The sequence below is a fragment of the Streptomyces sp. NPDC048516 genome (genome assembly GCF_043199875.1).
Lineage (GTDB): Bacteria > Actinomycetota > Actinomycetes > Streptomycetales > Streptomycetaceae > Streptomyces.
Genome location: NZ_JBICWS010000006.1, coordinates 1 through 56,986, shown reverse-complemented (window position 1 = coordinate 56,986; position 56,986 = coordinate 1). Strand labels below are relative to the sequence as shown.

Genomic DNA, 56,986 nt, shown 5'->3' with positions numbered 1-56,986 from the left:
GCCCACCACGGCGGCGCCACGACGCGGGACGCCACCACCACGGACGCGGCCCCTTCCGCCGCACCCGCCGCACCCGCCGCACCCCCCACCACCCCCCAAGGCCCCCTCGGAGCGACCCGATGACCGCCACCGGAACAGGCACCGGAACAGGCACCGGTACTGACACAGGTACCGGTACTGACAGCGGAGCAGGCCCCGGCCGCGGCCCCGGCCCCGTATCAGGCACCGGCATACGCCTGAGGGCTCCCGCCCCGGGCTGGTCCATCGAAGCGGATGTCGTGGTCGTGGGCTCGGGAGTGGCGGGGCTGACCGCCGCGCTCCGCTGTGCCGCGGCCGGCCGCCGCACCGTCGTCGTCACCAAGGCCCGCCTGGACGACGGCTCCACGCGCTGGGCGCAGGGCGGTATCGCGGCGGCGCTGGGCGACGGCGACACCCCGGAGCAGCATCTGGCCGACACCCTCGTGGCAGGCGCCGGACTGTGCGACGAGGCGGCCGTACGGATGCTGGTCACCGAGGGCCCGGACGCCGTCCACCGGCTGATCCGCACCGGCGCCCGCTTCGACACCGCACCGGACAGCGAGGAGATAGCGCTCACCCGCGAAGGCGGCCACCACCGGCGCCGTATCGCGCACGCCGGCGGTGACGCCACCGGGGCCGAGATCTCCCGCGCGCTCGTCGAGGCGGTCCGCGCCGCCGGGCTGCGGACCATCGAGAACGCACTCGTCCTCGACCTGCTCACGGACGCCGACGGCCGCACGTCCGGCGTCACCCTGCACGTCATGGGGGAGGGCCAGCACGACGGCGTCGGCGCCGTACGTGCCCCGGCGGTGGTGCTCGCCACCGGAGGCATGGGGCAGGTCTTCTCCGCGACCACCAACCCTGCGGTCTCCACCGGCGACGGGGTGGCCCTGGCGCTCCGCGCCGGCGCGGAGGTCTCCGATCTGGAATTCGTCCAATTCCACCCCACCCCCCTGTATTTGGGCCCGGACGCGGAAGGCCAGCAGCCGCTGATCTCCGAGGCCGTACGGGGCGAGGGCGCACACCTCGTCGACGCCGACGGCACCCGCTTCATGGTGGGCCAGCACGAACTCGCCGAGCTGGCGCCGCGCGACATCGTCGCCAAGGCGATCACGCGCCGGGCGCACGAACAGGGCGTCGAGCACATGTATTTGGACGGCCGGCACTTCGGCGCGCAGATGTGGGAGACCCGTTTCCCGACCATCCTCGCCGCCTGCCGCAGCCACGGCATCGACCCGGTCACCGAGCCGATACCGGTCGCCCCGGCCGCGCACTACGCCTCCGGCGGCGTACGCACCGACCTGCGCGGGCGCACCACGGTCCCGGGCCTCTACGCCTGCGGCGAGGTCGCCTGCACCGGCGTGCACGGCGCCAACCGGCTCGCCTCCAACTCCCTCCTGGAGGGCCTGGTCTTCGCGGAGCGGATCGCCGCGGACATCACCGACAGCCCCGCGCCGTCGTCCGTCACGGATCCCACCCCGGCGCCCACCCCGGCGCCTGCCGCGGATCCCGCCCCGGCATCCGCGCCGCGCACCACCCTCCCCCTCCTCGCCCCCGAGACCCGTACCGCCGTGCAGCGGATCATGACCGCCGGAGCCGGCGTGCTGCGCAGCGCCGGGAGCCTCGCCCGCGCCGCCGCCGAACTGGACCGCCTCCACCGCGAGGCGACGGAGGCGAGCGCCGACACCACCCACAAGTCCCCCGAGCCCGGCGTGGAGGCCTGGGAGGCCACCAACCTCCTGTGCGTCGCCCGGGTGCTGGTCGCCGCGGCACAGCGCCGTTCGGAGACCCGCGGCTGCCATTGGCGCGAGGACCACCCGGACCGGGACGATGCCTCCTGGCGCCGGCACTTCCGCATCACCCTGGATGCGGACCGCGCGCTGACCCTCCATACGACGGCGACCCCCGCATTCCCGCCGACCACGGCCTCCTGACCACCGCTCCACGATCCACCGCTCCACCGATCTACCGCTTCACCGCTTCACCGCTTCACCGCTTCACCGATCCACCGCTTCACCGACTCGCTGATGACTTTCCACGAAGACGGAGCCCAGCCCGTGAGCAGCACCCGCGACGACCTCCCCCTCCTCCAGATCGGCGGGCCCACCGGCGGCGCCCCCGCCGGTGGCTGCGGCGACGCCTGCGGCTGCGGCGACGACGGCGCCTACGAGCTCGACCCGCTGACCTGCGGCCTCGACCCCGACCTGGCCGCCCTCCTGGTAGCCGCCGGGCTCGACCCCGTACAGGTCGAAGACCTCGCGCACCTCGCCGTCGAGGAAGACCTCGACCAGGGCGTGGACGTCACGACCGTGGCCACCGTCCCCGAGGACGCGGTCGCCACCGGCGACTTCACGGCCCGCGAGGCCGGTACGGTCGCCGGACTGCGGATCGCCGAAGCGGTGCTGTCCATCGTGTGCACCGACGAGTTCGCGGTCGAGCGGCACGTCGAGGACGGCGACCGGGTCGCGGCCGGCACCCCGCTGCTGAGCGTCACCACCCGCACCCGCGATCTGCTCACCGCCGAGCGCAGTGCGCTGAACATCCTGTGCCGCCTGTCGGGCATCGCGACCACGACCCGGGCCTGGGCCGATGTGCTCGAAGGGACCAGGACGAAGGTCCGTGACACCCGTAAGACGACGCCGGGGCTGCGTGCCCTGGAGAAGTTCGCGGTGCGCTGCGGTGGCGGCGTCAACCACCGGATGTCGCTCTCGGACGCGGCGCTGATCAAGGACAACCACGTGGTCGCGGCGGGCGGCGTCGCCGCGGCGTTCACGGCCGTACGGGCCGAGTTCCCCGGCGTGCCGATCGAGGTGGAGGTCGACCGGATCGACCAGATCCCGCCGATCCTCGCCGAGGGCGCCGATCTGATCCTGCTGGACAACTTCACCCCGGAGCAGACCCGGGAGGCCGTGGAGCTGGTGGCCGGGCGCGCCATGCTGGAATCGTCGGGCCGGCTGACGCTGGACAACGCCCGCACCTACGCCGAGACCGGCGTCGACTACCTCGCGGTGGGTGCGCTCACGCACTCCTCCCCGATCCTCGACATCGGCCTCGACCTGCGCGAGGACGACGGGCAGGGTGCCGAGGACGCGGACGACGACGCACCTGAGGGCAGCTGACGGCCATGCTCCTGACCATCGACGCAGGAAACACCCGCCCACCCGTCGCCCCACCCGCCACCCCGGGCGAGCCCTTCGTGCACGACGTGAACCGGAGGCGGTGCGGAGCATGCTCCTGACCATCGACGTAGGAAACACCCACACCGTCCTTGGCCTCTTCGACGGCGAGGAGATCGTCGAGCACTGGCGGATCTCCACCGACGCCCGGCGCACCGCCGACGAGCTCGCCGTCCTCCTCCAGGGCCTGATGGGCATGCACCCGCTGCTCGGCGACGACCTGGGCGACGGCATCGAGGGCATCTCGATCTGCTCCACGGTCCCCTCCGTGCTCCACGAGCTGCGCGAGGTGACCCGCCGCTACTACGGCGACGTACCCGCCGTCCTGGTGGAGCCGGGCGTCAAGACAGGCGTGCCGATCCTGATGGACAACCCGAAGGAGGTCGGCGCCGACCGGATCATCAACGCCCTGGCGGCCGTCGAGCTCTACGGCGGCCCGGCGGTGGTCGTCGACTTCGGCACGGCCACCACCTTCGACGCGGTCAGCGCGCGCGGCGAGTACGTCGGCGGCGTGATCGCTCCGGGCATCGAGATCTCCGTGGACGCGCTGGGCGTCAAGGGCGCCCAGCTCCGCAAGATCGAACTGGCCCGGCCGCGCAGCGTCATCGGCAAGAACACCGTGGAGGCCATGCAGTCCGGCATCCTCTACGGCTTCACGGGCCAGGTCGACGGTGTGGTGCAGCGGATGGCGCGCGAGCTGGCCGAGGACCCGGACGAGGTGACCGTGATCGCCACCGGCGGGCTGGCACCGATGGTGCTCGGTGAGTCGTCGGTGATCGACGCGCACGAGCCGTGGCTCACCCTCATCGGCCTCCGGCTGGTCTACGAGCGGAACATCGCCCGGTCGTAGCCGCGCCGGCCCCCGTCGTGGCCGCGCCTCGCCCGGCCCGCGGAGCCCTCTCCGGTGCCGGGTGTGCGGTGGTGCGGCTCGCTGCCGCGCCACCGTTCACGAATTAAGCGGCTTTTGTCGAAATCGGTCGTAAAGTCGCCACATGCCAATGCCAAACGGAACCCGCGGCGGCATGGCGTTCAGCGCCGATGAGTTGCGTGTGCTCCGTCGCGCCCTCGCCCATGCCCTGCAGACGACGTCCCACCCCGCTCCGCTCGGCGCCCTCGGCCCCGAGTGGCCACAGGACATCCAGGAATATCTCCGGCTGGCCGAGGCGGTCGACGAGGCGGTCCGCGAAGGCGGCCGGCTGCGTGCCTTCCTGCTCGCCGACCTCGCCCGGTACCGCGACGCCCTGCCCGGCTCGGCCGCCGGCTACCTCGCGCAGCTGACCGAGGCGCTGGCGGCCGGCCATGTCCCGGGGCCCGACGACCTCGCCGCCCTGCGCTCGCTGGCCGCACGTCCCGTCGGCCGGGCCGAGCGCGAACGCCGCGGAGTCCTCCTGCGGCACTGCGAGCGGCTGGCCGAACAGTCCGTGCGGACCCGGCTCCGCGCGCTGCCGGGCGGCCGGTCGGCAACCCGCTGCGGGCGGCAGCCGGAGCCCGAGCGGGAGCCCGAGCCGGAGCGCAAACCGGAGCCCGCGCCGCCGCCGCGGCCGAAGACTCCGCAGCGGGACCGGCCGATCCCCACACCGGGTGAGGTGTTCCCGCCCCGCCGCAGGCCCGCCCGGCCCCCCGAGAGCCGCACCGCCTGAGTGCTGCGTACTCTGGACTCCCCGCCCCAAAGGAGGCCGAACGCCATGGATTACGTCGCAGCGCTGCTCCCGCCCGTAGTGATGGCCGTGGCCTTCACCGCCCTGATCGTGACGATCGTCAAGAGCCAGGGCGGGGCGAACAAGGCCAAGGAGGACGCCGCCGTGGACGCCGTGCTGTCCCGCACCGAGTCCGCCGGCCAGGAGCCCACGGCGCACGGCGCCTGAGCCGCCCGCCGCCCTTTCGGCGGCCCGCACGCACCGCACGGCCCGGGAGGGATTCTCCCGGGCCGTGCCCCCATTTCCGTCCCAAACGCAACAAGATCAACGGGCATTCGCGACATCTCCCACTATTGTTCTTGTGTGCCGAGACGCTTGGGTGATCTGGAAGACGCGGTCATGACGCGGGTCTGGGAGTGGAACCGCCCGGTCACCGTTCGAGAAGTCCTGGAAGATCTGCAGAAGGAACGGTCGATCGCCTACACCACGGTCATGACCGTATTGGACAACCTCCACCAGAAGGGCTGGGTGCGCCGCGAAGCCGAAGGCCGCGCCTATCGATATGAGGCGGTCTCCACTCGCGCCGCCTACGCGGCCGCACTGATGAACGAAGCGTGGTCCGCCAGTGACAACCCCGCGGCCGCTCTTGTGGCCTTCTTCGGCATGATGTCCCCCGAACAGCGCCATGCCCTGCGCGACGCCGTACGGATGGTGCAAGTCGACGCACCGGCGGAAGACGCGGAACAACCGGCACCACAGCCGGAAGAGACCGCGCCCGCGGAAGAAGGCGGAGCGCAAGGAGCGCAAGCGGCACCGGAAGGCGCCGGCGAAGCGGGACCGGCCGAAGGGGATGAACCCGGGGCGAGTGCCACCGGCAAGGGGAGATAGCGTCCCCGCATGCCTCCGCATTCAAAAGGCCTCACCATCCGCCGTGCCAGGACCGCCGATGTGCCGGCCGTACGCCGCCTCATCGACAGCTACTCACGTGACGGGATCCTGCTCGACAAAGCCACCGTCACGCTTTACGAGGACATCCAGGAGTTCTGGGTTGCGGAGCGCGACGAAGACGCCGAGGTCGTCGGCTGCGGGGCGCTCCACGTCATGTGGGAAGACCTCGCGGAGGTCCGCACCCTGGCCGTGGATCCGCGGCTGAAGGGATCGGGCGTCGGCCACCAAGTGCTGGACAAGCTGCTGCGCACGGCGAGCTGGCTCGGAGTGCGGCGTATTTTCTGTCTCACCTTCGAAGTCGACTTCTTCACCAAGCACGGCTTCGTGGAGATCGGCGAAGCTCCGGTAGACGGTGATGTCTACAGTGAGCTGCTGCGTTCCTATGACGAGGGCGTTGCGGAGTTCCTGGGTCTCGAACGAGTGAAGCCCAACACCCTGGGTAACAGCCGGATGCTTCTGCACCTGTGATGAGTGTTCTATGTCCGAATCGCTCCCCTATCTCATGGCTACGGAAGCATGCGTTCCCCGGTCTGCGGGCAAGTGAACCCTACCCAAGGGTTTGTGTTTTTCCCGGAAAAGCGGTTTGCTTTCCGTCGTAATCCGCATTCGATGAAAGGGAAACCGGTGGCACAGAAGGTTCAGGTTCTTCTTGTCGATGACCTCAACGGTGGCGAGGCGGACGAGACGGTGACGTTCGCTCTCGACGGCAAGTCCTACGAGATCGACCTCTCCGACAGCAACGCCCAGAAGCTGCGTGACTCGCTTGCCGACTTCGTGAAGGCGGGCCGCCGTACCGGTGGCCGCGCTTCTTCGGGCCGTGGCAAGGCGCGTGCGGCGGCTTCCGGCGGCAGCCAGGACACTGCGAAGATCCGCGCCTGGGCCAAGGAGAACGGCTACAACGTCAATGACCGTGGCCGCGTCCCCGCCGACATTCGCGAGGCATTCGAGAAGGCCAACGGCTGATCGCCGTACTCGCGGTCCGATTGGGCATTACGAGCACGCCACAACCGGGCACGGTGGCACTCGGTCGCTGCCGCGCTCACGAGCCGTACGAGGTCGGGGGCGCCCTCAACGTCCCCGATTCCTGCTCCCAACCCCGTGGTGGGCAGGGAATTCTCCGCCTCGCACCCGGGCCGGGGAGGCCGCACCCAACTCGCGGCCTCCCAAGAGCCAAATCCGTATGACGGTGCCGTGCCGCCCGGGAAGGCCGGCGCGGGCATCCGGTCGCCCGTCCCGCGGGTCGTGAGATCCGCTGCGAGTGTGCCCCACTCCAGCCATTCCAGGATTCCCGGAAGTTCTTCCGCGCCCCCGGCTGCGATGAGCATGAGCAATTTCGGCCGATCAACCGGATGTTTCTCGCCGCATCGGGCCCGAAGGAGCGCCACGGGGCCGGTGCGCGGCAGCCGCCGCAATACGGCACTTCCCGCATCGGCCGGCATCTCCAGGACATCGAAGCGCAGCCCCGTCAGCAGTTCCACCGGCTCCGTGCCGGTGGTCGGCCAGCCCAGTTCCTCCTCGTACCGGCGGCGAACCGAGGCGAGGGGGGTGCGGGGGCGCGGAAGCACGCGAGCCATGCCCGGTGCAACTCCCGGAAACCCGGGAAGTTACGCTGGGTGGAGACATGGATACGCACCGTGCCTGGGTGAGGGGGCGCGAGGGGGTATCCGGTGGCGTGCGGATGTTCGCCCGTAGCGGATGGAAAGGCCCCGCGCCGCATGGAGTGTCCGTGCCTGCGGGTAAGACAGTCTCAGTGGGAAGAGACGGTGTGACCGGCGCCCGAGGCGCCTCTCCCCGGCTGACGGCCGGCGGCGGGCGGCGTGTCGGTACAGGGCGCGTTCGCCACGGGCGTAGTGGCAGAGGGCGTATATGCCTGGCCTGCGGGAACATCGTCTCGCACCATCGAGTTGGAGCAGATGTCAGCTGTTCGGCAGTAAATTTCCCCGCCGGAGCGGGGGTGATCCGGACGGGTGTCGGCAGTTGGAATGAGCTGTCCCGCCCCGCGGGACTAGCATGCGGAAGGACAGGGAGGGGACCGACCCCTAACTGCCTGACCGCTCTGAGGAGCGATTAACGATGTTCGAGAGGTTCACCGACCGTGCGCGGCGGGTTGTCGTCCTGGCTCAGGAAGAAGCCCGGATGCTCAACCACAACTACATCGGCACCGAGCACATCCTCCTGGGCCTGATCCATGAGGGTGAGGGTGTCGCCGCTAAGGCCCTGGAGAGCCTCGGGATTTCGCTCGAGGCGGTCCGCCAGCAGGTGGAGGAGATCATCGGGCAGGGCCAGCAGGCTCCGTCCGGGCACATCCCCTTCACCCCCCGTGCCAAGAAGGTCCTGGAGCTCTCGCTCCGCGAGGCCCTCCAGCTCGGCCACAACTACATCGGTACGGAGCACATCCTGCTCGGCCTGATCCGCGAGGGCGAGGGCGTCGCCGCCCAGGTCCTGGTGAAGCTGGGCGCCGATCTGAACCGGGTGCGGCAGCAGGTCATCCAGCTGCTCTCCGGCTACCAGGGCAAGGAAGCCGCCACCGCCGGCGGCCCCGCCGAGGGCACGCCCTCGACCTCCCTCGTCCTGGACCAGTTCGGCCGCAACCTGACGCAGGCCGCTCGCGAGACCAAGCTCGACCCGGTCATCGGGCGCGAGAAGGAAATCGAGCGGGTCATGCAGGTGCTGTCCCGCCGTACCAAGAACAACCCGGTCCTCATCGGCGAGCCCGGCGTCGGCAAGACGGCGGTCGTCGAGGGCCTGGCGCAGGCCATCGTCAAGGGCGAGGTGCCCGAGACCCTCAAGGACAAGCACCTCTACACCCTCGACCTCGGTGCCCTGGTCGCCGGCTCCCGCTACCGCGGTGACTTCGAAGAGCGCCTGAAGAAGGTGCTCAAGGAGATCCGCACCCGCGGCGACATCATCCTGTTCATCGACGAGCTCCACACCCTGGTGGGTGCGGGCGCCGCCGAGGGCGCGATCGACGCCGCGAGCATCCTCAAGCCCATGCTGGCGCGAGGCGAGCTGCAGACCATCGGTGCCACCACGCTCGACGAGTACCGCAAGCACCTGGAGAAGGACGCGGCCCTGGAGCGCCGCTTCCAGCCGATCCAGGTCGCGGAGCCGTCGCTGCCCCACACCATCGAGATCCTCAAGGGTCTGCGGGACCGCTACGAAGCGCACCACCGGGTGTCCATCACGGACTCCGCGCTGGTCGCGGCGGCCACCCTCGCCGACCGCTACATCTCCGACCGCTTCCTGCCGGACAAGGCGATCGACCTGATCGACGAGGCCGGCTCCCGGATGCGGATCCGCCGGATGACCGCGCCGCCGGACCTGCGCGAATTCGACGAGAAGATCGCCGATGTGCGCCGGGAGAAGGAGTCCGCGATCGACTCGCAGGACTTCGAGATGGCCGCGGGCCTGCGCGACAAGGAGAAGCAGCTCCTGGCCGCGAAGGCGAAGCGGGAGAAGGAGTGGAAGGCGGGCGACATGGACGTCGTCGCCGAGGTGGACGAGGAGCTGATCGCCGAGGTCCTGGCGACGGCCACCGGCATCCCGGTCTTCAAGCTCACCGAGGAGGAGTCCTCCCGGCTGCTGCGGATGGAAGACGAGCTGCACAAGCGCGTCATCGGCCAGAAGGACGCCATCAAGGCGCTCTCCCAGGCCATCCGCCGTACCCGTGCCGGCCTGAAGGACCCCAAGCGTCCCGGTGGCTCGTTCATCTTCGCCGGTCCGTCCGGTGTGGGTAAGACGGAGCTGTCCAAGACGCTGGCGGAGTTCCTGTTCGGCGACGAGGACGCGCTGATCTCCCTCGACATGTCGGAGTTCAGCGAGAAGCACACGGTCTCGCGGCTGTTCGGTTCGCCTCCCGGCTACGTCGGCTACGAAGAGGGCGGCCAGCTCACCGAGAAGGTGCGCCGCAAGCCGTTCTCCGTGGTGCTCTTCGACGAGGTCGAGAAGGCCCACCCGGACATTTTCAACTCGCTGCTGCAGATCCTGGAGGACGGTCGCCTGACCGACTCCCAGGGCCGGGTCGTGGACTTCAAGAACACGGTCATCATCATGACGACCAACCTCGGCACCCGGGACATCTCCAAGGGCTTCAACCTCGGCTTCGCGGCCCAGGGCGACACCAAGTCCAGCTACGAGCGGATGAAGAACAAGGTCAACGAAGAGCTCAAGCAGCACTTCCGCCCCGAGTTCCTCAACCGTGTGGACGACACCGTCGTCTTCCACCAGCTCACCGAGGAAGACATCATCCAGATCGTCGACCTCATGATCGCCAAGGTGGACGAGCGGCTCAAGGACCGCGACATGGGCATCGAGCTCAGCGGCGAGGCCAAGTCGCTGCTGGCCAAGCGCGGGTATGACCCGGTGCTCGGCGCCCGTCCGCTGCGCCGCACGATCCAGCGCGAGATCGAGGACGCCCTCTCGGAGAAGATCCTCTTCAGCGAGCTGCGCCCGGGCCACATCGTGGTCGTCGATGTCGAGGGCGAGGGTGACACCGCCAAGTTCACCTTCCGCGGCGAGGAGAAGTCGGCACTGCCCGACGCCCCGCCGATCGAGTCCGCGACCGGTGGTTCGGGTCCGAACCTGAGCAAGGACGCCTGAGCGGCACCGCGGATATCCCGCATACGGCACTGCCCCGGAACCGTTTCTTACGGTTCCGGGGCAGTGCCGTATGCGTCGCCGTATGTGGCGGAGAAATTCAGCTCCGTAATTGCTAGGCCATTTTCGGCCGTTTCTGGACAACGTCACCGACGCCCACCCCTTACCTCTGCGCGATGCGCATTCCCTCGGGAACACCCCGCACCGGCGGAATACGACGGCCGCTGCCCAGTGTGCCCAGTTTCGGAAAAGCGGACCGCCGCTCCCTCGATACGCCGACGTCATAAGCCGCCGGATCACAGTCCGGAAAGTACACAGCCCGGCCGGTTGGAGGTGGGCGATGATCTCGCGGGTGTAGCGGGTGTAGCGGGTGTAGCGGGTGTAGCGGGTGTAGCGGGTGTAGCGGGTGTAGCGGGCGGCGTCATGGTGCCGCCACGCCCCGGCGAGCCGCGCCCGCACCTCGTGATGCGCCCGGTCGCGCGGGCCCGTCAGACAGCCGATCGCCACAGGCCGCCGCGAGCAGCTTGGGCGCCTCCCGTAACAGCGGTTGCCGGCGGGGGCGTGACGGCGTATGGACCTCATCGTTCTCCGGCCCCTCCGGCCCCTCCGGCCCCTCCGGCCCCTCCGGCCCCTCCGGCCCCTCCGGACCCTCCGGCCCCTCCGGCCCCTCCAGCCCCGGCAGCAGCTCCAGAACAAGGTGTCCCGCCCCGACCAGGAGCGTGGCCTCCTCGCGGTACCGGGGCGGCAGGATCGCCCTTGCCCGCTCATTCCTCCTCCCGCACCCGCGGATCGAGCTCCGTGGCGTGTTCCAGGCATGCCATGGCGAGGAGGTGGACGCGCAGGCGGGCGGCGTCGTCCTCGACGCCGCCCCCGCGAGCGATCAACCCCCGCAGGATCTCCGCCCGCTCGCGCGGTCGCGCATGGGCCACCGCCATCCGGATCATGTCCTCCCACTGGGAGTCCTCCGCATGCGCCACCAGGAGCCCGAAATCTCCGTCCTCCACGGCGGCCTTGGCACCTAGATGATCGATTCCAGGGGTCAGTGGTCATAGGCGGTCAGTGAGCACAGGACGGGCTGTCCTGTGTGGTCGTTGTGCCAGATCGCGGCGGTCAGCGCGAGGATGCGCTGCATGACGCGGGCGACGACACCGCCGGGCGTGCGCCCTCGGTGCTGTTCGAGATCGAGTTGACCCTTGAAGGTTTCGTTGACCGACTCGATGATCTGCCGCAATGGCTTGAACGCAATGGCTTGAACGCAATGGCTTGAACAGTGGTACTCCGGGCCGTTCCGGCCCGCCCTTGCGGGCCGGCCGGAGCAGCCGGATGTCCTGCTCGGCTCATTCGTGTTCGAAGCCCCGGCCGAAGTAGTTCTTGTCGCCGATCAGCGTCTGGGCGGGACGTGCGGCAACGAGGCCGGGTTCGGCGGCCAGGAGGTCCAGCAGAGTCTCGCGCCGGCGGAGCAGTTCGGCGTATTTGCGCAGCCGCTTGTTGTAGCCGGGCTGCTTGGGCACGTACGGGAGGAGATGCCGCAGGTGGGAACGGGCGTGGCGGAGCCATCCTGCCTCCGAGGTGAAGCCGAGCATGGCCTGCAGCACTGCCAGTGTGACCAGCTCGGCGTCGGTGAGCTGCGGGGCGCTCCCCACGGCCGGCCGCCAGGGCGCGAGATGCGGAGACGCCTTCAGCGGGTCATCTGTCTTTGCGGACAGACGTCGGCCGAGCGGGCTGCGGCGCACCGGCCGCGGATCGGGCCCGACCGGAGCCGGCGGCCCGGTGCGCTGGCTCGGGCCGCTGTACCGACGCCGCGTCAGTAGACCTGCGACACCTCGTGGTTCACGCTCGCGGTCCCGGCCCTCCCGCGCGCCGAGCGCCGCTCACGCCTCGGCGGATGCGCCCGTCGCCGCCGTGATCAGGGCGGTCGCCGCCGCGCGGGAGGCCGCGGCCACCGTGGAGTCGTGGTCCATCAGGGCGGAGATGCCGGCGCCGTCGTAGAGGAGTTGGAGCTGGTGGCCCAGGGCGTCGGGGTCGGCGGCGCCAGCCTCGGCGGCGAGGCGGGTGAAGAGTAGGCGCATCCAGCCGCGGAAGGCGTCCGCCGCCTCCTGGACCAGCCCGCCGGGACTGGCCTCGGCGCCGGCGCGGATGAAGGCGCAGCCGCGGAAGTCGGGCCGGTCGAACTGCCGCCCCTGGGACTCGAAGACCGCCAGCATCTGCTCGCGGGGCGTGTCGCGCTCCGCGACGGCCCGGGTGATCCGGTCGGCGGTGACCGCGTGCCGGGTGTCGAGGTACGCCCGGACGAGCTGCTCCTTGCCGCCGAAGGTGTTGTACAGCGACGCCTTGGCCACGCCCGCGTGCTCGATGACCCGGTCGATCCCGACGCTCTGCACGCCCTCGGCGTAGAACAGCTCGTTCGCGGCGGCGAGCAGGCGCTCACGCGCCGACGGCTTCGCGGTGCTCTGGACACTCGCCATGACGGTCACTCCTTCAGACAGATCTGTCTACATTATGCCCCGGCCGCGCCCCTCCGGCCGAGTCCCAACCGAGTCCCGGCCGGAGGCCACCCCGCAGGCATTGCCGCCGACCCGCTCGCCCGGCAGGACCGCCGCCCCGTCCCGGCCGCCGCGCAGCAGTCCGAGCAGCGCGAACGCCGCGAGGACGATCACGGCGACGCCGTACTCCTGCGCGGTGGCGGTCAGTCCGCCCGCGTGGACGACGAGGAACCCGGCGATCACGGCGGGCACCCCCATGCCCAGGTAGGAGACGACGAAGAGCAGCGACAACACCCCGGAACTCTCGTGCGGCCGGGCCAGCGGCATCACCGTGCGGATGCCGCCCTGGAACCCGCTGCCGAAGCCGACGCCCGCGATGGCGATGCCGACGAAGAAGCCGGTGGGGGAGGAGTCGCGGATCGAGACGAGGGTGAGGGCCACCCCGGCGATCAGCGCGAGGATGCCGGTGAGCATCACCGTCCGGGTCGCCGCCTTCCGCAGGACCAGCACCGAGACGGCGGCCACCCCGGCGAGCACGAACAGGCTCAGTCCGCCGAGGACTTCGGACCTGGAACCGGTCAACTGCCGTGCGAGGGACGGACCGAGCGCCCCATACAGCCCGGCCAGCGCCCAGACGGCGAACAGCACCGGCGCGGCCGCCAGCATCGGGCGGCGGACGGCGCGCGGCAGCTTGATCTCCGGCGCCAGGCTGGCCAGCGCCCCCGGCTTGCGGATCACCGTCTCCGCCATCAGTGCGACGGCGACGGCCTGGAGGACGAAGACCGCCAGCAGCCCGAGGTAGACCAGATGCGTGGGGGCGGGCAGGAACTGGACGACGAGGCCGGAGGCCAGCGCACCGGTCGCCGTGCCGATGCCCGGGACGACCGCGTTGGTGATCGTGCCGCGCGGCCGGTCGATGTCCATCATCCCCGCCCCGATCGCGCCGAGCGCGGCGCCGGTCGACAGTCCCTGGACGATCCGGGCGACCATCAGCCCCGACACGCCGTCGGCGGTGGCGAACACGACCATCGAGGTGGCTTGCGCCGCCAGCGCGGCCAGCAGCACCGGCCGCCTGCCGACGTGGTCGGAGAGCTTGCCCATGGTGAGCAGCCCGAGTAGCACGGCCACCGCGTAGACGCCGAAGACCACGGTGGTGGTGATCGAGTCGAAGCCCCATTCGGCCTGGTAGACCACGTAGAGCGGGGTCGGCGCGCTGGAGGACGCCAGGAACGAGATGGTGATCGAGGCGAGTACGTACAGCGCCACGTTCGGCGGCAGCCGCCGGCCCCGCGCGGATACGGCAGCGGAGTCGGAAGCGGATCCGGAAGCGGATCCAGCGTCGGCGGGTGCCGCATCCGAGGTGCGCGCCGGTTTGGACGCCGGGACGACCGAGAGATTCGTCATGACTATTCCCGTCCGAAGTATGAATAGACCTGTCTGTCTAGACGTGAACGTTAGACAGACAGGTCTACTCAGGTCAAGCGAGGAGGCGGCGTCGCTCGGGGCGCGCTCACGGGCTCGCGGCGGGCTTCGGGCCTGCGAGGCCGGGCCTGCCGCTCCGAAGCCGAACCGCGGAGCACGACGCTGCGCAGAAGGAGATGGCGGAAAATGGCCGTCGCGCCGCCCTGCTCCGCTGCGGCGGGTACGGCGGGCGGCCCGGATATCCGTACCGGCCCGTTCACCAGGCCGGCGCCCGGCCCCTCCTTGACGAAGAGCTTCTTGACGAGCGGGGCGACCACGCCGGAGGCGGGTCGGATGCCCACCGCTGACGGGTCCATCGTGGGTCCGTCCTCCCCGGTGGCCGGTGCTGCCGCCGGGCCGGGCTAGAGCGGCCGGAGGGGCGGCGGGCGGGGATCTGCCAGGTTCGCACGAAGGGGGAGTGGGGTGGCGGCGGTCACGGAAACCGGATCCCCATTTCCCTCCAATTCGGGCATTTAACGGGTGTGGGTAACTCAGGTCACCAATGCCGCGTAACTCAGGTCACAAAGGCCGGGTAACCCAGGTCACAAAGGACGGGTAATCCGGGTCACATATTCCGGGTGACCGGTGCCGCAAAGGGTCGGGCGGGGTGGTTCACAAAGGTTCCAGGGGGTGAATTGGGGGTTCGGCAGGGGCGTGAAAAGGGGATGGATCTTGGTTATCGGTGACATGGCACACAGCCGAATTGAGGCCTACTAAAAGAATTAGGGGAAACGGGCGGCGGAGTGGCAGGGGTGAAGGCGCCGAGAAGGGCGGGGCGCGGGGGATGGGTGGGGCGAGGCGTGCGTCGCCCGTGCGACATATGGCGAAAACCCCTGTTCAAGTGGCGTGTGGCGGACCTGGGGAGCACGGCAAGATGTCCGTATTTGGGGCTTTCGTGCAGAGTTCGGGAGGGCTTGCAAGGGCCTCGCTCACTCGGCTCCTGGTACGGGCCGGGTTAGTAGAAAGGCCCCTTGGCGGGGCGGCAAAGGCGGGTTACCAAGGAATGGCGATCCCGGTCCGCAGCCGGGTAACCAATCAATTCACTGGAGGAAACCCGCATGTCCAAGTTTGCTGCTCTCCGCAACGCGAAGAAGTCCGCTCTGCGCAATCGCGTCGCCGTTGTCGCCGCCGGTGTCGGTGTTACCGCCGCGCTGGGTGCCGGTATTGCGACCGCCGCCGACGCGGGTCTGCAGAACCTCACCTCGGGTGTCGGTTCGGCCGTGACCGCGCAGGCCGACGCGCAGGCGAAGTCCGCGGCCGCCGCGAAGGCCGCCGCCGTCAAGGCCAAGCAGGACGCGGCCAAGTCGGCCGACGCCTGGGTCAAGCCGGTCGACAAGTACACCCTGGGCGAGCCCTTCGGCATCGCCGGCAGCCACTGGTCGCACAAGCACAGTGGTCAGGACTTCGTCGTGCCGACCGGCACCGCGGTCAAGGCCGTCCACAAGGGCACCGTCGTCAAGGCCGGCCCCTGGGGTGGCGGCGACGGCCCGGCGTACGGCAACGCCATCGTGATCCAGCACGAGAACGGCACGTACACCCAGTACGCGCACCTGTCACAGATACAGGTCCGGGTCGGCCAGCGGGTCGGCGCCGGCCAGCAGATCGGCCTGTCCGGCAGCACGGGTAACTCCACCGGTCCCCACCTGCACTTCGAGGTCCGCACCGGCCCCAACTACGGGACGGGCGTCGAGCCGACCGGATTCCTGCGGGCTCACGGCGACGCCGTCTGAGCTGAGTCCGGCCGGGCTGGCCGGCGGTTCGGCGGGTTTGCCGCCGTGACCAGTTCTGTGGCGACCTCGAGGATGGCCTTGCGCTTCTCCTCGGGGTCGCCCTCCACGTGCTGCATCGCGAACATGCCCGCATGCATGGAGAACAGCGCCGTGATGCAGCGCACCTGATCCGTCAGCTCCGATTCGGGCTCCTTGAGGAGGCCGAAGAGGGTCAGCATGCGCGATTTGAACGTCTCTCCGATGCTCAGATCGCGCACCGCCGCCTGGTTCTCCTGCATGAAGCGGTACAGGGGCTCGCCCGAGCGCAGCGACTCGCTGTAGCGGCGGATCAGCTCCTGCTTGGTCTCCAGGGTGCGCGGCTGCTCCTCGGCCCAGGCGATCAGCTCGTCGATGGGCCGGCCCAGGTCCTGGAACAGGCTGATGACGATGTCTTCCTTGGTCTTGAAGTGGTAGTAGAGCGCTGCCTTCGTGACTTCCAGCTTTTCGGCGATCTCGCGCAGTGACGTCTTGTCGTAGCCCTGTTCGGAGAACAGCTCCAGAGCGACGTTCTGGATGCGCTGGCGGGTGTTTCCCCTGCGCGCCTGTGTGCTCATGCTGCTCTCCTGCGTCGTCGGTACTGGTCAGAGGGCTGCCCCGTGGGGTGCCAGGGAAACTTACTTGACGCCCGGCTAGTTGCCCGCCTACCTTCTCTCACTGTACTGAACTAGCCGGGCGGCAAGTAAGTAGGAGTGAGTGATGGGGAAGTCGCAGCGTGCGACCCCGACGGGGGACGGACGGATGGCGGACCGGTCGGGGAGACCGGACGCGCTGCAGGAGACCGGCTCGGGCAAGCAGCCCGCCGGCGTACGGATGGTGCTCTTCGCACTGATGATCGCGATGCTGCTCGCGATGCTGGACAACATGATCGTCGGCACCGCGATGCCGACCATCGTCGGTGAACTGGGCGGGATGGACCACCTGGCCTGGGTCGTCACCGCCTACACGCTCGCCACCGCGGCCTCAACGCCGATCTGGGGCAAGCTCGGCGACATGTACGGACGCAAGGGCGTCTTCCTGTCGTCCATCGTGCTCTTCCTGATCGGCTCCGCGCTGTCCGGCATGGCGCAGGACATGGGGCAGCTGATCGGCTTCCGCGCCGTGCAGGGCCTGGGCGCGGGCGGTCTGATGGTCGGCGTCATGGCGATCATCGGCGATCTGATTCCGCCGCGGGAGCGCGGCAAGTACCAGGGCATGATGGCCGGTGTCATGGCCGTCGCCATGGTTGGCGGACCACTGGTCGGCGGCAGCATCACCGACCACCTCGGCTGGCGCTGGAGCTTCTACATCAACCTGCCGCTCGGTGCGATCGCGCTGGTCATGGTGACCGCGGTGCTGCATCTGCCGAAGAAGCGGTCGCAGACCCGGATCGACTACGTCGGCGCCGCGCTGCTCACCCTCGGCATCACCTCGCTGGTGCTGATCACCACCTGGGGCGGCACCGAGTACGACTGGCTGTCCGGCCAGATCATCGGCCTCGGGATCCTCGGCGTGGTCGCGCTCGCCCTCTTCCTGGTGGTGGAGCGCAAGGTCAAGGAGCCGGTGCTGCCGCTGCACATCTTCCGCAACGGCAACTTCTCGCTGATCACGCTGATCGGCTTCCTGGTCGGCTTCGTGATGTTCGGGTCGATGACCTTCCTGCCGCTGTTCCAGCAGACCGTGCAGGGCGCCTCGGCCACCAACTCCGGTCTCCTGCTGCTGCCGCTGATGGGCGGGCTGCTGGTCGTCTCGCTGATCGCGGGCCGGGTCACCACGCAGACCGGCAAGTACAAGATCTTCGTGGTCGGCGGCAGCGCGCTGCTCACCGTGGGCCTGGTGCTGCTGTCCCTGATGGACGTCGCAACGACCCGCTTCACCTCCAGCCTCTACATGGTCGTGCTGGGCGCCGGTATGGGCTTCCTGATGCAGACCACGATGCTGATCGCGCAGAACAGCGTCGAGATGAAGGACATGGGCGTCGGCTCGTCCTCGGCCACCCTCTTCCGCACGATCGGCGGCTCCTTCGGCGTCGCGATCTTCGGTGCGATCTTCACCCACCAGGTGCAGACGACGATGGTCGAGCGGATCGGCAAGGCCGGCGAGAAGATGACCAGCGGCGGCGCCCAGATGGACCCGAAGGGGCTCGCCAAGCTCCCCCCGATGATCAAGGACGCCTACGCGCATGCGGTGGCCTCCGGCACGCATCACGTTTTCCTCTGGGGCGCGGCGATCAGCATCGTCGGCTTCGCGGCGGCGTGGTTCCTCAAGGAGGTTCCCCTCCGCGGTGGGCCGGCCAAGCCGGCCGAGTCCACGGCGGCACCGGCGGACCGGGTGCCGGTCGCCGAGGCCGTCTGATTCCCCGCACCGGCTCCTCCGGCCCGTCCCTCCCCCGTGAGTGAGTGAATGTGAGTGGGGGCGGACCACCCAGGTCCGCCCCCACCGGCCTTTTCCCACCCCTCAACGGGAGGGGACGGGCCGGAGCGGGTGGGTGTCCGGACGTCAAGCGAAGCAGTCCGGACACCCACCCGCGCAGGTCCGTCACCGCACCCCGACAGCCCCGCGCACCGGACCGGCCCGCCGTCAGGCGCAACGGGCGGGGAGAGCCGATACCCGGGGCGGAGGCAGAGCGCAGCGGACGGGCTCGCCGTCAGGCGCAACGGCGGGAGAGCCGATACCCGGGGCGGAGGCAGAGCGCAGAGGACCGGCCCGCCGCCAGGCGCAACGGCGGGAGAGCCGACAACCGACTACCGCTCCGGAAGATGTAGCACCGGGAAGCTCCCCGTACTCGTCGGCGCGTTCTCCGGTAGCCAGAGGAGGGAGACGGCGCCCGTCGAGCCGTCGGTGAGGTCATCGGCGTTGCGGAAGGTGAGACGGGCGCCCAGGACGCGGGCCTGGCCGGCCGCGATGGTCAGGCCCAGGCCGTGGCCGCGGCCGGCCCGGTCGCTGCTGCCGGTGCGGAAGCGGCTGGGGCCCTCGCGCAGCAGCGCCTCGGGGAAGCCCGTGCCGTGATCGCGGACCCGCAGGACCCGCCCCTCGACGGTGACCTCGACCGGCGGCTTGCCGTGGCGGGCGGCGTTGGCGATCAGATTGCCGAGGATCCGCTCCAGCCGGCGCGGGTCGGTGGTGACCTCGGCTTCCCGTACGACCTCGACGGTGATCCCCGGGTCGAGGGCGCGCACCCGCCGGGAGACGAACTCGCCGAGCACGACGTCCTGCAGCTCGGCGCGCTCCGCATGGCCGTCGAGCCGGGCCACTTCCAGGACGTCCTCGACGAGGGTGCGCAGGGCCTGCGCCCGGTCGCGGACGAGTTCCGAGGGGCGGCCGGGCGGCAGCAGTTCGGCGGCGGTCAGCAGGCCGGTGACCGGGGTGCGCAGCTCGTGGGCGATATCGGCGGTGACCCGTCGCTCGGCCTCGATGCGCTCCTGGAGGGCGTCCGACATGGCGTCCACGGCGAAGGCCAGGTCGTCGGTCTCGTCGCGTACCCGTCCGCTGCCGACCTCGTCGCGGATCCGGACCGCGGTGTCGCCCTCCGCGAGCTTTCCGGCCGCCGCGGCCGCCTTGCGCAGCCGCTTGGAGAGCCGCCCGCCGACCAGCACTCCCAGCGCACAGCCGCCGACCACCACCGCGGTCGACCCGATGACCAGGGCCTGGTCGAGGTCGTCGAGGACGGCGAACCGGTCGGGGAAACGGTCGTGCATGGACAGCACCCGGTTGTTGCTGAGCGGTGAGGCCGCCCACACATCGGGGGCGGTCTGCCCGGTGTCCTGGAGGTAGGTGGCGCGCTTGTTCTTGGCGACCTCGTCGCGCAGTGCCTCCGGCAGCTCCGGGTCGTCGATCTTCGCGCCGAACTGCAGCCGGTTGGTGGAGAGGAAGATCTTCTGCGTGAAGTTGAGCCGCTCGATCTGCACATCCCGGCTGTTGTCGAGCATGGAGTGGCGGGCGGCATTGTGTACGACAAGGCTCAGCGCGATCGCGACCAGCGCTCCCACGAGCGCGATCGCGGCGCTGAGCTTCCATCTCAGCCCCGTGCGCAGGGCAAGCCTGACCACCGGCGGTGTCAGCCTCTCAGTTTGTAGCCGAAGCCGCGGACCGTCTCGATCCGGTCCTGACCGATCTTGCCGCGCAGCCGCTGGACATGGACGTCCACCACCCGGGTGTCACCACCCCAGCCGTAGTCCCAGACCCGCTCCAGCAGCCGGTCGCGCGAGAGGACCGTACCCGGTGCGTTGGAGAACTCCAGCAGCAGGCGCATCTCGGTCGGCGTGAGAGCGACGTTCTCGCCGCCCTTGCGCACCTCCATGCCCTCGGTGTCGACCTCCAGATCACCGAAGCGCAGCACCGTCTCGGCGGCGTCGGCCGGATCCGTCGCCGCGGCGCCGGCCCGGTCCGGGCCGCTCGCGTGGCCGAAGCGGCGCAGGACGGCGCGGATCCGGGCGACCAGCACCGCACCGTCGAACGGCTTGGTGACGTAGTCGTCCGCACCGGCCTCCAGGCCGAGCACCACGTCGATCGAGTCGGCGCGCGCCGACAGCATGATCACGGGGACCGTCGACTCATCGCGGATCCGCCGGCACAGGCTGACGCCGTCGAGTCCCGGCACCATCACATCGAGCAGGGCGATATCGGGGCGGTCGGCGCGGAACGCCTCCAGGCCCGCCAGCCCGTCGGGCATCGCGGTGACCACGAACCCGTCCCGTTCCAGGGCGAGCTGGGTGGCCTCGCGGATCACGTCGTCGTCCTCGACGAAGAGCACATGGGTCTCGGCCATGCGGTTGTCTCAACCCTCCGTTCCCGTGCCGTCGTCCGGCGTGGCGGCGTCGGCGGTGGTCTTGCTGTAGTCGGTGTGATACGGACGGCCGCGCTCGCGGAAGGTTCCGTCCTTCCAGTGGTACGTCATCACGTCCTCACCGGAGGGGCAGCACACCTTGTCGCCCGCGGCGTAGGTCTGCTTGGAGACCTCCAGGTCGCCCTTGTTCACCCCGGCGTAGACCGACGGCTGTTCATTGCCGTACACGGTGTCATACCCGTCCGGCGCGCCGCTGTGCTTGCGGAAAACATACGCGCCGATGCCGACGGAATCCGCGCAGGTCATGACATTGACGATGACATCGGGGGAGGTGCCGCCGGTGAGCGTCGCATAGGTCACCTCGACCGGGTACTCGTCCCCGGCGCACGGCTTGGCCAGCGACTTCTTCACGTCCGGGCCGACCTTCGGGGCGTCCTTGAGCAGCTTGACGGCGTCGACCTTCTTGTAGCGGGCGGTCGGGGAAGCGCTGGGCGTGGTGTGCACGGCGCCCTTGGGCGCGGGGGTGGTGCCCGCCGACCCCTCGCTGCGCACGCCTTCGCCCCCCGGATTGCATCCGGCCAGCAAAAGGCCGACGGCGGCCACTCCCGCCGTGGCCGCGCCGCCCTTGGTCAACCCGACCCTGGTCAACCTGTTCCTGGTCAATCCGCTCCCGCTCACCGTGCTGCTCGCACAGCTGCCGATGCCGCTGCTGTTCCTGAGGTGATTGTCGCGCGTCGGGCTGTGAGCCGTAAGGCGGCCGGCGCTGTGTCCGTATTCATCGGTAAAGGCGCGCTTCGTCTTGTGCGTGGGGTGATGTCGGGTCTCCTGCCCGGGGGCCCGCGGTGTGCCGTGTGCCGCCGTTCAGGCCGCGCACCGCTCCCGCCCCCGCTCGCCACGCTCCAGCATCCGCGCGTCGATGTCACGCATCTGCAGCTCCTGGCGCAGCCGGGCCAGCGCACGGTGCAGCGTGCTCTTGACCGTTCCCGTGGACATGCCGAGCGCCGCCGCGGTCTCCTCCGTGCTCATCTGCTCCCAGTGCCGCAGCACGACGACGCTGCGCTGCTTGGGAGCCAGCACCCCGAGGATGTCCATCAGCAGGGCGCGGTCGGCGCGCTGCTCGGTGCCGTCGTCCACGCTCGCGTCCGGAAGCTGCTCGGTGGGCACCTCTTCCAGCTTGCGGGCCCGCCACCACTCGGTCCGCGTGTTGATCATGACGCGGCGGAGGTAGGCGTCGGCCAGCGACTTGTCCGCGATGCCGTCCCAGCGGCCGTAGGTGCGCACCAGCGCGGTCTGCAGCAGGTCCTGTGCGTCGACCGGGTCGGGCACCAGGCGCCGGGCGCTCCGCAGCAGAGCCTCCTGCCGCGTACGAACGTACTCTTCGAAGTCCAGTACCTTGCCGCCGCTGGTCGCCATTCCGACGCCTCCGATCCGCTTGCGTTTCCCCACGTTGACCGTGCTGGCGGTCATCTCCAGCACGAGGAAGACGCTACGGAGGGGGTGTTGCGGCGTAATGTGCGTCGGCCCCACAGCGAGTGCACGGAAAACACTCGGTTGTGTAACAGCCCGCCAGGGGTCATACCTCGGACGGACGGCGGCCCCCTGCACGTCATACTCCGGGGGGAGAAGCACCCCCGCCGGAAGGCCTATCGGCCACGACGCGGCGGAAATCGAGGAGGCGGAGGGTCTCCTTCCGGTCGCATCAGGGGCACTTTCCGGTCATCCGACGCGAAAGATGACACGGGGTCAGCCGGCACCACCGGACGCGCCGGCGCCACCGGACGCGCCGGCACCACCGGACGCGCCGGCGCCACCGGACGCGGAAGGGCGCGGCCGCCGAAGTGACCGCGCCCTTCTCTTCTCTTACAGGTTCTCCCGTACGGATGACGGCCGCGCTACGTGAGCGGCAACCGATAGCGGCCACCGCCCAGCGGCTCCACCAAACCGTCCGAGACCAGGCCGTCCAGTGCCCGGGCCCGCTGCACCGGCTCGTCCCACACCGCGTCCAGCGCCTGCTGCGGCACCGGCGTGACCGCCTCGCGCAGGACGGCGAGCAGCTTGCCGCGCACCTGGCGGTCGGTACCGGCGTACGTCTGGGTGCGACGCGCCGGGCCGTCGTGCGCCGGGGACCCGGCCAGCCGCCAGGTGCACTGCGCGGCGATCGGGCAGCGCCCGCAGTCCGGAGCACGCGCCGTGCACAGCAGCGCACCCAGCTCCATCGTGGCCGCCGCCCAGCGCGCCGCCAGGTTCTCGTCCTCGGGCAGCAGCTGGCGGGCGAGCTTGCGCTCCGCCGCGGTGGTGGCGTTCGGCGGGAACTGGCGGCCGGCCACCGCGCGGGCGAACACCCGGCGCACATTGGTGTCCAGCACGGCGTGCCGCTGCCCGTACGCGAACGAGGCAACCGCGGCGGCGGTGTACTCGCCGACGCCGGGCAGCGCCAGCAACTGGCTGTGCTCGCGCGGTACGTCGCCGCCGTGCCGCTCCTGTATGGCGGAGGCGGCGGCGTGCAGCCGCAGGGCACGGCGCGGATAACCGAGCCGGCCCCAGGCCCGGACCGCCTCGCCCGGCGCCTCGGCGGCCAGGTCGGCGGGGCGCGGCCAGCGGGCCAGCCACTGCTCGTAGACCGGCAGCACTCTGCTGACCGGGGTCTGCTGCAGCATGAACTCGCTCACCATCACGCCCCAGGCGCCCGCCTCGGGGCGGCGCCAGGGCAGATCGCGGGCGTGCTCGTCGAACCAGTCGGTGACCGGGCCGTGCAGCGCGGTCCCGTCGGCGGCTCCCGCGGCCGCGTCGGCGGCGGAAGCGTTCTCGGTGGCGGCGGTCGTGGCAGTGGTGGTGACAGGCGTCGAAGTCATGGCACCGCCGATCCTGGCACGTCCGGGGTCGCCCGGGAAACGCACCGGGCCCGCCCCGCCGCGCGCCCACCCGCACGCAGGACGGCCGGGGGCGCACGGGTGGCGGTTACCGGCGGTATGACGACAGTCCGGCGGCCACTGGAGTCCGGCGGCGACCGGAGTCCGGCGGCCACCGGAGCGGGGGCCCGGCGCGCGCCGGCCGGCCGGGGCGGGTGAGGATGCGGTCATGGCGGAGACGAGCGGTGCACAGGACAGCGGCGGTACGGGCGGGTCGCCCTGCCCGGAGACGATCCGGCGGGCGCTCGCGGCGCACACGACGATGACGCTGGCGTACGCGGACGAGGACGGGCCGGGCGCCTGCGCGGTGCTCTACGCGACGGACCCGGAGGGCGGCGGGGCGTCCGGCGGGGCGGGCGGCGGGCCCGCGCTGTATTTCGTCACCGCGACCACCACGCGGCACGGGCGCGCGCTGGCGGCGCCCGGCGCCCGGGCTGCCTTCACGGCGCAGCGGGACGGCCAGGAGTGGAGCGGGCTGACGGGGCTTCAGGGGTGGGGCGACTGCCGCCCCCTGACCGGCGCCGAGCGGGCCGCGGGCTGGCAGGTCTACCTGGCCCGCTTCCCCTTCGTCGCCGGGAGTGAGCGGCTGCGCGACGCCCTGGAGCGCACCACCCTGTGGGAGCTGCGCCCCGACTGGCTGCGGCTGATCGACAACGGGCAGGGCTTCGGGCACAAGGAGGAGTGGCGGCCGGGTCCCTGAGGCCGGGGTGCCGGCCTGCGCCGGCTCCGCTCCGCCGGCCCGCCGGAACGCGTATCCGCCCGGATGCGCATCTGTCCGAACGCACATCCGAACGCGCATCTGAAGGCACATCTGACGGACGGCGGACGGCGGACGGCGGACGGCGGACGGCGAGGCGGATCGGCCCCGGCGGCCGACCGGGAGCCGTCTGTGAGGTGATCGGGAGCCGCCTCCGGGCCGGTCCGGAGCTCTCTCCGGCGCGACCGGGGGGTCACCTCCGGGCCGATCATGCGAAAAGTTGCAGTGGGAAGCGGCGGGTACTGGCCTGTGCGGCGGCCGATCTCTCGTAGAGTTTCCGCGTGGGATCACTGCGCAATCCGATCGGGCCGCTTCCGTCCTCCATCTACTGGCGACGGAGGGCCGTTGCGCTGGCCATCGTCGTACTGCTCGCCTTGCTTGTCGTGTGGGCCCTCAACTGGGGCGGCATCGGCGGCAAAAGCGACGACGAGGGCAAGGGGCCCCACGGCAGCGGGCCCGCGACGTCCATCACCCCGGGACCCTCCCACAGCGGGCCGGTGAACGGCCAAAAGCCGGGCGGGCGCGATGAGTCGGGCAGCGGCGGGGGCTCGGGCCCGGGTTCCGGCGGCGGCTCGGGCTCCGCGGGCGGCGACGGAGACGCGTCCAACGGTGACTCCGGTGCCGGCTTCGGCGGTTCGGGTTCCGTGCCCGACGGGCCGATCGGCCAGGGCTCCGGCAAGAACGCCGTCGAGGCCGGCTCCTCGCTTCCCAACTGTGTATCCGGCAAGGCCGAGTTGGTGCTGCACAGCGTCAAGAAGTCCTATGCGCCGGACGCCAAGCCGAAGTTCGAGCTGACGGTCAAGAACGCGGCCGGTGCCGCCTGCAAGGTGGATCTCGGACAGAAGGCCGCGGTGCTCACCATCACCGACACCGCGGGCGACGACCGGGTATGGGCCTCGAACGACTGCCCGTCGGGCACCCGGCCCGCGCTGCTGCAGGTTCCGGCCAAGGGGTCGGTGAAGCGCACCATCGTGTGGGACCGCCGGGCCAGTGGTCCGCAGTGCGAAACGTTGAGCCCGGCCACGGTGCCGGCCGGCAAGTACCTGATCGAGGCCAAGGTGCCGGGGCTGGAAGCGGTTCATACGTCGTTCGTGCTGGCCGAGGACTGAGGTCAGGGTCTTAAGCCAAGGGCTTGGGCCCCGGGCTGAGGCCGGGAAGAGCCGGCCCGCGCACCGCCGTGATTCTGCCCGTACGTGTCCCCGCTCCGCCCGTACGCGCTCCCGCTCCGCCCGCAGGTGTTCTCGCTCCGCCCGTACGTGTCCCCGCTCCGCCCATAAGTGCCTTCGTGCCTTCGTGCCTTCGTGATTCGTGCCTTCGCGTCTTCCGCCCGTAGCGGTTTCGCCGGGAGCGAGACTCGGTGTCGCTGGCCGTGCCGTCCGGGAGAGTCACCGTCATGAAGCTACTGATGCTGGGCGGGACGGAGTTCGTGGGGCGGGCGGTCACCGAGGTGGCGCTGGCACGTGGCTGGGAGGTCACGGTGTTCCACCGTGGGAATCACGCGCCGCCGGAGGGCGCGACGGCGCTGCACGGTGACCGTGCGGACGCGGCAGGGCTCGCGGCCCTGGAAAAGGGCGAGTGGGATGCCGTCGTCGATACCTGGAGCGGTGCGCCGTCGGTGGTCCGGGACAGCGCGCGGCTGCTGGCCGGGCGGGCGGGGGCGTATGCCTATGTCTCCAGCAGCTCGGTGTACGCCTTCCCGCCCACGGGCCGGTTCGATGAGGGGGCGCCGCTGGTGACGGGCTTCGCCGATGCCACCGGTGCCGAGGACTATGCACAGGCCAAGCGGGGCGGTGAGCTGGCCGCGGCCGAGGCGTTCGGGGACCGGGCGCTGCTGGTGCGTGCGGGGCTGATTCTCGGGCCGTACGAGAACGTGGGGCGGCTGCCGTGGTGGCTGGGGCGGATCGCCCGCGGCGGCCCGGTCCTGGCGCCGGGGCCGCGGGGGATGGAGCTGCAGTACATCGACGTCCGTGACCTGGCCGAGTGGACGGCCGAGGCCCTGCAGGCCGGGCTCGGCGGGCCGTACAACCTGGTGAGCGAGCCCGGGCACGCCACCATGGGCGAGCTGCTGGAGAGTTGTGTGAAGGTCACCGGCTCGGACGCGGAGCTGCGCTGGACCGCTCCGGAGGACATCCTCGCCGCCGGTATCGAGCCCTGGACCGAGCTGCCGGTCTGGCTGGCGCCCGGTGAGCTGAGGGACGCGGTCTTCGGCCGCGAGGTGTCCAAGGCCCTGGCGTCCGGGCTGCGTTGCCGTCCTGTCGCGGAAACCGTCGCCGGCACCTGGGCCTGGCTGCGGGCCACCGGCGGGGTGGCACCGCAGCGCCCGGACCGCCCCGCACTCGGCCTGGACCCGGCGAAGGAGGCGGTGGCTCTGGGGCGGGCCGGCTGACCCCTGGTCGGTGAACGACGGTGGAGACAGGTCCCGGGGCGGGACTTTGCGGACACGACCTAGACGTACCGCTCCAGGATCGACGACTCCGCCAGTCGTGACAGGCCCTCGCGGACCGAGCGGGCGCGGGCCTCGCCGACGCCGTCGACCGTCTGAAGGTCGTCAACACTGGCGGCGAGCAGCTTCTGCAGACCGCCGAAGTGGTCGACGAGGCGGTCGATGACCGTGCCGGGCAGCCGGGGGACCTTCGCCAGCAGGCGGAAGCCGCGCGGGAAGACCGCGGAGTCCAGCGTCTCGGGGGCTCCGCTGTAGCCCAGTGCACGGGCCACGGTGGGGAGTTCGAGCAGTTCGGTGTGGCTGAGCGCGTCCAGCTCGGCGAGCGCTTCGACGACCGTGCGGGAGCGCTTGGCGGTCGGCTGGGGGACATAGTCGCGGACGACGAGCTCCCGCTCCGGCTCCACGCCGGCGATCAGTTCCTCCAGCTGGAGGGCGAGCAGCCGGCCGTCCGTGCCGAGCTCGACGACGTACTCGGCGATTTCCGTGGCGATCCGGCGGACCATCTCCAGGCGCTGGGCGACCGCGGTGACATCGCGGACCGTCACCAAGTCCTCGATCTCCAGGGCGGAGAGGGTGCCGGCGACCTCGTCCAGGCGCAGCTTGTAGCGCTCCAGGGTGGCCAGTGCCTGATTGGCGCGGGAGAGGATCGCGGCCGACTCCTCCAGGACGCGGCGCTCGCCGTCCACGTAGAGGGCGATCAGGCGCATCGACTGGCTGACGGAGACGACCGGGAACCCGGCCTGGATCGAGACGCGCTGGGCGGTGCGGTGGCGGGTGCCGGTCTCCTCCGTGGGGATGGAGGCGTCCGGGACCAGCTGGACGCCGGCCCGCAGGATTTTGCTGATGTCCTTGTCGAGGACCAGCGCCCCGTCGAGCTTGCACAGTTCGCGCAGCCGCGTGGCGGTGAACTCGACATCCAGGACAAATCCGCCGGTACACATGGATTCGACGGTCTTGTCGAAGCCCAGCACGATCAGCCCGCCCGTATTGCCGCGGAGGATGCGCTCCAGGCCGTCGCGCAGGGCGGTACCGGGCGCGACGGCGCTCAGCGTGGCGCGCATCAGGCTCTCGGTGCCGGAGCTTCCACCGGACCTGCCGGAAGTCGATGCCCGGTCGTTGGCTGCCACTGCACTCCTCCGTCGCAAGGTCTGTCGGTCCGCAGGCCGCCCGGCCCAAGCTGTGTTGACGTACCAGCGGAGCGTACGTGGCCGACAGGCAATTCTGCGGTGACGGGCGAGACCAGGGCAAAGTCTACCGGCGTGCGCCCTCTTCCTGTGGGGCCTCCCGGCGCACTCGCTTGGGCAGGACGCTGAGGGCCGCTCCGACGTCGGCGACCTCCAGCACCCGCATTCCGTCGGGGATCTTGCCGGGGTCGGAGGGGACCAGGGCGTGGGTGAAGCCGAGGCGGGCCGCTTCGGACAGCCGCCGCTGGACGCCGGTGACCCGTCTGACCTCGCCCGCGAGGCCCACCTCGCCGATGGCGACGAGGTTCTTGGGGAGCGGGGTGTCGCTGGCGGCGCTGGCGAGGGCGAGGGCGACGGCGAGGTCGGCGGCGGGCTCGGTCAGCTTCACCCCGCCGACCGTCGCGCTGTAGATGTCGCGCTTGCCCAGGGCGCTGATCCGGCCGCGCTGTTCCAGTACGGCGAGCATCATCGAGACCCGGGAGGTCTCCAGCCCGGAGGTGGTGCGCCGGGGGGAGGGGATCTGGGAGTCGACGGTGAGCGCCTGGACCTCGGCGACCAGGGGGCGGCGGCCCTCCAGGGTCACCGTCAGGCACGTACCGGGCACGGGTTCGGTACGGCGGGTGAGGAAGAGGCCGGAGGGGTCGGCGAGACCGGTGATGCCCTCGTCGTGGAGCTCGAAGCAGCCGACCTCGTCGGTGGTGCCGTAGCGGTTCTTGACGCCGCGGACCAGGCGCAGCCGGGCATGCCGGTCGCCCTCGAAGTGCAGGACGACATCGACGAGATGTTCCAGCAGGCGCGGCCCGGCGATGGCGCCGTCCTTGGTGACATGGCCGACCAGGAGGGTGGACATACCGCGTTCCTTGGACGCCCGGATCAGTGCGCCGGCCACCTCGCGGACCTGGGCCATACCGCCGGGGGCGCCCTCGATCTCGGGGGAGGCGACGGTCTGCACGGAGTCGAGGATCAGCAGCGAGGGCTTGACCGTGTCGAGGTGGCCGAGGACGGCGGAGAGGTCGGTTTCGGCGGCCAGGTACAGATGGTCGTCGAGGGCGCCGATGCGGTCGGCGCGCAGCCGCACCTGGCTCGCGGATTCCTCGCCGGTGACGTAGAGGGTGCGGTGGGCGTCGGAGGCGGCCTTGGCGGCGACGTCCAGCAGCAGGGTGGACTTGCCGACGCCGGGCTCGCCGGCCAGCAGCACGACCGCGCCGGGGACCAGCCCGCCGCCCAGGACGCGGTCCAGCTCGGGCACGCCCGTCGAGCGGGCGGTGGCCTGCGTGCCGTCGATCTGGCCGATGGGCAGGGCCGCGGTGGTGACCCGGCCGGGTGCGGTCGTGCGCACCGCGGGGGCGCCGCCGAACTCCTCGACCGTGCCCCACGCCTGGCATTCGGGGCAGCGGCCGAGCCATTTCGCCGTGGTCCAGCCGCACTCCGTACAGCGGTAGGAGGGGCGCTCCTTGCCCGAGGATTTACGCGTTGCCATGGGGTCACCGTAGCGGCGGGCTCTGACAACGCCCGCCCGAGCCCTCGCCCGGGCCTTTCAGGAGCGGGGCCCTCGGACGGGAGATGCCGGTTGCGGCAGGGGCGGCTCCCTCACCGGCGGTTGCGCCGCCCGGGTGGCGCAGACGGAGTGCACCCGCGGTGTAAAGGGCCATTCGTGTCCTCTTTTGAGGGAGATGGTCACCCGTAAGGGTTAAAAGTGTCCAACGCGAGCAAGACCGGCTGCATCATCCGCCTACCGTCGCCGGGGTGATGAGCAGCAGGCCCGAGCACCCCACGCACTCCACCGGCGCACACCGGTCGCGCGGCGACGGCCGGCGCCGGAGCCGGCCGGAGCCGTCCGAGCGGCCCGGCCCGGACGCCGCACCCACCCCGGACAAGCGTCCCGACGGCTACGAGCCTTATCTGGACGGGCTGTTCACCTACTGCCTGTCGGTGCTGTGCGAACACGACGCGGCGACCGCAGTGCTCGGCGAGATGCTTGCGCTCGCCGAGCGGCACCACGGCAGGCGGCCCGCCGACCGGGGCCGGTACCGCTCCTGGCTCTATGCGCTGGCCCGCTGGGCCTGTCTGCGCCGGCTCGCCGAACGGACCGGCCCGGCCGCCAAGGCACCGGCCCCGACAGCCGCCACCGGCACCACCGCGACCGCCTCCACCGCGACCGCCTCCACCGCCACAGCCGCAGTCACCGGCCCGGCCGTAGCCCCGGGCCCGGCCGCCGCCGAAGCCGGCCGCCGGCAGCGTGAACTCGCCGCGCTGGCCTGGCCGGAGGCCGCCGGCACCACCCCCGGGCAGCGCGAGGCACTGGAGCTCTCGGTACGCCATCAGCTGTCCGCCGACGAGGTCGCCGCGGTGCTCGGCGCCGACCCGATCGCCACCCGCGCGCTGCTGGCCACCGCCTCCTGCGAGGTGGAGCGGACCCGGGCGGCACTGACCGTCGTCGAGTCCGGCCGCTGCCGCGAGGTGGCGCAGCTGGCCGGGGACACCCAGATGCTGCTGGGCGCGGCCCTGAGCCGGGAGCTGGTGCGCCATGTCGACGACTGCGCCGAGTGCCGGCGGACCGCCGAGCGGGCCACCGCCCCGGGGACCTGGCCGGGCACCGCGCCGGTGCCCCGGGGGGCGCTGCCACTGGTCGCCGCGCCCCGCGAGGCCGTGCTCGGCGCGCTGGCGGCGGCCCGGCGCGCCAAGTCGGGCCGCGCGGAGGGCGTGGCCGGTGCGGGACGCGGCGGCCGGACGGGTGGGGCAAACGGTTCTCCTCGCTATGACCGCAACGGATTTCCCGTCGGCCCCCCGACCGACCGGGTGGCCCGCCGGCGCAGGCTCCGCGGCCGCGCGCTGACCACCACCGTGGTCGCCACGGTGGTCGCGGCGCCCGTGCTGGCCCTGTGGGCGGCCTACCACGGCAGCCCCGTCAGCGATGAGGCGGCGGACGCCTCGCCCTCGGTGACGGCCAGCGAGACCGGCACCGGGGAACGGCTGAGCGGCCGCCCGTACGAGAACGCCGGCAACGCCCGGACGACGCCCGATCCCGGCTTCCGGGCGGGCGACGGGACGCCCGATGTGTCCGTCGAGGTGACCGGCGCGGACGGCAGCCCGCAGCGGCCGGGCGAGCCGGGCAGCCGCGCGGAGTCGGGCCCCGGCCGGCTGACGGTCGCCGCGCAGCCCAGCGGCCGGACCACGGTGATCACGCTCACGGCCGCGGGCCGGGCTCCGGTGCGCTGGCGGGCTTCGGTGGGCGCTGCCTGGCTGCAGCTGAGTCATACGGCGGGCTCGCTGCGGCCGGGCGAGACCACCACGATCACGGTCGATATCGACCACGACCGGGAGCCCGCGGGCCACTGGCGCGCCAGGATCGCCATCGAGCCGGGGGGCACCGCCGTGACGATGAAGGGCCATGGCGTGACCGGTCCCGTCCCCGGCCCGCAGCGTCCGACGCCGGCGAAGCCGAAGCCCAAGCCGACGCCGCGCCCGTCGCATCCGGCGCCGACACCCACGCCGGCCCCGACGTCCCCGGCGCCCACCCCCACGCCTCCGTCGCCGACCACCGGGCCGACCGGCCCCGACCCGTCCTCGACCCCGTCGAACACGACCCGCCCCGCCCGCTGAGCGCACCGGGGCTCGGCGCACCGGGCCCGGGCGCACCGGGACCGCGTCGGCCCGGACGGCCCCGACGCGCGCCTACTTCTGCTTCTTCTTCTGCTTCTCCTCGTGTTTCTCCGACTTCTGGGAGGGCTTCGGGGGCCGCGGATCCGCCGGGTGCGGCGCCATCGGCAGCGTCGCCGCCAGCCGCTCCTCGCACAGCGCGGCGAGCTTGGCGTAGCCCTTCTTGCCCATCAGCTCGGTCAGCTCCGGCTTGTACGAGACGTACACCGGGTCGCCCGCACCGTGCGCCGAGGTCGCGGAGGTGCACCACCAGTGCAGGTCGTGGCCGCCGGGGCCCCAGCCGCGCCGGTCGTACTCGCCGATCGTCACCTGCAGGACGCGGGTGTCGTCCGGCCGGTCGATCCAGTCGTAGGTGCGCCGGACCGGCAGCTGCCAGCAGACGTCCGGCTTGGTCTCCAGGGGCTCGCGGCCCTCGCGCAGCGCGAGGATGTGCAGGGAGCAGCCCGCGCCGGCCGGGAAGCCGGGGCGGTTCTGGAAGATGCAGGAGCCCTCCCAGCGCCGGGTCTGCCGGTCGCCGTCCTCGTCCTCCTGGACCCAGCCGGTCTGGGTGCCGACGTCGTGGTGCTGCCACACGTCGGGCGTGAGCCGTGCCACGTGCTCGGCCACCCGCTTCTCGTCGTCCTCGTCCGAGAAGTGCGCGCCGAGCGTGCAGCAGCCGTCGTCCGCCCGGCCGGCCTCGATGCCCTGGCAGCCGCTGCCGAAGATGCAGGTCCAGCGGGAGGTCAGCCAGGTCAGGTCGCAGCGGAAGATTTGTTCGTCGTCGGCCGGGTCCGGGAAGGCGACCCAGGCGCGGGCGAAGTCGAGGCCGACCTCGTCGGCCGGGGCCTGCTTCGGGGACCGTGCCCCCTCAGTCGCCTGAGAGTGCCGCTTTTCTTCCTTGGTGAGCGCTTTTTCGTGCTTCGCCTTTTTCGTCTTTGCCACGACTCCAGCCTAAGGCGCATCACGGTGCGGACCGCGCCGACAGGAGTGAGGGGTCCGCGCAGTAGGTTTCCCCGTATGAGACTCGGTGTCCTCGATGTGGGTTCGAATACGGTCCATCTGCTCGTGGTGGACGCACACCCGGGCGCGCGCCCGCTGCCCGCCTATTCGCACAAGGCGGAGCTGCGCCTTGCCGAACTCCTCGACGAGGCGGGCGCGATAAGCGATGCGGGGGTGGAGCGGCTGGTGGCCACCGTCCACGAAGCGCTCCAGGTGGCCGAGGACAAGGGCGTCGAGAGCGTGCTGCCGTTCGCCACCTCGGCGGTCCGCGAGGCCACCAACGGCGAGGACGTGCTGCGCCGGGTCGCCCTGGAGACCGAGGTCGAGCTGCAGGTGCTGTCCGGCGAGGACGAGGCGCGGCTCACCTTTCTCGCCGCCCGCAGGTGGCTGGGCTGGTCGGCCGGCCGGCTGCTGGTGCTGGACATCGGCGGCGGCTCGCTGGAGGTCGCCTACGGCCTGGACGAGGACCCGGACGTGGCGGTGTCGCTGCCGCTGGGCGCCGGCCGGCTGACCGCGGGCGACCTGCCCGGCGACCCGCCGGAGGCCGAAGACGTCCGGACGCTGCGCCGCCGGGTGCGCGCCGAGATCGCCAAGGTGGTGAGCGAGTTCAGCCGCCACGGCACTCCCGACCGGGTCGTCGGCACCTCCAAGACCTTCCGGCAGCTGGCCCGGATCGCGGGCGCCGCGCGCTCGGCGGAGGGCCTGTACGTCCAGCGGGAGCTGACCCGGAAGAAGCTGGAGGAGTGGGTGCCGCGGCTGGCCGGGATGTCGGCGGAGGAACGGGTCACGCTGCCCGGGGTGTCCGAGGGGCGCTCGCGGCAGCTGCTCGCCGGGGCGCTGGTCGCCGAGGCGGCGATGGACCTCTTCGGGGTCGAGACGCTGGAGATCTGCCCGTGGGCGCTGCGCGAGGGCGTCATTCTGCGGCGGCTGGACCACTTGCCGTAGGGCCTGCGCCACGGGGCCTGCGCCCCGGACCCGGCCACGGGGCCTGCCGCTGGGCCCCGTCTCGCCGGTTCTCCCTGGTTCTGGCCTGTTCTCCCCGGTTCTCCCGGGTGTCCGCGGACGGAGACCAGGGAGACACCGGCACCGCCCGCCGACCGCGGCGGCCTCGTGAGACTCGTCACGCCCCGGCGGGGTCCGCCACACCCATCGCCCCCTGTCGCACCGTTGCCCGCCTCCTCCGACCGGGGGCCGCGGTCGCCGGACCTCCTGCCCCGCGCCCTGCCTTGGCCCGTACGCTGTCCTTCGTGACAGAGCCAGTGGTGCGCATCCCGGATGCGAAGGTCGCGCTGTCCACGGCCTCGGTGTATCCGGAGTCGACGGCGACGGCCTTCGAGATCGCCGCGCGCCTCGGTTACGACGGCGTCGAGGTCATGGTGTGGACCGACCCGGTCAGCCAGGACATCGAGGCCCTGCGCCGGCTCTCGGACTACCACGGCGTGCCGGTGCTGGCCGTCCACGCCCCGTGTCTGCTGATCACCCAGCGGGTCTGGTCCACCGATCCCTGGGTCAAGCTCCAGCGCGCCCGCACCGCCGCGGAGAAGCTGGGCGCCTCGACGGTGGTCGTGCACCCGCCGTTCCGCTGGCAGCGCAGCTATGCGCGGGAGTTCGTCCGCGGGGTGTGGCGGATGGAGCACGAGACGGATGTGAAGTTCGCCGTCGAGAACATGTACCCGTGGCGCTACCGGGACCGCGAAATGCTCGCGTACGCCCCGGACTGGGACCCCACCAACGACGACTACCGGCACTTCACGGTCGATCTGTCGCACACCGCCACCGCCCGCAATGACGCCCTGGAGATGGTGGAGCGGATGGGCGACCGGCTGGCGCACGTCCATCTCGCCGACGGCAACGGCTCCGCCAAGGACGAGCACCTGGTGCCCGGTCGCGGCAGCCAGCCCTGCGCCGCGATGCTGGAGCGGCTGGCGGCCACCGGCTTCGAGGGCCATGTGGTCGTCGAGGTCAACACCCGGCGGGCGATGTCCGCGGCCGAACGCGAGGCCGACCTGGCCGAGGCGCTGGCCTTCACCCGGCTGCATCTGGCCTCGCCGACCTGGGTCCCGGGCTCGTGAGCGGCACCGGGCCCGGTCCGGACGGTTCGTCTGCCGCGCCCGGCTCGTCTCCGTCGCCCGATGCCTCTCCCGATGCCTCCGCCGATGTCTCTCCCGATGTCTCCCCCGATGCCTCTGCCGCGCCCGGCACGCCGCCCGCACCGGCCCGCCGCCGGGGCCGCCCGGCCCGGGCCGCCGCCGAGGCCGGCCCCGGTGCCCGGGAACGGATTCTGGCCGCGGCCCGTACGAAGTTCGCCGAGCGCGGCTACGACAAGACCTCGGTCCGGGGTATCGCCAAGGCGGCCGGGGTGGACGCGGCGCTGGTGCATCACTACTTCGGCACCAAGGAGCAGGTCTTCGAGGCCGCCATCGAGCTGACCTTCGCGCCCGCGCTGACCATGCCGGAGGCCATCGCGGGCGGCGGTGAAGGGGTGGGCGAGCGGATGGCCCGCTTCATGTTCGGCGTCTGGGAGAACCCGGTCAGCCGGCCGACGCTGCTGGCGATCATGCGCTCGGCGCTGACCAACGACACCGCGGCGGCGGTGCTGCGCGGGCTCATCGAGCGGCGGATGCTGCAGCGGGTGGCGGGCGAACTGGACGTACCCGACCCGCAGTTCCGGGTGCAGCTGGCCGCCGGGCACCTCATCGGGATCGCCATGCTGCGCTATGTGATCAAGATGGACCCGATCGCCTCGGCGGACACGGAGGAGATCATCGCCATGGTCGCCCCGAGCCTCCAGCGGTATCTGACGCAGCCCTGACGGTCCAAGCCCAAGCGCAAGCCCAAGCCCAAGCGCAAGCCCGACGCGGCTCCGGCGGCCGGGCCTGACGGCCGAACCCGGCAGCCGGATCCCGATCCCGCCCACCCCTGACGCGGTCCTGACAACCGCCGACGGCGCCGCTCCAGGGGCCCGATCGAGACCCGATTGCTACCCTGACCTGGAAGAACGGCGCCCACCCCGCTGTCCGCACTGCGGTCAGCCATCTCACATCCCGGAGAGGCTGTCCAGATCTTGGATCAGGAGCGTAATCTCGACGGGAGCTGATATATGACGCCACCGGTACGCGGCACAGCCACGCGGAAGAGCTACGCGGCAGAGCCAGGTACCGGCACCGGCGGTCGTACGGACGTAATCCCGAGGGAGTGACCATCGTGCCCGAGCTGAGGTCCCGCACCGTTACCCATGGCCGCAACATGGCCGGCGCCCGAGCCCTTATGCAGGCCTCCGGCGTAGCGCGGGAGGACTTCGGCAAGCCGATCATCGCCGTCGCCAACAGCTTCACCGAGTTCGTGCCCGGCCACACCCACCTCCAGCCGGTCGGCCGGATCGTCTCCGAGGCGATCCACGAGGCCGGGGGCATCGCCCGCGAGTTCAACACCATCGCGGTCGACGACGGTATCGCCATGGGCCACGGCGGCATGCTCTACAGCCTGCCCTCCCGCGACCTGATCGCCGACTCCGTCGAGTACATGGTCGAGGCGCACTGCGCCGACGCGCTGATCTGCATCTCCAACTGCGACAAGATCACTCCGGGCATGCTGATGGCCGCGATGCGGCTCAACATCCCGACGGTCTTCGTCTCCGGCGGCCCGATGGAGTCCGGCAAGACGACCCTCGTCGACGGCACGGTCCGCACCCTCGACCTGGTCGACGCGATCTCGGACGCCGTCAACGACAAGATCTCGGACGAGGACATCCTCCGTATCGAGGAAAACGCCTGTCCGACCTGCGGCTCCTGTTCCGGCATGTTCACCGCCAACTCCATGAACTGCCTGACCGAGGCGATCGGCCTCTCACTGCCCGGCAACGGCTCGGTGCTGGCCACCCACACCGCCCGCAAGGCGCTGTACCAGAACGCCGGCCGCACGGTCGTCGAGATCACCAAGCGGCACTACGACGAGGACGACCACACCGTCCTGCCGCGCAACATCGGCACCCGCGCCGCCTTCGAGAACGCCATGGCCCTGGACATCGCCATGGGCGGCTCGACGAACACGATCCTGCATCTGCTGGCCGCCGCCCAGGAGGCCGGCCTCAACTTCGACCTGGACGACATCAACGCGGTCTCGCGCCGGGTGCCCTGCCTGGCGAAGGTCGCCCCGAACGTCGCGCCGGGCGGCACGTATTACATGGAGGACGTGCACCGCGCCGGCGGCATCCCCGCCCTCCTCGGCGAGCTCTACCGCGCCGGGCTCCTCAACGAGGACGTGCACACCGTGCACAGCGCCTCCATCGAGGAATGGCTCAAGACCTGGGACGTGCGCGGCGGTTCACCCTCCGACGAGGCCGTCGAGCTGTGGCACGCGGCCCCCGGCTGCAAGCGCTCGGCCACCGCCTTCTCCCAGTCCGAGCGCTGGGACAGCCTCGACGTCGACGCCGAGGGCGGCTGCATCCGCGACCTGGCGCACGCCTACTCCGTCGACGGCGGCCTCGCGGTCCTCAAGGGCAACCTCGCCGAGGACGGCTGCGTCGTGAAGACCGCCGGCGTCGACGAGTCGATCTGGAACTTCGAGGGCCCGGCCGTGGTCTGCGAGTCGCAGGAAGAGGCCGTCGACAAGATCCTCAAGAAGCAGATCAAGGAGGGCGACGTCGTCGTCATCCGCTACGAGGGCCCCAAGGGCGGCCCCGGTATGCAGGAGATGCTCTACCCGACGTCCTTCCTCAAGGGCCGCGGCCTGGGCAAGGCCTGCGCACTGGTCACCGACGGCCGCTTCTCCGGCGGCACCTCCGGCCTGTCCATCGGCCACGCCTCGCCCGAGGCGGCGGCCGGCGGCACCATCGCCCTCGTCGAGGACGGCGACCGCATCAAGATCGACATCCCCAACCGCACCATCGAACTCCTCGTCGGTGACGTGGAGCTGGAGTCCCGCCGGCTGGCGCTCGAAGGCGTCTACGCGCCGAAGCAGCGCGAGCGCAAGGTCTCCCAGGCGCTGCGCGCGTACGCGGCGATGGCGACCAGCGCGGACAAGGGCGCGGTGCGCGATGTGAGCAAGCTGGGCTGAGCGGCGGCTCGGTACGGCAAGCAGTGTGGCAAGCGGTGCGGCGGCCTCAGGGCCCGCCGCACCGCTTTGTTCTTCATAACGCCGCCGCACCGCTTCCGTTGTGGCCTGACGCGTGGACGCGAAGCCGGAAGAACAGAGATCATGCTGAGCTATGACCAATGCGGACGTAGCTGTGGTGACAGGAGCCAACCAGGGGATCGGCCGGGAAGTTGCCCGGCTGCTGGCTGCCGAGGGGATGACCGTCCACCTTGGTGCGCGCGACCGGGAACGGGGCCGCGCGGCAGCGCGTGATCTGTCGGCCGACGGGGCCGATGTGCGGTTCGTGCCACTCGACGTGACGGACCAGTCGCAGGTCGACGCGGTGGCGCGGCAGCTCGGGGAGGAGCACGGCCGCATCGATGTGCTGATCAACAACGCGGGAACCGGCGGCAGCCGCCCCGCCGTGGAGGAGACCACAGCCGACGATTTCGAGGCTGTCATGGATGTGAATCTGCTGGGCGCGGTCCGCATGACCCACGCTCTGCTGCCCCTGCTGCGCAAGGCGGAGCACCCGCGTGTCGTCAACGTGACCAGCGGCCGGGGCTCGTTCGCCGTCAACGCGGACCCGGAGCGCATGGAGTCGCGCTTGGAGGGGCTGGTCTATCCCGTGTCGAAGACGGCCCTCAACATGCTGACGTACCAATACGCCCGTGCGTTGCCGGGGTTCCTGATCAACGCCGTCGACCCGGGCTTCACCGCGACCGCGCTGAACGGACACACCGGCACCAGCACTCCCGAGCAGAGCGCCACCACGATCGTGCGGCTCGCCCTCTCGGTGAGGGGGCCGAGCGGGCGGCTCTTCGACTCCACGGGAGAGATCGGCTGGTAGCGCGTGACGACCGGGCCCGCGTAAGCCGCCGGGCCCCCGTCGCGGACCAGTGCGCCGACCGCGCTGCGGTACGGCGACGGCCCCCGTCGCGGGCGAGCGACGGGGGCCGGTATGCGGGCCCGTACTTGGGGCCGGGGGTACGTCAGACGCTGGGGAGACGCCCGCTTTTCACGGCGGTGACGAAGGACGACCAGGCGGGCGCCTCGAAGAGGAGGGCGGGGCCTTGGGGGGCCTTGCTGTCGCGGACGGGGACGACGGCGGGGAAGTCGTCGGAGACTTCGAGGCAGTTGCCCCCGTCCTGGTTGCTGTGGCTGGACTTGCGCCAGGTGGCGGTGGACAGGAGGTCGTCGGAGACTTCGATGCAGGCGCCGCCGTCCGAGTTGCTGTGGGTGCTCTTGCGCCAGGTGACGTTGCTCAGGTCGATGGATCGCACGGCACTTCCTCCAACATCCGCATGACGAACTTCCGCGATTCGGCCGGGCTCAATGCCAGGTCACGAACCGCATCGTACGCGCCTTGCAGATGCTCAACAGGGCCCGCTTCCTCAATGAGTTCGCCGCGGTGGGCGTTCTCGGTATAGGCCACGGTGCGACTGTCCGGCAGTCGCAGAAACATCACAGCGGTGCTGTCCAAGCCGTAAAGGCCGGAGCTGAAGGGCAGCACGTGGAGTGTGATGTTCGGACGCGCGGTCGCCTCGATCAGGTGCTCAAGCTGTTTCCGCCACAGCTCGGCATCCTCCAACGGCGTTCGTAGCACGGCCTCGGAAAGGATGGTGCGGAACCGTGGCGGGTGGTCACCATCCAGCAAACCTCGACGCCCTATCCGAGCCTCGACCTGCCGGGTCAACTCTTCGCCGCTGCTGCCGCCCGCCGAGAGCAAGGCTTGTGCGTAGCCTTCGGTCTGAAGCAGACCATGAACGGTACTGACGCCGAAGTGCCAGAGGCTCACGGCCTCTGCTTCCAAGGCCATGTAGCGCCGGTAGCGCTCCTTGAACTGTGTGGGATCACCGGCCGCCAACTCCCACAACGTCAGCAGCAGATCCTTCGTCCCGTAGTACTGGTCCAGCGCCTGTGCGACCTCCGGGCTGCCGATCGTCTGGCCGCTCTCCATCTTGCCGAACAGCGACCAGTCCCAGCCCAGTACCTCTCCGAGCTTCCGGAGGCTGTCGCCCTTCTGGGCACGCAGTAATCGCAGCTCTTCGATGAAGCGTTGGCGTGGTTCCTGGCTCCGACCGGTGACCGCTCGCCTCGGCGGCATGGCGACCTCCTCCGTGGAAGGTGTGGAACTAACGGTGCGTGGTCGCGGAATACGGCCCGCAAGCGGCATTCGCGCCCTTTTCCTGGCCCATTCTCGTAAGGGCCGGAACACACACAGTAGTTGCGCTCCGGTCCTCCAGGCAGGAAAACGGCAGACGGGAGCGGCAAGGATGGCGACGGAACGACGGGCGGCGGCCGGCAAGAGGGAAGAGGCCGAGGCGGCCTGCGCCGAGCTGGCGGCTGCGCTCAAGCAGAACGGGATCGTGCTGCCGTCACTCGGCGTGGACACCGTGTCGTACGGCTACGCGCAGCCGCGTCCGCTCATCGAGCTGGGGCGCTGCAACCTGGAGACGACGCACCGGCTCATCGCCGTGCTCGACCGGGCGGCCCGGTGACCGGGCGCGCCCCGTACGTCTCCCCGGCGTGCCATGTCGGCACGCATACGAGGTGCACCAAGGGCAGCCTCGGCCCGGAGGCCGCCGCCGTGCCGGGTGTCCGGCGGGAAGCCTGTACCTGTAGTTGCCACGCCCCGGGCGGTGCACGGCCCGGCGGTCACCAGGCGGCCGGATCCCGGGTCGCCGCGGCGAAGACCGTGCCGTTCGGGGCGGCCGCGTAGATCCGGCCGCGGGGCGCATCCACCTGCGGGGCGGGCAGCATCTGCAGGTAGCCGTTGTGGCGGCGGCCGTCCAGCCGCGGTGGGGTCTGGCCGAGCAGACCGCCGTTGCGGGTGTCGACCGCCAGCAGCCGGCCGTCCGCCGCGGTGAAATACAGCCGGCCGCCGCTCACCACCGGCGCCGAACCCCGGCTGACCGACGTCTCGGTGTCCCACTTCCGTTCCCCGACGGCCTCCAGCGCGCCGCCCTCGGCGAGCAGATAGACCGACTCGCCGTGCACCACGGCGGCCACCTGGTCGAGCGGCGAGGTCAGCGGGAGCCGCCCGGTGTGTCCGGTGGCGGGGTCGTAGCGGACGACGGCGGTGGTGCGGAAGGTGAACTTCGGGTCGGTGACGGTCAGATAGAGCGCACCGGACGCACCGGTACCGGCCGGGGTGAGTGTCCCCGGCAGCCGCCGCGTCCAGTGGGCCTTGCCGTCCGCCGGGTCGATGGCGGTGACCTGGGTGCCGGTCCCGTCGGGGGTGCCCTCGGCCGCATAGGCGGTGTGCGCGTCGCCGTAGGAGGAGAAGAGCGGCAGGTGGTGGCCGGTGAAGCGTTTGTGCCAGCGCTGCCGGTGGGTCGTGCTGTCCAGCGCGGTGACCGTGCCGTCCGCCGCCGTCAGCAGGATGCGGTTCCCGACGATCCTGGTCTGGCCCTCGTATCCGGAGACGTCCTTGGTCCAGCGGGTGGCGCCCTTGCCGTCGGCCGACGGGTCGAGGGCGCTGAGCTGCTTGCCGTCGCCGGAGAAGACGTACAGCAGCCCGCCGGAGAGCACCGGCGGGGTGGGGGAAGCGGCGAATTTCGCGGCGTTCTCGCCCTGGGCGCGGTGGTCCGTGCGCTGCCATGCCGGTCGGCCGGTGTCCGGATCGAGCCGGGCGGCCGGGACTCCGGACTGGCCGCAGAAGACGGCGCCGGATCCGCTGGTGCAGAACGGCATTTCGGCGTCGTGGCCCTCGGGGCGTTCGACGAGCGTGGTCTGCCACGGGTGGAAGTCGGCCCGGCCGGTGTGCGAGGGGCGGGTCTGCAGGGCGGGGTCCGGCCCGTTCCCGCCCGGGGACAGGGCCCGGACGCCCGTGTACGCCCCGGCACCGGTCACGACGAGGGCGAGCGCGGCCCAGAGGGGCCAGCGCCGGGCACGGGAGCGGGTGGGGCGGCGGAGCCCGGCGGGGTTGCCAGTGTTGGTGGGATTGGTGGGATCGGTGGGATCGGCGGGATCGGCGGGATCGGCGGGATCGGTGGGGCCTTTGGGGGAGGCCGGGGGCTCGGCGTCGGCGGGGCTCCCGGGCGTGCCTTCGGTGCCTTCGGTGCCTTCGACGGGGCTCTCGACGGGTGCCGATACGGGGACATGCGTCGTCTCGGTACGTGGCGGGGTGGTCTCGTCCCGTACCGGCGGGAGCTGTTCGGGCGGCAGCTGCTCCGGCTGCCGCTGCTCCGGTCGCTTCCGCTTCCGCTCCCGCTGCCGCTGTTCCGGTATCCGTACCGCCGCCGCATCGCCCGTCGCCGCATCGCCCGTCGCCGCATCGCCCGTCGCCGAGTCCGGCGACATACCGCCCGGCGACATACCGGCCGGCGCCGTACCGTCCGGCGACAAGTCATCCGGATCCGGCAGCATGTTCACCGGAGGCGCGGCGTCCAGCGGTGCACCCAGCGGTGCACCCAGCGGCGTACCCAGCGGTGCACTCGGTGGCGTACTCAGCGGCGCACCGTGCGGCGCATCCGTCCGCAGCAACTCCATCAGTGCGCCCGGCGTCGGCCGGTCCGCCGGGGCCTTCGCCAGGCAGCTCTCGATCAGCGGCACCAACTCCGCCGGTACGCCCGTCAGATCGGCCTCGTCGTGCACCACCTGGTACGCGACGATGTAGGGGCTTTCCGAGTCGAACGGGCCGCTTCCGGTGGCGGCATGCACCAGGACCGAACCCAGCGCGAAGACATCCGCCGCCGGCCCCACCTCACGCGGCCGCTGGAACTGTTCGGGTGCCATGAAGGGCGGCGTGCCGATCAACTTGCCGGTCTCGGTGCGCATTTCGCTGTCGGACGGCCGGGAGATACCGAAGTCGATGACTTTCGGCCCGTCGGCGGCCAGCAGCACATTTCCCGGCTTGAGATCGCGGTGCACCACGCCCGCGCGATGGATGTCGCGCAGCGCCTCGGCGAGCCCCGCGGCCAGCCGCCGCACCTCGTCGACCGCCAGCGGACCATTCCGCTTCACATGATCGGAGAGGGTCGGCCCGGGAATGTGGAGGGTCGCCATCCAGGGGCGCCCGGCGTCCGGATCGGCGTCCACGACGGGCGCCGTGAAGGCCCCGCTGACCCGCCGCGCGGCGGCCACCTCCTGCCGGAACCGCCCGCGGAACTCCGGGTCCTGGGCGAATTCGGCATGGACGACCTTGACCGCGAGCAGCAGTCCGGACGACGAGCGCGCCAGATGGACCACGCCCATACCGCCGGAGCCGAGGCGTGCCTCCAGGCGGTACTGGCCGGCGTACTCCGGATGCTCCGCTTCCGGGCCGACCCCCGAATTGCGCAGCGATGGCATGGTCCCACCCCCGTGTCGTTCCCTTGCCATTCGGTCGCAGGTGCGACGCGCGGAGCCTAGTCGATGGCGCGTACGAGATGAGTGAGGCTTGCTAGCGTGCCGTGGCACAACTGCCCGCGCCCTCGGTCGCGAGCAGGCAAGTTGCGGGTCAACACGAGCGTCTTCGACGCTTCGTCAACGGGGGAGAACAGCATGACGACTCAGGACGATCTCGGCTCCGTGGAACCGGCCGCCGACCAGGCGCTCGCCGCCGCGTCCGGCGGACCCACCTATCCCGTCGCACCCGGCTACCGCGTCAAGGTCCGCCAGGGCCCCGGCACCAACTACCCCGCGGTCCGCCAGCTGGAGGAGGGGGCCCGGATCCAGATCCGCTGCCAGCGGTACGGCCAGTCGGTCAGCGGCCCGTACGGCACCACCGACATCTGGGACTGCATCGGGGCCGGCCAGTACGTCTCCGACGCGTACGTCCGCACGGGCAGCAGCGGCATGGTCGCGCCGCGCTGCACGAACTGAGGCGCGGGACCGGAGCGCCGGGCCACCGGGCTCCGGGCCGGCAGGGGCGCCTGCGGTGATAATCACCGTTATGAGCGATGAGCAGACGCCCGCGCCGAGCCCGGAGCCCGGTGGCCCGGAGCCCGGTGGCCCGGCGCCCGCCGGCCCGGGGCGTGGCGGCCCCGAGCCGGCGGAGATCCGGTTCTTCGGCACCACCTGGGTCCACCACGACGGCGGGTACGGCCTGCGCCGGGCCGGTGTCGCGGTGGGCTCGCTCGCGCTCGCGGCTGCCGGGGCGGTCGTGCTGCGCTTTGCGTTCCAGGGGCTGGAGATCGCCGCCGTCGGCCGGTTCGTCGGCATCCTCGTCGTCGCCGGCTTCGCCATCTGCAGCGCCCTGGCCTTCCGCCGCACCTGGGACGGCTTCGTCCGCCGCCCCGACCCGGCCGCCCGGAACACGGCCGACACGTCCTCCCAGGGCCTGATGCTGATCGGCTTCATCGGCTCGCTGCTCGCCTATTTCTGCCGCACTCTCGTCGAGGCCCCGGGGGAGAGGCTGCACCGTGCCGAGTACACCGCGGCCCGGGAGCGGTACCAACGCCGCCGCGGCGCCCGTACCGGCAATCCGGCCGCCAAAAAGAAGTCCCGGACCGAGAAGCGCCGCTGAAGAAGAACCTGCTCCGACTTTTCGTCGGCACCTGTGCGCGCTCGGTGCCGTTGGGAGGATGGGGGCATGCCGCACCGATCCCCGCTGGAACAACTGCCCCTGGCCCCACAGCCCGTACTCCCCTCTCCGCCACCGGGCCACGCCACCCTCGCCCGGTCGTTCGACGCGGTGGCCGCCCAGTACGCCGCCGCCCGCCCCGGCTATCCGCCGGCCCTCTTCGACGCCATCGAGGAGCTGGCCGGGCAGCCGCTGGCCGGGGCACGGGTGCTGGACGTCGGGGCCGGGACCGGTATTGCGACCGGGCTGCTCGCCGGGCGCGGGGCGCGGGTCACCGCGGTGGAGCCGGGGGCCGCGATGGCCGCCGAGCTGATTGCCGCCCATCCGGACACGCCGCTCGTCCGCGCACTCGGCGATGCACTGCCGTTCTCCGACGACGCGGGCTTTGACCTCGTCGGCTACGCACAGTCCTGGCACTGGACCGACCCGGCCTGCTCCGTCCCCGAGGCCCTGAGGGTGCTGCGGCCCGGCGGCGCGCTCGCGCTGTGGTGGAACATCCCCGACCAAGACGTCGGATGGGCCGCCGATCAGGAGGCCCGGATCGCCCGCCGGCTGCCGGAGTACCACAGCCACGGCGTCGCACCGGAGGCTCCCGACCTGCTCCGCGACCTCGGCCTCGGCCTGGAGCCCGCCTTCCGCGTCCTGCACTGGACGCGGCGGGTCCCCCTCGACACCCACCTCGCGATGCTGGGCAGCCGCTCGTACTTCTCCGCCATCGGCCCGGCGGCAGCGGCCCCCATCCTGGAGGACGAGCGGACCGCGCTGCTGGCCGTCTTCCCGGACGGCATCGTCGAGGAGGCCTACGCGCTCGACCTGACTGTCACACTCCGGCCGCCTGCCTCGTCGTAAAGGGCGGGCCAAACGGCCTGAACGGAAGCGGAGGAGCGGTCGATGACGCAGCCGGGGACGGGGACGGAGCCGGATACGGCGCCGGGGACAGGGACGGGGACGGGGACGGGGACGGGGACGGAGCCGAGTACGGGGGGAGCGAGGGGAGCAAGGGGAGAGAGGGGCGCGCGGGGCGCGCGGGACGACGACCGGCTCGCGCAGTTCGAGGAGCAGCGCGGCCGACTGTGGGCCATCGCCTACCGGATCATGGGCACGGTCACCGATGCCGACGACGCCGTGCAGGAGGCCTGGCTGCGCTGGCAGGCGCTGCCCGACGAGCCTGCGGTGGCCAGCCCGCGCGGCTTTCTCACCACCGTGGTGAGCCGCATCTGTTACGACCTGCTGGGCTCGGCCCGCGCCCGCCGCGAGACCTATGTCGGTCCCTGGCTGCCGGAGCCGCTGCTCGACGGCAGCGACGGCCCGCTGCCCCTCGGCGCGACGGGCTCGGGGAGCCCCGGCGGCCCCGGCGGTCCCGGCAGCCCCGAGGACCGGGTGACGCTCGACGAATCCGTCGGGATGGCGCTGCTCACCGTCCTGGAACGGCTCACCCCGGCCGAGCGCACCGCCTTCATCCTCCACGACGTCTTCGCGGTCCCCTTCCCGGAGGTCGCCGAGGCGGTCGGCCGCACCCCGGATTCCGTACGGCAGTTGGCCTCCCGCGCCCGCAGGAGGGTACGGGCCGAGGCCCCGCGCCGCACCGTCGACCGTGCGGAGCACCGCCGCACCGTCGAGGCCTTCCTGTCCGCCGTCATGGGCGGCGATCTCGATGCGCTGCTGTCCGTCCTCGACCCGGAGGTCGTCTGGCGTTCGGACGGCGGCGGCAAGGTGAGTGCCGCCCGCCGGCCGGTACTGGGCCGCGAGAAGGTCGCCCGCTATGTGCGGGGCCTGGTCACCCGAGGCGCCCAACGGGAGGGGCTGCGGGTCGCGTTGGCCGAGGTCAACGGAGCCACCGGGCTGGTCTTCGTCGACCGGGTGGGCGAGCAGTCCGGGGTGTTCGCCTTCACCGTCCACGCCGGGCGGATCACGGAGGTGGACGCCGTCATCAACCCCGACAAGCTCGGCCACCTCGACCTCGGCCTGCACCTCCCGCTCGACCTCGGCCCTGACGCCCGCCCTGATGCCGGCCCTGATGCCGGCCCTGACGCCGCCCCCTGCCCTGACCCTGACTCCGGCCCTGACCCGTTGTAGGGGTGTCACACCGCGCCACCCTGCTTCGTCCCCCTTCCGACGCGTCGCACGATCCGGCGCGACGCCCCGTCACCAGGAGCAGGAGGCAGCATGAAGAGCGTGGCACGGCAGCGGGTGCGGCAGCGGGTCCGGCAGCGGCTGCGGGTCGTGGTTCTCGGCGGTGGCTACGCGGGCACCATGGCCGCGCTCCGGCTCGCTCCGTATGCGCAGGTGACCCTGGTCGATCCCAGTGACCGTTTCGCCGAACGGGTGCGCCTGCACGAACTGGCCGCCGGGCGCCCCGTGGTGGACCATCCCCGGGCCGCGATGCTGCACGGCACCGGCATCGAGCATCTGGCCGCCCGCGCCACCGCGCTGGACCCGGCCGCCCGCGCCGTGCACACCGACTGCGGCCGCACCCTCCTCTACGACCGGCTCGTCTACACCCTCGGCAGCCACACCGACCTGCGCGGTGCCGGCCCCTCGGGCGCCCCCGCCCGCGGGCCGTGGGAGCGGGCCTTCACCGCCGAGAGCGCCGCCGCCCTGCACAAGCGGCTGCTGGACGGCCCGGGCACGCTGGCCGTGGTCGGCGGTGGCCTGACCGGCATCGAGATGGCCGCCGAGATCGCCGAGTCCCACCCCGGGTGGCGGGTCCGGCTGCTGACCGGCGGCGAGATCGGCACAGGGCTGTCGGCCCGCGGCCGGGAGCATGTCCGAACCGTCCTCGACCGGCTGCACGTCCGCGTCGAGGAGGGCCACCGGGTTGCCGACGGGGACGACGCCGACGCCGACGCCGTGCTGTGGACCGGCGCCATGACCGCCGCCGGGGGGCTCGCGCGCGACGCGGGGCTGGACACCGACCCGCGCACCGGCCGGATCCTGGTCGACGGGGCGCTGCGCTCGGTCAGCCACCCCGACATCTACGCCGCGGGCGACGCGGCAGCGGCCCGCACGCCCCGCGCCGGGGCCCTGCGGATGGCCTGCGCCACCGCGCTGCCGACGGGCTCACACGTGGCCGGCGCGATCATCACCGAGTCGCGTGGCGCCGCGCCCCGCCCGCTGACGTACGCGTTCTTCGTGCAGTGCGTGAGTCTGGGGCGGCACGACGGCCTGATCCAGTCGCTACGGGCCGACGACACCCCGCGCGAGCGCGTGCTGACGGGCCGTCCGGCCGCCCGCGTCAAGGAGCAGGTGGTCCGCAACGCCGTCCGCGTCCTGCGGCTGGCGGCCCGACGCCCGGACATCGTCGGCTGCATCCCGGGCATCGGCCGGTGAGTGGGTGTTGCTCGGCATTCCGGGCCGGGTGGCACTGGCCGGGTGGCACTGGCCGGGTGGCACTGGCCGGGGTGGCACCGGCCGGGGTGGCACCGGCCGGGGGCACCGGTCCGGTGTGACTGGCCGGGTGGCGCCCGGCCGCTACTCCCGTTCCGGCTTTCCCTTGCCGTAGAGCCATGTGTCGAACAGCCCGGTCAGATCCACATCCGTGCGTTCCTGGCAGAAGGCGATGAATTCCTTCGCGTCGGCGGTGGAGTAGCGGTACTTGGCGGGCCACTCCTTGAGGATCCGGAAGAAGGTCTTGTCGCCGACCGCGTTCCGCAATTCCTGGAGCAGCATCGCGCCCCGCTCGTAGACGGGCACCCCGGTCACATTCTTCGCCTTGCCAGGATCGCCCGGCGGGAAGGCCCAGCGCTGCGTGTCCGTCTTGTCCTTGTAGAGCGCGTCGAACTGCTGCTGCGGGGTCTTGCCGCCCTTGTGCTCCACCCACAGCCACTCGGCGTAGGTCGCGAAGGCCTCGTTGAGCCAGGTGTCCTTCCAGGTCTTCGGGGTCACCGAGTCGCCGAACCACTGGTGGGCCATCTCGTGCACCACGGTCACGGTGTCCGGCGCCCCGGCGTAGACCGGCTTGGTCTGGGTCTCCAGCGCCATCCACGTGATCCGGGCCGGGGTATCATCGACGATCGCGCCCGCGGAGGAGAAGGGGTAGCGGCCGAACAGCCCGCTCTCCCACTTCAGGATCTCCGGCAGCTGCTCCAGCGGCCCCTTGCTCGCCTTGGCCTCCGCCGGGTCCACCGCGACGTACAGCGGCAGCCCGTCGGCCGTACGGGACCGGTGGACATCGAAGCGGCCGATGGTGGCGGTGGCGAGGTAACTGGCCATGGGCTGCCCGTTGTGCCAACGGAAGGTGGTCCGGCCGCCGGTCGTCTTCTCCGACCGCAGATCCCCGTTGGCGACGGCGGTATAGCCCTTCGGCACGGTGATCGTGAAGTCGTAGGCCGCCTTGTCCTCGGGGTGGTTGTTGCCGGGGAACCAGGTCATGGACCCGGCCGGCTCGCCCGCGACGAACGCCCCGTCGGCGGTCTTGACCCACCCCTCCGTCGTACCGTCCGGATCCTTCAGCTCCTGCGGTGTGCCGTGGTAGTCGACGGTCGTACGGAACCGTGCGCCCTTCCTCAGGCCTTCGGCCGGCCGGACGATCAGCTTGTGCCCCTTACGGGAGAACGCGGCGTCCTTGCCGTCGACCCGTACGTCCGAGACCCGCAGCCCCTGCAGATCGAGCTGGAAGGACCGCAGATTCTTCGTGGCCTCGGAGGTGATCTCGGCGGTCGCGTCCAGGCGCTTCTTCTTCACGTCGTAGTCGAGATCGAGCCCGTAATGGCGCACCTGATAGCCGCCGTTGCCGAGCGCAGGGAAGAGCGGATCGCCCACCCCGCCGCTGCCCGCCGCCCCCCGGACGCCCTCGGCGCCGTTCGTGCACGAGGAGAGCAGCAGGGCGACGGAGAGGGCGGCGGTCGCACCGCAGCAGCGGAAAGGCCGGCGATTCACAGCGCTCCAAGGGTCGGCGATCACAAGCATGCCGACCTTACGGTCATTTCTGCGGCAACGTCGGTCCTTTCCCTCCGGGTTGCGCTACGGGGCCTGGGGTGCCCTACGGGGTACGGGGCCCGGGGTGCCCCTACGGGTACGGGGCCTGAGTTGCCTTACGGGGTACGGGGCCCGGGGTGCCCTACGGGGCGATGGATGGTGTCTTCTGCCGGGTGGTGCCGTCCGGCCCGCGCCGCTGCTGCTCCTCCCAGTTTCCGAGGGCCGCCGCACACGCATGGTCGAGATGCCGCAGCCCCGACAGATCGAGCTGGATCTCCCGGTCCTTGGGCAGCGCCTCCAACTGGTCGAGCAGCTTCGGCAGGCGCAGGAAGGTGGCATGACCCAGGGCCCGTACGAGGATGGGGCGCCGGGCGCCGGAGCCGTCCGTCCTGCGGGTTGCGGGTTCGTCCGGCCCACGGGTCCCGTGTCCGTCCGGCCTGTCTCCGTCCGGCCTGTCTCCGTCCGGCCTGTCTCCGTCCGTCCGGAGGCCGCCCGTCCCGAGGCCGGCCGCGACACCGCCGGCCGTGTCGCCCCCGGTGGCCGGTGCCGCCGGCTCGTCCAGCCCCACGATCTCCAGGTGCACGTGCGAGGTCTCCCACGCCGACTTGGCCACCGCCATCAGCAGTCCCAGCAGTACCCCCTCGAACATGTTGGTGGCCACGATCGCCACCGCCGTCGCGGCGAGCACCACGGCCTCCCCCCGGTGCTCGCGCCACAGCGGACGCCACTGCTTCACCGGCAGCAACTTGCCGCCTGCATGCACCAGTACCCCGGCCAGCGCCGCGAGCGGCACCACACCCAGCGCCGCGGGGAAGGCCACCGCGAACAGCAGCAGCCACGCCCCGTGCAGCACCCGCGAGGCCTTGGTCCGGGCCCCGGCGTGCACATTCGCGGCGCTACGGACGATCACCGCGGTCATCGGCAGCGCCCCCAGCAGGCCGCACACCGTGTTGCCCGCGCCCTGGGCCATCAGCTCCCTGTCGTAATCGGTCCGCGGACCGTCGTGCAGCCGGTCCACCGCGGCCGCGGAGAACAGCGACTCCGCCGACGCGATCAGGGTGAACGCCAGCACGGTGCCCAGCGCACCGGCCACCGCCCCCGCCTCCGTCAGCCGCAGGAAGTCCGCGCCGCCAGGCGGCTGGACGACTTCCAGCAGGCCCGCCACCTCGACCCGGGCCACCGGCAGCTCCAGCATCCACACCACGGCCGTCGCCAGCGCCACGGCCACCAGCGGCGCCGGCACCACCCGCGCCGCGCGCCGCCACTTCGGCCACAGCACCAGCAGCACGATGGTTCCCGCGCCCACCGCCAGCGCCGCGAGCGAGGCTCCGGACCCGGCGGTGTCCGCCGCCAGTTTCGGCAGCCCGCCCAGATTCGCCGGCCCGCCGCCCGGCGCCTTGGCGTCCGCCAGGGCGTACAGCTGCCCGGCGATCAGCACGAGCCCGATGCCGGCGAGCATTCCCTGGACGACCGCCACGGAGATGGCCCGGAACCAGCGCCCGAGCCGCAGCGCCCCCATGGCCAGCTGCAGCACCCCGGCGATCAGCACCAGCGCGCCCAGCGTGCCGAGCCCGTACTCCTGCACGGCCTCGTAGACCAGCACCGTCAGCCCCGCGGCCGGGCCGCTGACCTGCAGACTGCTGCCGGGCAGTAACCCGGTGAGCAGTCCGCCGACGATCCCGGTGACCAGCCCCAGTTCGGCCGGCACCCCGGACGCGACGGCCACCCCGACACACAGCGGGACGGCGACGAGAAAGACGACGAGCGAGGCGGTGACATCGGCGCGCCAGACCGACAGCGCCTGCCGTGACGGTATGGACGGCCGGAATGAACGTTGACGGGCAACACGGAACTTACGCATGGGATGCCTCCAACGAGTGCGAGATGCGGTGGCGCACGGATACACACGGGTACGCACGGTCGCCAACGAACGTGATCGGACACGAACTGACGCGAACTGTCGCGCGAACTGACGCGAACTGTCGCGCACGAGTGGACGTCGGGTGATGGCGATGCGCTCAGCGGCTGGTGCCCGACGGCCCGTTGCCCGCGCTACGCCTACTCCCGGGCATTGCCGGGCATCGCCGGGCGGGCGCGCGCCATGCAGGGACATTGAGGTGACACGACGGGACGCGACGGGACGCGACGGGACGTGAAGGGACGTGAAGGGCAGCGACGGCTGAATCCGTCGGACACACGGGCCGGGAGAGGCCCTTCGGATACGCGGACCGAAGAGGCCCTTGGGGCGGCTCTCGGCTCTCGGCTCCTACTTCTCGGCTCTTACCTCTCGGCTCTCAGCAGCGGAAGACGGCGTGCCGGAGCGGCAGTTCGCCGGATCTCGTCAGAGGTACGGCCTGCCGGCCGGTCAGCGGGACGGTCAGGCGCAGCCCGCCCCCGGTCCGTCCCCGGCCGGCGGTTGAGACGGTGGTGACCGGTGGCGTCGGCGCGGCCACCGAGGCCGTGGAACGCCCGTCGCGGCGCGGCGGGCAGCGGTCACTGCCGGATTCCGGATTCTCCGCGGTCGAGGTGTCGGACGCCCGGGGTTCGGTACCCGAGGGCGCCGTACGGCCGACGCCGTTCGCGGCCGGTGCGGCCGGCGCATGTTCTCCGTACACGGCGTCCGTCCCGAGGGACAGGGCCAGCACGACGGTCACGACGATCAACAGGAGCCGGCCGAGGCCGCGGACCCGGATCTTCGCCATCGTCGCCCCTCCCGGCGCGGCTGGACAGGTCACCCCCATTGTGTCCAAGCCAACGCGCAGGACCACAAGTCGGTTTGTAACCACCCTGTAAACGCGGAGTTATCGACCACGAACGGCCGGTTCTCTTCACTACGGCGCCCGCCGGTGCGCACAGTGCCTTGTCATGCGCCGCCCCTGCACCACACCCGACCGCATCACCACCTCCACGCCTCAGCCACCCCTCGCCCCTTCTGAGCACGCCGCCCGTCCCGCTCCCCCCGACCCTCGCTGCGCCTCCCGTCCCGCTCCAGCCGCCCCTCAGCACGCCCCTCGCCCCGTCCCGCCCACCCCGTCCGAGCCCTTGACGCTCCACCCCGCCCGGAGGAGTATTCATCGCATGATGAATTATGGCCGCGACCCCGCCGACCCCGCCGACCCCGCCGACCCCGCCGACCCCGCCGACCCCGCCGACCCCGCCGTCCACGCCCACGACCTCACCGTCACCCGAGGCGGCCGCACCGTCCTCGACGCCCTCGCCTTCGACGTGCCCCGCGGCCGGATCACCGGCCTCCTCGGCCCCTCCGGATGCGGCAAATCCACCCTGATGCGCGCCATCGTCGGCACCCAGGCCAAGGTCACCGGCACCCTCGACGTCCTCGGCCGGCCCGCCGGCGACCCCGGGCTGCGCCCCCGCATCGGCTATGTCACCCAGGACCCGTCCGTCTACGACGACCTCACCGTCCGCCAGAACCTCGACTACTTCGCCGCCGTCCTGCACCCCGGCCGGGCGGCCCGCGCCCGGCGCCGCGAGAGCGTCACCCGCGTCATCGAGGACGTCGACCTCACCCACCGGGCCGACGCCCTCGCCGGAAACCTCTCCGGCGGCCAGCGCAGCCGGGTCTCCCTCGCGGTGGCCCTGCTCGGCGCCCCCGAACTCCTCGTCCTCGACGAACCCACCGTCGACCTGGACCCCGTCCTCCGCCGCGACCTGTGGCACCTCTTCCACACCCTCGCCACCGACCGCGCCGCCACCCTCCTCGTCTCCTCGCACGTCATGGACGAGGCCGAGCGCTGCCACCGGCTGCTCCTGATGCGCGAGGGCCGCATCCTCGCCGACGGCGCACCCGACGCACTCCGTGAGCGCACCGGCTCCCCGACCGTCGAGGCCGCCTTCCTCCAGCTGGTCGACGAGGCCAAGGCCGCGGCCGCCCCGACGGCACCCGGCACCGCCACCCCCAAGGAACCAGCACGATGACCACCGCGCCCTTCTCCCCGTCCCGCACCCTGGCCACCGCCGCCCGGGTCCTGCGCCAGCTCCGCCACGACCCCCGCACCATCGCGCTGATGCTCGTCGTCCCGTGCGTGATGATCGCCCTGCTCCGCTACGTCTTCGACGCCCGCCCCGAGACGTTCAACAGCATCGGCGCCTCACTCCTCGGCATCTTCCCGATGATCACGATGTTCCTGGTGACCTCCATCGCCACCCTCCGCGAACGCACCTCGGGAACCCTGGAACGCCTGCTCGCCCTGCCCCTGGGCAAAGCCGACCTGATCAGCGGCTACGCCCTGGCCTTCGGCCTGCTGGCGATCGTCCAGTCGGCCCTCGCCACGGCCCTGTCCGTCTGGGTCCTCGGCCTCGACATCACCGGCTCCGCCTGGCTGCTCCTGCTCGTCGCCGTCCTGGACGCCCTCCTCGGCACCGCCCTCGGGCTGTTCGTCTCGGCCTTCGCCGCCTCCGAATTCCAGGCCGTCCAGTTCATGCCCGCCGTCCTGATGCCTCAACTGCTGCTCTGCGGCCTGTTCACCCCGCGCGACACCATGCAGCCGGCCCTGGAAACGCTCTCCGACATCCTCCCGATGTCCTACGCCGTGGACGGGATGAACCAGGTCCTCACGCACCCCGACCTCACCGGCGACTTCCTCCGCGACGTCATCGTCGTCAGCGGCTGCGCCCTCCTCGTCCTCGCCCTCGGCGCCGCCACCCTCCGCCGCCGTACGACGTGACCCCGCCTGGAGGGTGGGCACAGCGGCACCCCATGGCGGGGCAGCCGAACCCGAAGCGGAACCCACGGTGCGAGGATGGCCGGAAACGCCCAGCGCAGCGGAAAGGTGAACCCGCACGATGACCCAGAAGGTCGCAGTACTCGGCACCGGAAAAATCGGCGAAGCCCTGCTCAGCGGAATGATCCGAGGCGGCTGGGCGCCCTCCGACCTCCTGGTCACCGCCCGCCGCCGGGAACGTGCCGAGCAGCTGCACGCCCGTTACGGCGTCGAAGCGGTCAGCAACGCCGAGGCCGCCAAGGCCGCCGACACCCTCATCCTCACCGTCAAGCCCCAGGACATGGGCGCCCTGCTGACCGAGCTGGCCCCGCACATCCCCACCGACCGCCTGGTCATCAGCGGCGCCGCCGGCATCCCCACCTCCTACTTCGAGGAGCGCCTGGCCGCCGGCACCCCGGTCGTACGGGTCATGACGAACACCCCCGCCCTCGTCGACGAGGCGATGTCCGTCATCTCCGCCGGCACCCACGCCACCGGCTCCCACCTCGCCCGCGCAGAGGAAATCTTCTCCGGCGTCGGCAAGACCCTCCGCGTCCCGGAGTCCCAGCAGGACGCCTGCACCGCGCTCTCCGGCTCGGGCCCGGCGTACTTCTTCTTCCTCGTCGAGGCCATGACCGACGCCGGCATCCTCCTCGGCCTGCCCCGGGACAAGGCCCACGACCTCATCGTCCAGGCCGCCATCGGCGCCGCGGTGATGCTCCGCGACAGCGGCGAACACCCCGTCAAGCTCCGCGAGAACGTCACGTCCCCGGCCGGCACCACCATCAACGCCATCCGCGAACTCGAAAACCACGGCGTACGCGCCGCCCTGATCGCCGCCCTGGAGGCCGCCCGCGACCGCAGCCGCGCACTCGCCTCCGGCAACGGCTGACACGGACACCGGGACCGGGGCCGGGACCGGCAGGGGAACGGGCGGGAGAAACCGGCGGAAGAAACAGCCGGGAGAATCCGACGGCAGAGGAACCCGCCCACGCGGCGGGCCCCTTCTCACTCTCTCCCCCGAGACAGGACGAGACAGGACGAGACAGGACGAGACAGGACGAGACAGGAAAGGGGAGCGGACGACCCGACGGCACGCCCGCCCCCCTCCACGCCTCACCCCCTGGGCAGCAGCCCCACCGCCTCGAACGCGGCGTCCACCCGCGGCCTGGCCAGCACCCGCGCCCGCTCGGCCCCGGCCAGCAGGACCGCATCGACCTGCCCCGGGTCCGCCGCCAGCTCCGCATGCCGTGCCCGCACCGGCCGGAGCATCTCCACCACGGCCTCCGCGACGTCCTTCTTCAACGCGCCGCACGAGTCGTACTCCGCGGCCAATCGCTCCGGATCACTCCCCGCACACGCGGCCAGTACCTCCAGGAGATTCGCCACCCCGGGCCGCCGCTCCGGCTCGTACGAGACGTCCCGCTCCGAGTCCGTCACCGCCCGCATCACCTTCTTCCGCACCGCCTCCGGCTCGTCCAGCACGTAGACGACCCCCGCGGTCCGGGCGTGCGACTTCCCCATCTTCGACGTCGGCTCCTGCAGATCCTTCACCCGCGCCGCCACGGTCGGATGCACGGTCCTCGGCACCACGAACGTCGGCCCGTACCGCTGGTTGAACCGCACCGCGAGATCCCGCGTCAGCTCCACATGCTGCGCCTGGTCCTCCCCGACCGGCACCTCATCCGTCCCGTACGCCAGGATGTCCGCCGCCATCAGCGCCGGATACGTCAGCAACGACAGCCGCACACTCCCGCCCCGCGCCTGCTCCCGCGCGGCCTTCTCCTTGTACTGGATCATGCGCCGCATCTCCCCGTCGGAGGCCGTGCACTCCATCAGATACGACAGCCGCAGGTGCTCATCCACCTGGCTCTGCACAAACACCGTGCAGATCTCCGGATCCAGCCCCGAGGCCAGCAGCAACGTCGCGGCCTGCCGGCTGAGCCGCCGCACCCGCGCCGGATCGTGCTCCACGGTCAGCGCATGCAGATCCACCACGCAGAACAGCGCATCCGCACGATGCTGGTCCACCTCGGCCCACCGCCGCAGCGCCCCGAGGTAGTTCCCCAGCGTCAGATGCCCCGTCGGCTGCACCCCACTGAAGATCCGCGTACGCGCACCGGTCGACATCGACATTGCCGTCGCCGTCGCCGTCACCATCTCGTTCATCCTTCGTCTCCCGAGCTCCCGCACTCCGCGAAGTGCGTGTCGAGACCGCCGACCTCACCGGCCGGCTGCGGGAAGGAGATACGCGAACGGCCGCCGAAGCGGCGGCCGTGGTCATGCATGCGCTGCTGGTCGGCCGCCGTCAGGCGAGCCACCACAGCTGTACGAGCGCATGCGTAGTCATGGATCCAAAGTACCCGGGAAACGCTTCCCAGGCACGGGTTTGAACAACCCCAACCCCTCGTGTAGTGTCCTCCGAGTTGCCACGGAGCCGACAGGCGTCAGGCAGCCATCCCGCCGCAGCAGCGGCACACCACTACTGCACGGCCCCTCACCGGGACCAATTTCGGCATGCCGAAATTCGACCGTGACGTGATTATGCGTCAACGAGGAATTCCGCTAAAGTAGTGATCACGCCGAAAGGCGCGGCAACGCAAGAAGTCGCACCCCAAGCGGACCCCCTCCGACGGGAATCGGAAAAGAATTCGGACCGGCAACGGAACGAAATCGGATCTGATAGAGTCGGAAAGGCCGGAAAGCGAAAGCCGAACGGCCGACCCGCTCCAACACGGGGCCAGACACGGAAACGGATCTGGTAAGGTTGGAAACGCGAAGAAGCCGAAAGGTGGAAACGCACCGGCGAAAATCGGGCCCGCAAGGATCTGATAGAGTCGGAAACGCAAGACCGAAGGGAAGCGCCCGGAGAGCCTGGTGAAACAGGCACAAAGGAAGCGTCCGTTCCTTGAGAACTCAACAGCGTGCCAAAAGTCAACGCCAGATATGTTGATACCCCGTCCACCGGAAACATCCGGGGGATGAG

The 56,986-nt window shown here is 71.4% G+C and carries 50 protein-coding genes and 2 pseudogenes (1 of these 52 cut by a window edge); 30 read left to right on the top strand and 22 right to left on the bottom strand.

Translation table 11 applies throughout. The annotated features are described in order from the left end of the window. From panC to ACGFR7_RS14000, 9 genes are all read left to right on the top strand, one after another. Positions 1-123 carry the end of a pantoate--beta-alanine ligase gene (gene panC, locus ACGFR7_RS14040; RefSeq protein WP_393317741.1) on the top strand. The gene continues 1,122 nt to the left of window position 1, outside the view, so the window shows 123 of its 1,245 coding nt (coding positions 1,123-1,245); its start codon lies off the left edge, out of view; the stop codon is at positions 121-123. Continuing rightward, a complete protein-coding gene (locus tag ACGFR7_RS14035) occupies positions 120-1,952 on the top strand; it encodes an L-aspartate oxidase (RefSeq protein WP_393317738.1) in 1,833 nt (610 codons plus the stop codon). Before panC ends, ACGFR7_RS14035 begins: the two co-directional genes overlap by 4 nt. Positions 1,953-2,045: 93 nt before the next feature. Next, positions 2,046-3,137 (top strand): carboxylating nicotinate-nucleotide diphosphorylase, encoded by a 1,092-nt coding sequence (gene nadC, locus ACGFR7_RS14030; protein WP_393317735.1) that lies wholly within the window; start codon positions 2,046-2,048, stop codon positions 3,135-3,137. A 109-nt stretch (positions 3,138-3,246) separates the two neighbouring features. Then, on the top strand, positions 3,247-4,044 hold the full coding sequence (locus ACGFR7_RS14025; RefSeq protein ID WP_030081646.1) for a type III pantothenate kinase: 798 nt from the start codon (positions 3,247-3,249) through the stop codon (positions 4,042-4,044). Between the two features lie 172 nt (positions 4,045-4,216). After that, on the top strand, positions 4,217-4,834 hold the full coding sequence (locus tag ACGFR7_RS14020; RefSeq protein ID WP_393318562.1) for a hypothetical protein: 618 nt from the start codon (positions 4,217-4,219) through the stop codon (positions 4,832-4,834). A 45-nt stretch (positions 4,835-4,879) separates the two neighbouring features. After that, entirely contained in the window at positions 4,880-5,059 is a 180-nt protein-coding gene (locus ACGFR7_RS14015; RefSeq protein ID WP_392378420.1) for a hypothetical protein, read from the top strand. 171 nt (positions 5,060-5,230) lie between these two features. Next, the gene (locus ACGFR7_RS14010) at positions 5,231-5,719 is read left to right on the top strand and encodes a BlaI/MecI/CopY family transcriptional regulator (RefSeq protein ID WP_393318559.1); all 489 of its coding nucleotides are present in this window, start codon (positions 5,231-5,233) and stop codon (positions 5,717-5,719) included. A gap of 9 nt (positions 5,720-5,728) precedes the next feature. Further along, positions 5,729-6,247: an amino-acid N-acetyltransferase gene (locus ACGFR7_RS14005; RefSeq protein ID WP_393317731.1), complete on the top strand. Its 519-nt coding sequence runs from the start codon at positions 5,729-5,731 to the stop codon at positions 6,245-6,247. A 156-nt stretch (positions 6,248-6,403) separates the two neighbouring features. Further along, positions 6,404-6,742 carry an Lsr2 family protein gene (locus ACGFR7_RS14000; protein ID WP_244419484.1) on the top strand — a complete coding sequence of 113 codons (339 nt, stop codon included), beginning with the start codon at positions 6,404-6,406 and terminating at the stop codon, positions 6,740-6,742. Here the strand turns inward: ACGFR7_RS14000 and ACGFR7_RS13995 are convergent. Beyond that, complete coding sequence (locus tag ACGFR7_RS13995; protein ID WP_393317729.1) at positions 6,673-7,353, bottom strand: SCO3374 family protein; 681 nt, start codon at positions 7,351-7,353, stop codon at positions 6,673-6,675. The genes ACGFR7_RS14000 and ACGFR7_RS13995 overlap by 70 nt on opposite strands. 499 nt (positions 7,354-7,852) lie before the next feature. Here ACGFR7_RS13995 and ACGFR7_RS13990 point away from each other — a divergent pair, with 499 nt between their 5' ends. Continuing rightward, complete coding sequence (locus ACGFR7_RS13990) at positions 7,853-10,378, top strand: ATP-dependent Clp protease ATP-binding subunit (protein WP_086720454.1); 2,526 nt, start codon at positions 7,853-7,855, stop codon at positions 10,376-10,378. A 646-nt stretch (positions 10,379-11,024) separates the two neighbouring features. Here the strand turns inward: ACGFR7_RS13990 and ACGFR7_RS13985 are convergent. The 5 genes and pseudogenes from ACGFR7_RS13985 to ACGFR7_RS13965 form a co-directional block, all read right to left on the bottom strand. Next, positions 11,025-11,403: pseudogene (locus ACGFR7_RS13985) on the bottom strand (ATP-binding protein); the annotation flags it as partial. Between the two features lie 11 nt (positions 11,404-11,414). Next, a pseudogene (locus tag ACGFR7_RS13980) lies at positions 11,415-12,108 on the bottom strand (IS982 family transposase). 138 nt (positions 12,109-12,246) lie between these two features. Next, a complete protein-coding gene (locus ACGFR7_RS13975; protein ID WP_393317726.1) occupies positions 12,247-12,840 on the bottom strand; it encodes a TetR/AcrR family transcriptional regulator in 594 nt (197 codons plus the stop codon). Between the two features lie 27 nt (positions 12,841-12,867). After that, positions 12,868-14,262: an MFS transporter gene (locus ACGFR7_RS13970; RefSeq protein ID WP_393317723.1), complete on the bottom strand. Its 1,395-nt coding sequence runs from the start codon at positions 14,260-14,262 to the stop codon at positions 12,868-12,870. Between the two features lie 68 nt (positions 14,263-14,330). Then, complete coding sequence (locus ACGFR7_RS13965) at positions 14,331-14,636, bottom strand: hypothetical protein (protein ID WP_393318613.1); 306 nt, start codon at positions 14,634-14,636, stop codon at positions 14,331-14,333. A gap of 741 nt (positions 14,637-15,377) precedes the next feature. On the opposite strand from ACGFR7_RS13965, the gene ACGFR7_RS13960 reads away from it, so the two are divergent. Continuing rightward, complete coding sequence (locus tag ACGFR7_RS13960) at positions 15,378-16,049, top strand: M23 family metallopeptidase (RefSeq protein ID WP_393317720.1); 672 nt, start codon at positions 15,378-15,380, stop codon at positions 16,047-16,049. Here the strand turns inward: ACGFR7_RS13960 and ACGFR7_RS13955 are convergent. Then, on the bottom strand, positions 16,031-16,642 hold the full coding sequence (locus ACGFR7_RS13955; protein ID WP_393317717.1) for a TetR/AcrR family transcriptional regulator: 612 nt from the start codon (positions 16,640-16,642) through the stop codon (positions 16,031-16,033). The genes ACGFR7_RS13960 and ACGFR7_RS13955 overlap by 19 nt on opposite strands. Positions 16,643-16,784: 142 nt before the next feature. Between ACGFR7_RS13955 and ACGFR7_RS13950 the strand changes: the two genes are divergently transcribed. Continuing rightward, entirely contained in the window at positions 16,785-18,419 is a 1,635-nt protein-coding gene (locus tag ACGFR7_RS13950; protein WP_393317714.1) for an MDR family MFS transporter, read from the top strand. 389 nt (positions 18,420-18,808) lie between these two features. On the opposite strand, the gene cseC is transcribed toward ACGFR7_RS13950, so the two are convergent. From cseC to ACGFR7_RS13925, 5 genes are all read right to left on the bottom strand, one after another. Further along, entirely contained in the window at positions 18,809-20,113 is a 1,305-nt protein-coding gene (gene cseC, locus ACGFR7_RS13945; protein WP_393317711.1) for a two-component system sensor histidine kinase CseC, read from the bottom strand. An 8-nt stretch (positions 20,114-20,121) separates the two neighbouring features. Further along, positions 20,122-20,832 (bottom strand): two-component system response regulator CseB, encoded by a 711-nt coding sequence (cseB, locus tag ACGFR7_RS13940; protein WP_393317708.1) that lies wholly within the window; start codon positions 20,830-20,832, stop codon positions 20,122-20,124. A 9-nt stretch (positions 20,833-20,841) separates the two neighbouring features. Beyond that, the gene (locus tag ACGFR7_RS13935) at positions 20,842-21,483 is read right to left on the bottom strand and encodes a hypothetical protein (protein ID WP_393317705.1); all 642 of its coding nucleotides are present in this window, start codon (positions 21,481-21,483) and stop codon (positions 20,842-20,844) included. A gap of 228 nt (positions 21,484-21,711) precedes the next feature. Then, positions 21,712-22,317, bottom strand: a complete 606-nt coding sequence (locus ACGFR7_RS13930) for a SigE family RNA polymerase sigma factor (RefSeq protein WP_371127190.1) — start codon at positions 22,315-22,317, stop codon at positions 21,712-21,714. A 425-nt stretch (positions 22,318-22,742) separates the two neighbouring features. Continuing rightward, positions 22,743-23,702, bottom strand: coding sequence for an A/G-specific adenine glycosylase (locus tag ACGFR7_RS13925; protein ID WP_393317702.1), 960 nt, complete (start codon positions 23,700-23,702; stop codon positions 22,743-22,745). 226 nt (positions 23,703-23,928) lie between these two features. Between ACGFR7_RS13925 and ACGFR7_RS13920 the strand changes: the two genes are divergently transcribed. The 3 genes from ACGFR7_RS13920 to ACGFR7_RS13910 all read left to right on the top strand — a co-directional run bounded on the left by ACGFR7_RS13920 (position 23,929) and on the right by ACGFR7_RS13910 (position 26,902). Further along, a complete protein-coding gene (locus tag ACGFR7_RS13920; protein ID WP_393317699.1) occupies positions 23,929-24,459 on the top strand; it encodes a pyridoxamine 5'-phosphate oxidase in 531 nt (176 codons plus the stop codon). Positions 24,460-24,797: 338 nt separating this feature from the next. Beyond that, positions 24,798-25,625: a hypothetical protein gene (locus ACGFR7_RS13915; protein ID WP_393317697.1), complete on the top strand. Its 828-nt coding sequence runs from the start codon at positions 24,798-24,800 to the stop codon at positions 25,623-25,625. A gap of 284 nt (positions 25,626-25,909) precedes the next feature. After that, positions 25,910-26,902 (top strand): NAD-dependent epimerase/dehydratase family protein, encoded by a 993-nt coding sequence (locus tag ACGFR7_RS13910; RefSeq protein ID WP_393317694.1) that lies wholly within the window; start codon positions 25,910-25,912, stop codon positions 26,900-26,902. A 59-nt stretch (positions 26,903-26,961) separates the two neighbouring features. On the opposite strand, the gene disA is transcribed toward ACGFR7_RS13910, so the two are convergent. Further along, positions 26,962-28,086 (bottom strand): DNA integrity scanning diadenylate cyclase DisA, encoded by a 1,125-nt coding sequence (gene disA / locus ACGFR7_RS13905; protein ID WP_393317691.1) that lies wholly within the window; start codon positions 28,084-28,086, stop codon positions 26,962-26,964. Between the two features lie 124 nt (positions 28,087-28,210). Next, positions 28,211-29,623, bottom strand: a complete 1,413-nt coding sequence (gene radA / locus ACGFR7_RS13900; protein ID WP_393317688.1) for a DNA repair protein RadA — start codon at positions 29,621-29,623, stop codon at positions 28,211-28,213. Between the two features lie 269 nt (positions 29,624-29,892). Here radA and ACGFR7_RS13895 point away from each other — a divergent pair, with 269 nt between their 5' ends. Beyond that, positions 29,893-31,746, top strand: a complete 1,854-nt coding sequence (locus tag ACGFR7_RS13895) for a sigma-70 family RNA polymerase sigma factor (RefSeq protein WP_393317686.1) — start codon at positions 29,893-29,895, stop codon at positions 31,744-31,746. Between the two features lie 72 nt (positions 31,747-31,818). Here ACGFR7_RS13895 and ACGFR7_RS13890 read toward each other — a convergent pair whose 3' ends face one another. After that, the gene (locus ACGFR7_RS13890) at positions 31,819-32,724 is read right to left on the bottom strand and encodes a hypothetical protein (protein WP_393317683.1); all 906 of its coding nucleotides are present in this window, start codon (positions 32,722-32,724) and stop codon (positions 31,819-31,821) included. A gap of 75 nt (positions 32,725-32,799) precedes the next feature. Between ACGFR7_RS13890 and ACGFR7_RS13885 the strand changes: the two genes are divergently transcribed. From ACGFR7_RS13885 to ACGFR7_RS13865, 5 genes are all read left to right on the top strand, one after another. After that, entirely contained in the window at positions 32,800-33,726 is a 927-nt protein-coding gene (locus tag ACGFR7_RS13885) for a Ppx/GppA family phosphatase (protein WP_393317680.1), read from the top strand. Between the two features lie 302 nt (positions 33,727-34,028). Beyond that, entirely contained in the window at positions 34,029-34,853 is an 825-nt protein-coding gene (locus tag ACGFR7_RS13880; RefSeq protein ID WP_176956442.1) for a sugar phosphate isomerase/epimerase, read from the top strand. Next, positions 34,850-35,593: a TetR family transcriptional regulator gene (locus ACGFR7_RS13875; RefSeq protein ID WP_393317678.1), complete on the top strand. Its 744-nt coding sequence runs from the start codon at positions 34,850-34,852 to the stop codon at positions 35,591-35,593. The genes ACGFR7_RS13880 and ACGFR7_RS13875 overlap by 4 nt, the downstream gene beginning before the upstream one ends. A gap of 392 nt (positions 35,594-35,985) precedes the next feature. Further along, positions 35,986-37,836 (top strand): dihydroxy-acid dehydratase, encoded by a 1,851-nt coding sequence (gene ilvD / locus ACGFR7_RS13870; protein WP_393317675.1) that lies wholly within the window; start codon positions 35,986-35,988, stop codon positions 37,834-37,836. Between the two features lie 151 nt (positions 37,837-37,987). Next, the gene (locus ACGFR7_RS13865; protein WP_393317672.1) at positions 37,988-38,704 is read left to right on the top strand and encodes an SDR family NAD(P)-dependent oxidoreductase; all 717 of its coding nucleotides are present in this window, start codon (positions 37,988-37,990) and stop codon (positions 38,702-38,704) included. A gap of 142 nt (positions 38,705-38,846) precedes the next feature. Here the strand turns inward: ACGFR7_RS13865 and ACGFR7_RS13860 are convergent, their stop codons facing one another. Then, the gene (locus ACGFR7_RS13860) at positions 38,847-39,137 is read right to left on the bottom strand and encodes a DUF397 domain-containing protein (RefSeq protein ID WP_393317669.1); all 291 of its coding nucleotides are present in this window, start codon (positions 39,135-39,137) and stop codon (positions 38,847-38,849) included. Further along, positions 39,119-39,961: a helix-turn-helix transcriptional regulator gene (locus tag ACGFR7_RS13855; RefSeq protein ID WP_393317666.1), complete on the bottom strand. Its 843-nt coding sequence runs from the start codon at positions 39,959-39,961 to the stop codon at positions 39,119-39,121. The genes ACGFR7_RS13860 and ACGFR7_RS13855 overlap by 19 nt, the downstream gene beginning before the upstream one ends. A 169-nt stretch (positions 39,962-40,130) precedes the next feature. On the opposite strand from ACGFR7_RS13855, the gene ACGFR7_RS13850 reads away from it, so the two are divergent. Beyond that, positions 40,131-40,355, top strand: a complete 225-nt coding sequence (locus ACGFR7_RS13850; RefSeq protein WP_393317663.1) for a hypothetical protein — start codon at positions 40,131-40,133, stop codon at positions 40,353-40,355. Between the two features lie 157 nt (positions 40,356-40,512). Here the strand turns inward: ACGFR7_RS13850 and ACGFR7_RS13845 are convergent, their stop codons facing one another. Further along, positions 40,513-43,149 (bottom strand): serine/threonine-protein kinase, encoded by a 2,637-nt coding sequence (locus tag ACGFR7_RS13845; protein WP_393317660.1) that lies wholly within the window; start codon positions 43,147-43,149, stop codon positions 40,513-40,515. A 192-nt stretch (positions 43,150-43,341) separates the two neighbouring features. On the opposite strand from ACGFR7_RS13845, the gene ACGFR7_RS13840 reads away from it, so the two are divergent. The 5 genes from ACGFR7_RS13840 (at position 43,342) to ACGFR7_RS13820 (ending at position 47,692) form a co-directional block, all read left to right on the top strand. Continuing rightward, entirely contained in the window at positions 43,342-43,662 is a 321-nt protein-coding gene (locus ACGFR7_RS13840; protein ID WP_393317657.1) for a peptidase, read from the top strand. A gap of 70 nt (positions 43,663-43,732) precedes the next feature. Next, entirely contained in the window at positions 43,733-44,305 is a 573-nt protein-coding gene (locus ACGFR7_RS13835) for a hypothetical protein (RefSeq protein WP_393317654.1), read from the top strand. Between the two features lie 66 nt (positions 44,306-44,371). Beyond that, the gene (locus ACGFR7_RS13830; RefSeq protein WP_393317651.1) at positions 44,372-45,211 is read left to right on the top strand and encodes a class I SAM-dependent methyltransferase; all 840 of its coding nucleotides are present in this window, start codon (positions 44,372-44,374) and stop codon (positions 45,209-45,211) included. Positions 45,212-45,253: 42 nt separating this feature from the next. After that, a complete protein-coding gene (gene sigJ / locus ACGFR7_RS13825) occupies positions 45,254-46,438 on the top strand; it encodes an RNA polymerase sigma factor SigJ (protein ID WP_393317648.1) in 1,185 nt (394 codons plus the stop codon). A gap of 90 nt (positions 46,439-46,528) precedes the next feature. After that, on the top strand, positions 46,529-47,692 hold the full coding sequence (locus ACGFR7_RS13820; RefSeq protein WP_393317645.1) for an NAD(P)/FAD-dependent oxidoreductase: 1,164 nt from the start codon (positions 46,529-46,531) through the stop codon (positions 47,690-47,692). Positions 47,693-47,833: 141 nt separating this feature from the next. Here ACGFR7_RS13820 and ACGFR7_RS13815 read toward each other — a convergent pair whose 3' ends face one another. The 3 genes from ACGFR7_RS13815 to ACGFR7_RS13805 all read right to left on the bottom strand — a co-directional run bounded on the left by ACGFR7_RS13815 (position 47,834) and on the right by ACGFR7_RS13805 (position 51,981). Continuing rightward, positions 47,834-49,240, bottom strand: a complete 1,407-nt coding sequence (locus ACGFR7_RS13815; protein ID WP_393317642.1) for a M1 family metallopeptidase — start codon at positions 49,238-49,240, stop codon at positions 47,834-47,836. A gap of 181 nt (positions 49,241-49,421) precedes the next feature. Then, positions 49,422-51,140, bottom strand: coding sequence for a SulP family inorganic anion transporter (locus ACGFR7_RS13810; RefSeq protein WP_393317639.1), 1,719 nt, complete (start codon positions 51,138-51,140; stop codon positions 49,422-49,424). Positions 51,141-51,573: 433 nt separating this feature from the next. Then, entirely contained in the window at positions 51,574-51,981 is a 408-nt protein-coding gene (locus ACGFR7_RS13805; protein WP_393317636.1) for a hypothetical protein, read from the bottom strand. Positions 51,982-52,357: 376 nt separating this feature from the next. Here ACGFR7_RS13805 and ACGFR7_RS13800 point away from each other — a divergent pair, with 376 nt between their 5' ends. The 3 genes from ACGFR7_RS13800 (at position 52,358) to proC (ending at position 54,892) form a co-directional block, all read left to right on the top strand. Further along, on the top strand, positions 52,358-53,215 hold the full coding sequence (locus tag ACGFR7_RS13800; RefSeq protein ID WP_393317633.1) for an ABC transporter ATP-binding protein: 858 nt from the start codon (positions 52,358-52,360) through the stop codon (positions 53,213-53,215). After that, positions 53,212-53,964, top strand: a complete 753-nt coding sequence (locus ACGFR7_RS13795) for an ABC transporter permease (protein ID WP_393317631.1) — start codon at positions 53,212-53,214, stop codon at positions 53,962-53,964. The genes ACGFR7_RS13800 and ACGFR7_RS13795 overlap by 4 nt, the downstream gene beginning before the upstream one ends. 118 nt (positions 53,965-54,082) lie before the next feature. Then, positions 54,083-54,892: a pyrroline-5-carboxylate reductase gene (proC, locus tag ACGFR7_RS13790; protein ID WP_393317628.1), complete on the top strand. Its 810-nt coding sequence runs from the start codon at positions 54,083-54,085 to the stop codon at positions 54,890-54,892. 224 nt (positions 54,893-55,116) lie between these two features. On the opposite strand, the gene trpS is transcribed toward proC, so the two are convergent. After that, positions 55,117-56,169 carry a tryptophan--tRNA ligase gene (gene trpS / locus ACGFR7_RS13785; RefSeq protein WP_393317625.1) on the bottom strand — a complete coding sequence of 351 codons (1,053 nt, stop codon included), beginning with the start codon at positions 56,167-56,169 and terminating at the stop codon, positions 55,117-55,119. Between the last annotated feature and the right edge of the window lie 817 nt (positions 56,170-56,986).

Coding starts and splice junctions, on each gene's coding strand:
- ACGFR7_RS13965 (WP_393318613.1), bottom strand. CDS start 14,636: ATGGACCCGTCAGCGGTGGGCATCCGACCCGCCTCCGGCGTGGTCGCC.
- radA (WP_393317688.1), bottom strand. CDS start 29,623: ATGGCAACGCGTAAATCCTCGGGCAAGGAGCGCCCCTCCTACCGCTGT.
- proC (WP_393317628.1), top strand. CDS start 54,083: ATGACCCAGAAGGTCGCAGTACTCGGCACCGGAAAAATCGGCGAAGCC.
- ACGFR7_RS13990 (WP_086720454.1), top strand. CDS start 7,853: ATGTTCGAGAGGTTCACCGACCGTGCGCGGCGGGTTGTCGTCCTGGCT.
- nadC (WP_393317735.1), top strand. CDS start 2,046: ATGACTTTCCACGAAGACGGAGCCCAGCCCGTGAGCAGCACCCGCGAC.
- ACGFR7_RS13970 (WP_393317723.1), bottom strand. CDS start 14,262: ATGACGAATCTCTCGGTCGTCCCGGCGTCCAAACCGGCGCGCACCTCG.
- ACGFR7_RS13830 (WP_393317651.1), top strand. CDS start 44,372: ATGCCGCACCGATCCCCGCTGGAACAACTGCCCCTGGCCCCACAGCCC.
- ACGFR7_RS13950 (WP_393317714.1), top strand. CDS start 16,785: ATGGGGAAGTCGCAGCGTGCGACCCCGACGGGGGACGGACGGATGGCG.
- ACGFR7_RS13855 (WP_393317666.1), bottom strand. CDS start 39,961: ATGCCGCCGAGGCGAGCGGTCACCGGTCGGAGCCAGGAACCACGCCAA.
- ACGFR7_RS13840 (WP_393317657.1), top strand. CDS start 43,342: ATGACGACTCAGGACGATCTCGGCTCCGTGGAACCGGCCGCCGACCAG.
- ACGFR7_RS14025 (WP_030081646.1), top strand. CDS start 3,247: ATGCTCCTGACCATCGACGTAGGAAACACCCACACCGTCCTTGGCCTC.
- ACGFR7_RS14020 (WP_393318562.1), top strand. CDS start 4,217: ATGGCGTTCAGCGCCGATGAGTTGCGTGTGCTCCGTCGCGCCCTCGCC.
- cseB (WP_393317708.1), bottom strand. CDS start 20,832: ATGGCCGAGACCCATGTGCTCTTCGTCGAGGACGACGACGTGATCCGC.
- ACGFR7_RS13960 (WP_393317720.1), top strand. CDS start 15,378: ATGTCCAAGTTTGCTGCTCTCCGCAACGCGAAGAAGTCCGCTCTGCGC.
- ACGFR7_RS13885 (WP_393317680.1), top strand. CDS start 32,800: ATGAGACTCGGTGTCCTCGATGTGGGTTCGAATACGGTCCATCTGCTC.
- ACGFR7_RS13795 (WP_393317631.1), top strand. CDS start 53,212: ATGACCACCGCGCCCTTCTCCCCGTCCCGCACCCTGGCCACCGCCGCC.
- ACGFR7_RS13800 (WP_393317633.1), top strand. CDS start 52,358: ATGATGAATTATGGCCGCGACCCCGCCGACCCCGCCGACCCCGCCGAC.
- ACGFR7_RS13850 (WP_393317663.1), top strand. CDS start 40,131: ATGGCGACGGAACGACGGGCGGCGGCCGGCAAGAGGGAAGAGGCCGAG.
- ACGFR7_RS14010 (WP_393318559.1), top strand. CDS start 5,231: ATGACGCGGGTCTGGGAGTGGAACCGCCCGGTCACCGTTCGAGAAGTC.
- ACGFR7_RS14005 (WP_393317731.1), top strand. CDS start 5,729: ATGCCTCCGCATTCAAAAGGCCTCACCATCCGCCGTGCCAGGACCGCC.
- ACGFR7_RS13955 (WP_393317717.1), bottom strand. CDS start 16,642: ATGAGCACACAGGCGCGCAGGGGAAACACCCGCCAGCGCATCCAGAAC.
- ACGFR7_RS13930 (WP_371127190.1), bottom strand. CDS start 22,317: ATGACCGCCAGCACGGTCAACGTGGGGAAACGCAAGCGGATCGGAGGC.
- ACGFR7_RS13820 (WP_393317645.1), top strand. CDS start 46,529: ATGAAGAGCGTGGCACGGCAGCGGGTGCGGCAGCGGGTCCGGCAGCGG.
- ACGFR7_RS13910 (WP_393317694.1), top strand. CDS start 25,910: ATGAAGCTACTGATGCTGGGCGGGACGGAGTTCGTGGGGCGGGCGGTC.
- trpS (WP_393317625.1), bottom strand. CDS start 56,169: ATGAACGAGATGGTGACGGCGACGGCGACGGCAATGTCGATGTCGACC.
- ACGFR7_RS13865 (WP_393317672.1), top strand. CDS start 37,988: ATGACCAATGCGGACGTAGCTGTGGTGACAGGAGCCAACCAGGGGATC.
- ACGFR7_RS13920 (WP_393317699.1), top strand. CDS start 23,929: ATGGCGGAGACGAGCGGTGCACAGGACAGCGGCGGTACGGGCGGGTCG.
- ACGFR7_RS13995 (WP_393317729.1), bottom strand. CDS start 7,353: ATGGCTCGCGTGCTTCCGCGCCCCCGCACCCCCCTCGCCTCGGTTCGC.
- ACGFR7_RS14035 (WP_393317738.1), top strand. CDS start 120: ATGACCGCCACCGGAACAGGCACCGGAACAGGCACCGGTACTGACACA.
- sigJ (WP_393317648.1), top strand. CDS start 45,254: ATGACGCAGCCGGGGACGGGGACGGAGCCGGATACGGCGCCGGGGACA.
- ACGFR7_RS13810 (WP_393317639.1), bottom strand. CDS start 51,140: ATGCGTAAGTTCCGTGTTGCCCGTCAACGTTCATTCCGGCCGTCCATA.
- ACGFR7_RS13895 (WP_393317686.1), top strand. CDS start 29,893: ATGAGCAGCAGGCCCGAGCACCCCACGCACTCCACCGGCGCACACCGG.
- ACGFR7_RS13975 (WP_393317726.1), bottom strand. CDS start 12,840: ATGGCGAGTGTCCAGAGCACCGCGAAGCCGTCGGCGCGTGAGCGCCTG.
- ACGFR7_RS13845 (WP_393317660.1), bottom strand. CDS start 43,149: ATGCCATCGCTGCGCAATTCGGGGGTCGGCCCGGAAGCGGAGCATCCG.
- ACGFR7_RS13835 (WP_393317654.1), top strand. CDS start 43,733: ATGAGCGATGAGCAGACGCCCGCGCCGAGCCCGGAGCCCGGTGGCCCG.
- ACGFR7_RS14015 (WP_392378420.1), top strand. CDS start 4,880: ATGGATTACGTCGCAGCGCTGCTCCCGCCCGTAGTGATGGCCGTGGCC.
- ACGFR7_RS13925 (WP_393317702.1), bottom strand. CDS start 23,702: ATGACTTCGACGCCTGTCACCACCACTGCCACGACCGCCGCCACCGAG.
- ACGFR7_RS13805 (WP_393317636.1), bottom strand. CDS start 51,981: ATGGCGAAGATCCGGGTCCGCGGCCTCGGCCGGCTCCTGTTGATCGTC.